At 58.6% G+C, this 57,130-nt stretch carries 55 protein-coding genes and 1 pseudogene; 42 read left to right on the top strand and 14 right to left on the bottom strand.

Annotation, left to right across the window (positions count from 1 at the left end; genetic code table 11):
• Positions 1–440: 440 nt before the first annotated feature.
• From ACLD9W_RS04430 to ACLD9W_RS04395, 8 genes are all read left to right on the top strand, one after another.
• The gene (locus ACLD9W_RS04430) at positions 441–1,790 is read left to right on the top strand and encodes a replication initiation factor domain-containing protein (RefSeq protein ID WP_410840880.1); all 1,350 of its coding nucleotides are present in this window, start codon (positions 441–443) and stop codon (positions 1,788–1,790) included.
• Positions 1,791–1,841: 51 nt separating this feature from the next.
• Positions 1,842–2,135 (top strand): hypothetical protein, encoded by a 294-nt coding sequence (locus ACLD9W_RS04425; protein WP_410840879.1) that lies wholly within the window; start codon positions 1,842–1,844, stop codon positions 2,133–2,135.
• A gap of 4 nt (positions 2,136–2,139) precedes the next feature.
• Positions 2,140–2,355 carry a hypothetical protein gene (locus ACLD9W_RS04420; RefSeq protein ID WP_410840878.1) on the top strand — a complete coding sequence of 72 codons (216 nt, stop codon included), beginning with the start codon at positions 2,140–2,142 and terminating at the stop codon, positions 2,353–2,355.
• A 58-nt stretch (positions 2,356–2,413) separates the two neighbouring features.
• Positions 2,414–2,614, top strand: a complete 201-nt coding sequence (locus ACLD9W_RS04415) for a major capsid protein (RefSeq protein WP_410840877.1) — start codon at positions 2,414–2,416, stop codon at positions 2,612–2,614.
• 60 nt (positions 2,615–2,674) lie between these two features.
• The gene (locus ACLD9W_RS04410; RefSeq protein ID WP_410840876.1) at positions 2,675–2,905 is read left to right on the top strand and encodes a hypothetical protein; all 231 of its coding nucleotides are present in this window, start codon (positions 2,675–2,677) and stop codon (positions 2,903–2,905) included.
• Positions 2,906–3,068: 163 nt separating this feature from the next.
• Complete coding sequence (locus ACLD9W_RS04405) at positions 3,069–4,331, top strand: virulence factor TspB C-terminal domain-related protein (RefSeq protein ID WP_410840875.1); 1,263 nt, start codon at positions 3,069–3,071, stop codon at positions 4,329–4,331.
• The gene (locus ACLD9W_RS04400) at positions 4,331–4,615 is read left to right on the top strand and encodes a DUF2523 family protein (RefSeq protein WP_410840874.1); all 285 of its coding nucleotides are present in this window, start codon (positions 4,331–4,333) and stop codon (positions 4,613–4,615) included. Before ACLD9W_RS04405 ends, ACLD9W_RS04400 begins: the two co-directional genes overlap by 1 nt.
• 8 nt (positions 4,616–4,623) lie before the next feature.
• Positions 4,624–5,793, top strand: a complete 1,170-nt coding sequence (locus tag ACLD9W_RS04395; protein ID WP_410840873.1) for a zonular occludens toxin domain-containing protein — start codon at positions 4,624–4,626, stop codon at positions 5,791–5,793.
• A gap of 179 nt (positions 5,794–5,972) precedes the next feature.
• On the opposite strand, the gene ACLD9W_RS04390 is transcribed toward ACLD9W_RS04395, so the two are convergent.
• The 6 genes from ACLD9W_RS04390 to ACLD9W_RS04365 form a co-directional block, all read right to left on the bottom strand.
• A complete protein-coding gene (locus tag ACLD9W_RS04390; protein ID WP_410840872.1) occupies positions 5,973–6,314 on the bottom strand; it encodes a hypothetical protein in 342 nt (113 codons plus the stop codon).
• A gap of 851 nt (positions 6,315–7,165) precedes the next feature.
• Entirely contained in the window at positions 7,166–7,372 is a 207-nt protein-coding gene (locus tag ACLD9W_RS04385) for a hypothetical protein (RefSeq protein ID WP_410840871.1), read from the bottom strand.
• A 4-nt stretch (positions 7,373–7,376) separates the two neighbouring features.
• Entirely contained in the window at positions 7,377–7,589 is a 213-nt protein-coding gene (locus ACLD9W_RS04380; protein ID WP_410840870.1) for a hypothetical protein, read from the bottom strand.
• Between the two features lie 215 nt (positions 7,590–7,804).
• On the bottom strand, positions 7,805–8,542 hold the full coding sequence (gene ubiE / locus ACLD9W_RS04375) for a bifunctional demethylmenaquinone methyltransferase/2-methoxy-6-polyprenyl-1,4-benzoquinol methylase UbiE (protein ID WP_094031090.1): 738 nt from the start codon (positions 8,540–8,542) through the stop codon (positions 7,805–7,807).
• A 39-nt stretch (positions 8,543–8,581) separates the two neighbouring features.
• Complete coding sequence (locus tag ACLD9W_RS04370) at positions 8,582–9,010, bottom strand: gamma-butyrobetaine hydroxylase-like domain-containing protein (RefSeq protein ID WP_410840869.1); 429 nt, start codon at positions 9,008–9,010, stop codon at positions 8,582–8,584.
• Positions 9,011–9,035: 25 nt separating this feature from the next.
• On the bottom strand, positions 9,036–9,959 hold the full coding sequence (locus ACLD9W_RS04365; protein WP_094031092.1) for an AEC family transporter: 924 nt from the start codon (positions 9,957–9,959) through the stop codon (positions 9,036–9,038).
• A 363-nt stretch (positions 9,960–10,322) separates the two neighbouring features.
• On the opposite strand from ACLD9W_RS04365, the gene nadE reads away from it, so the two are divergent.
• The 6 genes from nadE (at position 10,323) to rep (ending at position 18,609) form a co-directional block, all read left to right on the top strand.
• Positions 10,323–11,117, top strand: a complete 795-nt coding sequence (gene nadE / locus ACLD9W_RS04360) for an NAD(+) synthase (protein WP_094031094.1) — start codon at positions 10,323–10,325, stop codon at positions 11,115–11,117.
• 140 nt (positions 11,118–11,257) lie between these two features.
• The gene (locus tag ACLD9W_RS04355; protein WP_410840868.1) at positions 11,258–11,680 is read left to right on the top strand and encodes a hypothetical protein; all 423 of its coding nucleotides are present in this window, start codon (positions 11,258–11,260) and stop codon (positions 11,678–11,680) included.
• A 19-nt stretch (positions 11,681–11,699) separates the two neighbouring features.
• Positions 11,700–11,921, top strand: coding sequence for a hypothetical protein (locus ACLD9W_RS04350; RefSeq protein WP_410840867.1), 222 nt, complete (start codon positions 11,700–11,702; stop codon positions 11,919–11,921).
• Positions 11,922–12,131: 210 nt separating this feature from the next.
• On the top strand, positions 12,132–13,481 hold the full coding sequence (gene gshA, locus ACLD9W_RS04345) for a glutamate--cysteine ligase (RefSeq protein WP_094031095.1): 1,350 nt from the start codon (positions 12,132–12,134) through the stop codon (positions 13,479–13,481).
• A 211-nt stretch (positions 13,482–13,692) separates the two neighbouring features.
• Positions 13,693–16,461, top strand: a complete 2,769-nt coding sequence (gene rbbA / locus ACLD9W_RS04340) for a ribosome-associated ATPase/putative transporter RbbA (RefSeq protein ID WP_410840866.1) — start codon at positions 13,693–13,695, stop codon at positions 16,459–16,461.
• 135 nt (positions 16,462–16,596) lie between these two features.
• Positions 16,597–18,609 (top strand): DNA helicase Rep, encoded by a 2,013-nt coding sequence (gene rep, locus ACLD9W_RS04335; RefSeq protein ID WP_410840865.1) that lies wholly within the window; start codon positions 16,597–16,599, stop codon positions 18,607–18,609.
• A gap of 410 nt (positions 18,610–19,019) precedes the next feature.
• Here the strand turns inward: rep and ACLD9W_RS04330 are convergent, their stop codons facing one another.
• The gene (locus tag ACLD9W_RS04330) at positions 19,020–20,759 is read right to left on the bottom strand and encodes a potassium/proton antiporter (RefSeq protein WP_410840885.1); all 1,740 of its coding nucleotides are present in this window, start codon (positions 20,757–20,759) and stop codon (positions 19,020–19,022) included.
• A gap of 159 nt (positions 20,760–20,918) precedes the next feature.
• Between ACLD9W_RS04330 and ACLD9W_RS04325 the strand changes: the two genes are divergently transcribed.
• Positions 20,919–22,010 carry a hypothetical protein gene (locus ACLD9W_RS04325; protein WP_410840864.1) on the top strand — a complete coding sequence of 364 codons (1,092 nt, stop codon included), beginning with the start codon at positions 20,919–20,921 and terminating at the stop codon, positions 22,008–22,010.
• A 257-nt stretch (positions 22,011–22,267) separates the two neighbouring features.
• On the opposite strand, the gene ACLD9W_RS04320 is transcribed toward ACLD9W_RS04325, so the two are convergent.
• On the bottom strand, positions 22,268–22,942 hold the full coding sequence (locus tag ACLD9W_RS04320) for a cytochrome b/b6 domain-containing protein (protein ID WP_410840863.1): 675 nt from the start codon (positions 22,940–22,942) through the stop codon (positions 22,268–22,270).
• A 291-nt stretch (positions 22,943–23,233) separates the two neighbouring features.
• Between ACLD9W_RS04320 and recC the strand changes: the two genes are divergently transcribed.
• Together recC and ACLD9W_RS04310 are read left to right on the top strand one after the other, a co-directional pair.
• The gene (gene recC / locus ACLD9W_RS04315; protein WP_410840862.1) at positions 23,234–26,443 is read left to right on the top strand and encodes an exodeoxyribonuclease V subunit gamma; all 3,210 of its coding nucleotides are present in this window, start codon (positions 23,234–23,236) and stop codon (positions 26,441–26,443) included.
• Between the two features lie 158 nt (positions 26,444–26,601).
• A complete protein-coding gene (locus ACLD9W_RS04310) occupies positions 26,602–27,921 on the top strand; it encodes a murein hydrolase activator EnvC family protein (RefSeq protein WP_410840861.1) in 1,320 nt (439 codons plus the stop codon).
• A 129-nt stretch (positions 27,922–28,050) separates the two neighbouring features.
• Here ACLD9W_RS04310 and ACLD9W_RS04305 read toward each other — a convergent pair whose 3' ends face one another.
• Complete coding sequence (locus ACLD9W_RS04305; protein WP_410840884.1) at positions 28,051–28,314, bottom strand: glutaredoxin family protein; 264 nt, start codon at positions 28,312–28,314, stop codon at positions 28,051–28,053.
• Between the two features lie 103 nt (positions 28,315–28,417).
• On the opposite strand from ACLD9W_RS04305, the gene ACLD9W_RS04300 reads away from it, so the two are divergent.
• From ACLD9W_RS04300 to ylqF, 15 genes are all read left to right on the top strand, one after another.
• Entirely contained in the window at positions 28,418–29,548 is a 1,131-nt protein-coding gene (locus ACLD9W_RS04300) for a M14-type cytosolic carboxypeptidase (RefSeq protein ID WP_410840860.1), read from the top strand.
• A 99-nt stretch (positions 29,549–29,647) separates the two neighbouring features.
• Entirely contained in the window at positions 29,648–30,520 is an 873-nt protein-coding gene (locus tag ACLD9W_RS04295; RefSeq protein ID WP_410840859.1) for an EamA/RhaT family transporter, read from the top strand.
• A gap of 463 nt (positions 30,521–30,983) precedes the next feature.
• Positions 30,984–31,415 (top strand): ester cyclase, encoded by a 432-nt coding sequence (locus tag ACLD9W_RS04290; RefSeq protein ID WP_410840858.1) that lies wholly within the window; start codon positions 30,984–30,986, stop codon positions 31,413–31,415.
• 149 nt (positions 31,416–31,564) lie between these two features.
• Positions 31,565–32,647: a prephenate dehydratase gene (pheA, locus tag ACLD9W_RS04285; protein WP_410840857.1), complete on the top strand. Its 1,083-nt coding sequence runs from the start codon at positions 31,565–31,567 to the stop codon at positions 32,645–32,647.
• Positions 32,648–32,680: 33 nt separating this feature from the next.
• Positions 32,681–33,319 (top strand): TIGR00730 family Rossman fold protein, encoded by a 639-nt coding sequence (locus ACLD9W_RS04280; protein WP_410840883.1) that lies wholly within the window; start codon positions 32,681–32,683, stop codon positions 33,317–33,319.
• Complete coding sequence (locus ACLD9W_RS04275) at positions 33,316–34,110, top strand: GDP-L-fucose synthase (protein WP_410840856.1); 795 nt, start codon at positions 33,316–33,318, stop codon at positions 34,108–34,110. Before ACLD9W_RS04280 ends, ACLD9W_RS04275 begins: the two co-directional genes overlap by 4 nt.
• 172 nt (positions 34,111–34,282) lie before the next feature.
• Entirely contained in the window at positions 34,283–35,020 is a 738-nt protein-coding gene (gene pyrF / locus ACLD9W_RS04270) for an orotidine-5'-phosphate decarboxylase (protein WP_410840855.1), read from the top strand.
• Between the two features lie 100 nt (positions 35,021–35,120).
• Entirely contained in the window at positions 35,121–36,110 is a 990-nt protein-coding gene (locus ACLD9W_RS04265; RefSeq protein ID WP_410840854.1) for a hypothetical protein, read from the top strand.
• Entirely contained in the window at positions 36,110–36,862 is a 753-nt protein-coding gene (locus tag ACLD9W_RS04260) for a hypothetical protein (protein WP_410840853.1), read from the top strand. Before ACLD9W_RS04265 ends, ACLD9W_RS04260 begins: the two co-directional genes overlap by 1 nt.
• 140 nt (positions 36,863–37,002) lie before the next feature.
• Complete coding sequence (rfaE1, locus tag ACLD9W_RS04255) at positions 37,003–37,944, top strand: D-glycero-beta-D-manno-heptose-7-phosphate kinase (RefSeq protein ID WP_410840852.1); 942 nt, start codon at positions 37,003–37,005, stop codon at positions 37,942–37,944.
• Positions 37,945–38,087: 143 nt separating this feature from the next.
• Complete coding sequence (locus ACLD9W_RS04250) at positions 38,088–38,480, top strand: hypothetical protein (RefSeq protein WP_410840851.1); 393 nt, start codon at positions 38,088–38,090, stop codon at positions 38,478–38,480.
• A gap of 181 nt (positions 38,481–38,661) precedes the next feature.
• Positions 38,662–39,111: a PTS IIA-like nitrogen regulatory protein PtsN gene (ptsN, locus tag ACLD9W_RS04245; RefSeq protein ID WP_410840850.1), complete on the top strand. Its 450-nt coding sequence runs from the start codon at positions 38,662–38,664 to the stop codon at positions 39,109–39,111.
• Positions 39,111–40,073: an HPr(Ser) kinase/phosphatase gene (gene hprK / locus ACLD9W_RS04240; RefSeq protein WP_410840849.1), complete on the top strand. Its 963-nt coding sequence runs from the start codon at positions 39,111–39,113 to the stop codon at positions 40,071–40,073. Before ptsN ends, hprK begins: the two co-directional genes overlap by 1 nt.
• Positions 40,054–40,899 carry an RNase adapter RapZ gene (rapZ, locus tag ACLD9W_RS04235; protein WP_410840848.1) on the top strand — a complete coding sequence of 282 codons (846 nt, stop codon included), beginning with the start codon at positions 40,054–40,056 and terminating at the stop codon, positions 40,897–40,899. Before hprK ends, rapZ begins: the two co-directional genes overlap by 20 nt.
• A 117-nt stretch (positions 40,900–41,016) precedes the next feature.
• A complete protein-coding gene (gene ylqF, locus ACLD9W_RS04230; protein ID WP_410840847.1) occupies positions 41,017–41,949 on the top strand; it encodes a ribosome biogenesis GTPase YlqF in 933 nt (310 codons plus the stop codon).
• 407 nt (positions 41,950–42,356) lie between these two features.
• Here ylqF and ACLD9W_RS04225 read toward each other — a convergent pair whose 3' ends face one another.
• On the bottom strand, positions 42,357–42,626 hold the full coding sequence (locus tag ACLD9W_RS04225; RefSeq protein ID WP_338196716.1) for an HU family DNA-binding protein: 270 nt from the start codon (positions 42,624–42,626) through the stop codon (positions 42,357–42,359).
• Between the two features lie 190 nt (positions 42,627–42,816).
• Positions 42,817–45,249 (bottom strand): endopeptidase La, encoded by a 2,433-nt coding sequence (gene lon / locus ACLD9W_RS04220; protein WP_410840846.1) that lies wholly within the window; start codon positions 45,247–45,249, stop codon positions 42,817–42,819.
• 197 nt (positions 45,250–45,446) lie between these two features.
• Here lon and ACLD9W_RS04215 point away from each other — a divergent pair, with 197 nt between their 5' ends.
• From ACLD9W_RS04215 to lipA, 3 genes are read left to right on the top strand one after another with little or no spacing between them, the layout of a single operon-like run.
• Entirely contained in the window at positions 45,447–45,716 is a 270-nt protein-coding gene (locus tag ACLD9W_RS04215) for a YbeD family protein (protein ID WP_410840845.1), read from the top strand.
• The gene (lipB, locus tag ACLD9W_RS04210; RefSeq protein ID WP_410840844.1) at positions 45,716–46,330 is read left to right on the top strand and encodes a lipoyl(octanoyl) transferase LipB; all 615 of its coding nucleotides are present in this window, start codon (positions 45,716–45,718) and stop codon (positions 46,328–46,330) included. Before ACLD9W_RS04215 ends, lipB begins: the two co-directional genes overlap by 1 nt.
• A 23-nt stretch (positions 46,331–46,353) precedes the next feature.
• Positions 46,354–47,352, top strand: coding sequence for a lipoyl synthase (gene lipA, locus ACLD9W_RS04205; protein ID WP_009426676.1), 999 nt, complete (start codon positions 46,354–46,356; stop codon positions 47,350–47,352).
• An 85-nt stretch (positions 47,353–47,437) separates the two neighbouring features.
• Here lipA and ACLD9W_RS04200 read toward each other — a convergent pair whose 3' ends face one another.
• Positions 47,438–47,833, bottom strand: coding sequence for a Spy/CpxP family protein refolding chaperone (locus tag ACLD9W_RS04200; protein ID WP_410840843.1), 396 nt, complete (start codon positions 47,831–47,833; stop codon positions 47,438–47,440).
• Positions 47,834–48,104: 271 nt separating this feature from the next.
• Here ACLD9W_RS04200 and rpe point away from each other — a divergent pair, with 271 nt between their 5' ends.
• The 7 genes from rpe (at position 48,105) to ACLD9W_RS04165 (ending at position 56,320) form a co-directional block, all read left to right on the top strand.
• On the top strand, positions 48,105–48,785 hold the full coding sequence (gene rpe, locus ACLD9W_RS04195) for a ribulose-phosphate 3-epimerase (RefSeq protein ID WP_410840842.1): 681 nt from the start codon (positions 48,105–48,107) through the stop codon (positions 48,783–48,785).
• Positions 48,786–48,853: 68 nt separating this feature from the next.
• Positions 48,854–50,170 (top strand): bifunctional tetrahydrofolate synthase/dihydrofolate synthase, encoded by a 1,317-nt coding sequence (gene folC, locus ACLD9W_RS04190; RefSeq protein WP_410840841.1) that lies wholly within the window; start codon positions 48,854–48,856, stop codon positions 50,168–50,170.
• Positions 50,171–50,187: 17 nt separating this feature from the next.
• Positions 50,188–52,029 carry an SPOR domain-containing protein gene (locus ACLD9W_RS04185; protein WP_410840840.1) on the top strand — a complete coding sequence of 614 codons (1,842 nt, stop codon included), beginning with the start codon at positions 50,188–50,190 and terminating at the stop codon, positions 52,027–52,029.
• A 70-nt stretch (positions 52,030–52,099) separates the two neighbouring features.
• Positions 52,100–52,588 (top strand): CvpA family protein, encoded by a 489-nt coding sequence (locus ACLD9W_RS04180; protein WP_410840839.1) that lies wholly within the window; start codon positions 52,100–52,102, stop codon positions 52,586–52,588.
• An 18-nt stretch (positions 52,589–52,606) separates the two neighbouring features.
• Positions 52,607–54,145, top strand: coding sequence for an amidophosphoribosyltransferase (gene purF / locus ACLD9W_RS04175; protein ID WP_410840838.1), 1,539 nt, complete (start codon positions 52,607–52,609; stop codon positions 54,143–54,145).
• A gap of 119 nt (positions 54,146–54,264) precedes the next feature.
• Positions 54,265–54,861, top strand: coding sequence for a hypothetical protein (locus ACLD9W_RS04170; RefSeq protein WP_410840837.1), 597 nt, complete (start codon positions 54,265–54,267; stop codon positions 54,859–54,861).
• A gap of 475 nt (positions 54,862–55,336) precedes the next feature.
• On the top strand, positions 55,337–56,320 hold the full coding sequence (locus ACLD9W_RS04165; RefSeq protein WP_410840836.1) for a tRNA dihydrouridine synthase: 984 nt from the start codon (positions 55,337–55,339) through the stop codon (positions 56,318–56,320).
• Between the two features lie 111 nt (positions 56,321–56,431).
• Here ACLD9W_RS04165 and ACLD9W_RS04160 read toward each other — a convergent pair whose 3' ends face one another.
• On the bottom strand, positions 56,432–56,836 hold the full coding sequence (locus ACLD9W_RS04160; protein WP_410840835.1) for an SRPBCC family protein: 405 nt from the start codon (positions 56,834–56,836) through the stop codon (positions 56,432–56,434).
• Positions 56,837–56,881: 45 nt separating this feature from the next.
• A pseudogene (locus ACLD9W_RS04155) lies at positions 56,882–57,031 on the bottom strand (DNA alkylation repair protein); the annotation flags it as partial.
• Positions 57,032–57,130: the final 99 nt, after the last annotated feature.

The following is a 57,130-nucleotide window of genomic DNA, read 5'->3' as shown; positions in this document are numbered from 1 at the left end:
GGCTTCAATGAAGAGACGTGTCGGGTTTATCGTGAAAGGGGATATTCAAAAAAGCAGCCTTACTCATGCTGCTTTAACGTATACTATAAAAATTTAACATAATATAATTTATGCGAAATTACATTAAATTTCCGTGTTTTTTCAGCCGCTTAACCTTAGCCCGTCTTCTTTTGCAATTTTTGCGTTTCGCAACATTCTACCATTCAACCAATTTTCTTTGAAATATCCTGCCTTTTAAAATCATTGATTTTAAAAGATATTTTTTGACTTTATTTTCGCTTCCTAATTATATTTGCGGCCATTCGGCGGCCTGCTGGCCGCTGGTGCGGATGCGCGCTTGCGCGCACGCACAGCGGCGGCAGGCCGTGACCCCCCCCCTATCTAACAGGGGGGTAAGTTACCAAACGCGGGGCTAAGTGGGTTCCTCGGAAATAATCAAAATGGATATTGAACGCGATTTCGAAACATTCGAACACTACGAACAAGTGATAGTCAGTCCTAAGGGGGAATTACTGACTATCCCGCTTCGTCGTGGCGTTTCTGATACCTCATTTATAGATCAAATAACTTTCCGAATTAATGTTGATTCCCTGTGTCTGTTTGCAAAACAAGCTTTTCTGATTTCTGACGAAAGTTACATAAAAGTAGCTTCCGAACAACTTTGCAAAATCCTCGGCTTCGGCATCGCCTACAAACTCAACCATAGCGGAGGCCGTTTTTACGATCACTGCTATCAGATGGGCGATAAAGATGTTCAATATGGCCGTGTCCATATTGGCGGGCAAAACAATACCTTATTGGTTGAATTGACTGCTACCGGATGCATGGCTGCTAAAACAGGATGGGAAAAGCGCTTATACGATTTCCTTATTAAATGTCACGGGGCAAGGATTACCCGTATTGATTTGGCAAAAGATTTTTTTAATGGCGAATACTCTCCGGAGCAAGCAAAACAAGATCGATTGGACGGCCTTTTTACCCGTCATAGGGCAAAAATGCCCGCCGGTGAATCGGTCGGAACAGATTGGGAATCAGATACCAAAAAAGGCAAAACCTACTATATCGGCTCTCGGGAATCTTCCCGATATGTCCGCGTGTATGAGAAGGGTAAACAACTTGGCGATGAGGACAGCATTTGGACACGTTTTGAAGTCGAATTGAAAGCAAGGGACATCGTAATTCCTTTCGATTCCCTGCTTTATCCGGGCGAATACTTCGGCGGAGCATATCCCATTTGCGAAAAATTCAGCAAATTACCTGTTACAAAACAGGTTGATTCTGCAAAGAAAATTTTAGAAATGACCCTTGAAAAAGGTGTCGAATTTATCAAACGCCAGTGCGGTAAATGGCTGGTTGCCATTGAAGAATCATTGCAGGGCAAAAAAACCAAAGAACAAATTTATGAAATGCTTTCAGATGAGGAAGGAAGGCTTCCTAAACGTCTGAAACCTCATAGATTTGCGGCTGAACTCTATGATTCTTCTAACGATATTCATCAGTTTGATTATGAACAAGAAAAAGATTTCATCATAGATCACTATGGCTATATGCCTAAGGTATCTATTGATGAAAACTTATTCCCTGTAATCAAAGCAAAAAATCAGGCAAGGCAAGACGCATATCGTTTGATCAATGAAATTCAAACGGCAAGTGAAACTGAAAAAGAATTCTTGAAAGATATTATTGATCTTGCTGATGAAGACATAGACAAATGTGAACGAATCTATGGCAAAGACTGGATGAAACATTTTGGCGCTAACGCCTATAAATTCTTCCAATATTTTTTATAGCCATATGGCGGGCTGGCTTTGTGTGCCTGCCGATAACCAAAGGAAAAAACTATGCAATTCCCGATTCAAGTAACAGTAATGGGCGTAAAAAAATTCAACGGCAACATTGACGGCAAAAATTTTGACTATTGCCGAATTGTCGCAGCAACTCCAATGGATGAGAGCCAAGGCAACGCCTTGGGAATGTCTTCCACAGAATACGATTTTGGCGGTTCTGTCAATTTTGATCGATTTAAAGGTATTTCATTCCCATTTGAGGCGGTTTTAACCGTTGAAATGGTCGTTAGCGGCAAAGGACAAAAATTTAAAGCCCTCGATTTCAAACCAGTAACTAACAAAGGATAAAGCTATGAGTGGGCTGATACGCGTCTACGTCGTCCAGTCCCTCAATTCAGGCGATTTCCTTTGTCCGTATGAGGGGGATGTTGGCTTCACTCCATATCTTTATCGTGCAGGCTTCTTTTATGACAGAGAGGAAGCGGTAAGTACCGCGATAGAGGAAATAGGCCATAACTTCAACGTCTTTGGATTCTGGGTAGAACAGGATAAGCAGGTTCATCAGTGATTTTTGGGCTGGCCGTTTGCCTTTGAAAACGGCATTTCCTAACTATGGAGTAAAACTTATGAAAACCATGAAAACTAAAGCGGCGGTTGTTGTAACCGCAATTTCAGCCCTTCCGATGGCTGCTCATGCGGCTTTGTCGGATGACGTAAAAAACGCCATTAATGGCGGTTTTTCTAATGCAAACGAAGCTGCCGGTCTCATTATCGGCGGTCTGGCTGTTCTGTTCGGTATCCTGCTCGTGAAACGCCTCTTGCGTTAATCGGCTATGGGGTATCAGGTAGCTAATACCTGTTATCCGACAAGGGAAGCAGCGGAAAATGTGTATTTTTCTACTGTTTCCCCTGTTATAACGGATAACGGCGTTAAACAGATAACCTATAACGGAAACGCTTGGTATTACGGCAGCCAAAAATTACAGGCTGATTTGCCGCAATGCGATCCGGCACAAAATTATCAATTTGGCTATGAGCTGACAATAGCCCTACTTCCTACCGCTGCTGTTTTGTTCGGGGCGAAATTGTTGATTGAGTTGTTTAGGAGTTTGAGATGACAGACGTCTATTTTTGGGCTGGCGCAATACAAGGGTTAATGATTGTTTTCTTTGTAATGACGGCTTTATAAGGGGGATTCATGCAGAAATTTGAAAATGCTTTTTTCATGTTTGTTTTTGCGGCTATGTTTGTAATGAGTGTCTACGTTTTCGGGGTATCTCTGTGAAAAAATACCTTTTAGCCGTCTTCTTGGCGGCTTTTTGTTTGTCTGTTTTTGCAGTCGAAGATGTTGATTGGGATGGTTCGGTTCCGCATGTCAACGCCTGCGATTATGAGCCTTCCAAAGGAAAGTTATATACGACTAAAACCGGTAAAACCATTGATTGCCGCCGGTATTATGTGATGAATCTATACGGTTATCAGGGCAGTGAAGGCAATGTATCTATGGGCATGGATAAGCAGGCGATGTGTCAGGGTACTATCTATTTTTGCAACTATGTAGGGCGCGGCAAGTTTAAACGTCATCCTATTCATCTGTCTTATGTAAATGGTCAATGCAAAAGCGATTACAGATTAATTACTGTCCGTTTTGATGAGGTCAACGGCTCCTATGCCGCCCGTAAAAGACTCGCGTCCCAGCGCCTATCGCATCAATGTCCGGGTGAGGTAGAAAAAGAAGAAAAGCCCGATGACGGCAAGCAGCCAAAGCCCGATGACGGCAAGCAGCCAAAGCCCGATGACGGCAAGCAGCCCAAGCCCGATGACGGTAAACAGCCCAAACCCGATGACGGCAGCAAACCAAAGCCCGACGACGGCAAGCAGCCAAAGCCCGATGACGGCAGTGAACACAAACCCGATGACGGCAAGAAACATGACAAATCGATGGAGGATGTTTTACGCCGTGTTTATGATTCTTTGGATAGGTTAAATAAAAACCTTGAAAATTCCGGTTCGGGTATTCCGGGCGGTAGTGGTAACGGTAGCGGTTCAGGTGGTGGTGGCGGTAAAGGTTCGGGCGGCAGTGGCAGCGGTAGTGGTGGCGGTGCTGGTGGTTCGGGTGGTGGTAGTGGTGGTGGTTCGGGTGGTGGCTCGGGAAGTGGCCCGGGAAGTGGCCCGGGAAGTGGTAACGGCTCGGGTAATGGTAAGTCAGATGGCAAGATTGATGGTAAGGATGAAGGGCGCTGTAAAGGTGATGATAAGAATACTCTAGGTTGTATTACTAGAGATGATTTATTAGGTAATTCTTCTTCTGGGGATTCTGATGATTTTTTGCCCAAAAAAGAGGTTCGCTTAAAATTTAATTTAGATAATTTTTTAGGTTCTGAACGTTTGGAATGTCCTAAATCAAAGGTTTTATACTTGAGTTTTTATAAAATTACTTTGTCTTATCAATGGCTTTGTGATGTTTTGCGTAATATTCGTGGTGTTGTGATTATGGTTTTTTCTTTGTCTGGTGTTATGTTTGTTTTGAAAGAGTTTAAATAATGGCTTTACCGTTGATTCCCGCTATTGGGGCTTTGTTGGCTGGTATTTTTATTAGAAAATTAGTTGTTGGGCTTGGTTTTGCTGCTGTTACATATGTAGGTTTTGATATATTTTTTGATCAGCTTAAACAGTATTTTTATAGTGGTTATTATTCTTTACCTCTTGATTTGGCAATTTTGCTTGATATTGGTGGGTTTAAGCATGGGATAGCTATTTTATTTGGTTGTATTAATTTTAAAGTTTCAACAATTATTTTAACTCGCCTTGAAACTCATCTTTCTTAGGTCTGATCATGATTTATCTGGTAACAGGCACGCCCGGCACTGGCAAGACTGCTATGGTTGTTGACATGATTTTGAATAATGTGGACGGCCTTTTCAAAATGACGATAGAAGACGGAACGGTAGTAGATCGTCCCCTTTATTTCTGTCATATAGACGGCTTGGATGCCAAAAAATTCAAAGCGCATGAATTGAGTGAAGAAGAAATACAGTCTGCGCCCTTGGATCAGATCATGCCCCAGGGCGGTGTTTTAATTGTTGATGAGGCCGATTACACGTATCCCGTTCGCCCTCCCTCTCAAGCTGTTCCGCCCTATATAAAAACCCTTAAAGAACTCCGCCATCATGGATTCACTTTGATTTTGATGGTTCAGCATCCGACAATGATTGATCGTTATATTCGTCAGCTTGTCGCCAAACATATCCATCTTGAGCGTAAAGTCATTGGTACAAAGCGCTATGAGTTTTTCAGATGTGAAGAAAGTTTGAATGCTGCGGCCTTTACTTCTGTCGTTGGTAGCCCGTACCGTCCACCAAAAGAAGCCTTTAAATATTACAAATCGGCCAGCCAGCACATAAAATTTAAAAAGAAGCTTCATCCTGTTTTCATTATGATTCCGATTGGAATCGCCTTTATGTTTTATTTGGGTGTGCCTCTTTTTTCAAAATGGTTTGGTTGGTCGGATAATCAGAGTCAGGTTAAGCAAAAATCCGAACAGCAACACGCCAAAATTGAAGAGCAAGACGCATTGAATATCGTCCAGCCCCCTACCCTGCCCCAACAGTCAAAATTTCAGGAATCGGCCGCTTCTTCCGTTCCTGAATTTACGCCTGAATATTATGAACCTCGGATAACAGACAAGCCGGAAACAGCGCCGATTTATGATAGTGTTCGCAGCATAAAGACATTTGAATATCCTGTTGCTTGTGTATCGTCTGCGAAATCGTGTAATTGTTATTCAGATCAGGGGACGTTAATTAAAATTTCCCGCAAAGCCTGCCAAAAACACATAAAAGACGGCGTATTTAATCCGTATAAAGAGCCAAGACAAGAGGAGTTTTTTAGGCAGATCGATGGCGATCCTCGCCAAAACCGACAAACGGGGCAGGTTTTGGCTTTATCCGGTCATGATGTATATTCCCCTTCTTTAAAATTTTCCGATGGCCCTCCTGCTCAATGAGGGGCTACGGATTAGGGTGGGTAACGTCATAGGCCGAAAGGCAAAAAGTGGGCGGTTTGTTCGCGGTTTTTTCAAACTCCATCCCAGTTTGAAATAAACCGTGAACAAACCGCCCTACCCTTTCGGCCATGTCGTAGGGTGGGACGGTCTGGCCGCCTGAACTTTCAGGCGGCTAGACCTTAACTAGCTAGCCAAGCTAGCTTGTCGCGCATGTGTCGTAGTGCGAAATCTACGGCTTCCGAGTAAGTTCGGAAGATGGGTATCTTGTTTTTCTCAATGTAGAACAAAGCGATTTGTTCTAACTCTATTTCTGCTTCGGTTTTGCAGAAAGGCCGGTTATAGAGCCGTTCCCGCTCTCCGCTTTCTGTAATTCTCATGATGTATCCTGTTTCATCGTCATACCAAAATGAAGGGCCATAGCACTCATTTTTGTCTAGACAGGGCTCGATGAACTCGATTGTTAAATATTTTCTGTCAACTTCGTTGATTTCGTTTGTTTCTTTGTTAAAATAGTAATACATGGTGGACTCCTTAAAGGATGGTTAATAAAAGAACGTGCGTCCACTGCTCAGGACGGGAGGAGCTGGCGGAGGGGAAAGATCGCTAGTGAAGTTGCAAGTCCGCCTTGTGGGTGGGCATGGTTTCTAAGCTGTCAGTCCGGTTATCGCAGTTCGTATGGGGTGCAGTGTTGAAAAAACCGCGCGGCCAAAAGCGCAAGGGGAAGGTTTGTAGCGAAATGTAAACGGCCATGAAAAAGACTATTTCTTTTTCATGGCCGTTTACATTTCGTTATGAATACCCCTTGCGCTTTTGGCCGCGCGGTTTTTTAATCACGGAACCCCATATGAACGCCTGCGATAACCGGACTGACAGCGGCCATGCCCACCCACAAGGCGGACTTGTAACGAAACGGGTCGCTTCTGTACCCTCTGCCGGATTCCCCGGACTCAAAAGGGTGGGAGCATCGCAGGCAAAAGGGGAATAACGTGGGCGGTTTGTTCGCGGTTTTTTCAAACTCCATCCCAGTTTGAAATAAACCGTGAAAAACCGCCCTCCCCTTTTGCCTGTGATGCTTTGGGTGGGTAAAAAAGGGTTGGGAAAAACGGCCGGCTGAAAATCAGCCTATTTTCGGCCGGCCGTTTCGGGTGGGGGCATAATGCAACCGGAGGGCGCAGAGCTTAGGGATTAGAACACCGGTGCGAAAATGAAAACTACCGTTTATCTGCCCATAAGCCCTATGGCCACGCAGATAAACGGTAGTTTTTAGTTGAGTTGTGTTAGCGGGTGTATTTTGGCCGCTTACAGAATTCAAGCCCGACCCCGCCACTCAGGGCGGGGGAAGCCAAAAAAAACTATGCGGCTAAACCGCTTTTTATTTCTTCTGCTCTCCTTGTTTTGCTATTTTCTGTAAAGCTTCGAGCGTTTCACGTTGTATTTTTAATTCTTCTTCTTTTCTCTTTTCTTCTTTCATTTTTTCCATTGCTTCTATTGTGGCGCAAAAGACACAATAAACGAAGTATGCAATTAGAATCCATACTAGGCCTTTTGCCGAAAAAATCCATCTGATGATTGTTTCCATATTTCTACGTTTCTTTCTGTTCTGTCTGCTTTGCTATTTTTTCCAGTGCCTCGAGTGTTTTGCGTTTTATGCGCAATTCTTCTTCCCTTTTGTCTTTTTCCTCTTTTTCGTATTTGGCTGCAATTTTGCAGCCAAAATAAATTAAGCCGATCATTGATGCAGTTGCAAAGATTGCTATTGCTCCATATCCGAACAGCATGAATTTTGTTACTGACATTTTTCACCCCTCTATCTGTTGTTTTATTGCTCGTTTTTTTGAAATTTGTAATTAGCAATTTTCTGCTAAAATTACCTAAATTAATGAATTTTCACATAATATAATTTATGCGAAATTAAACTTACAGCATACAAACCTGTTTTAACCGATTCTTCCGTTTTCACTTCGTTAAAGCGTGCTTTCAGACGGCCTGACAACCGCAGCGCTTGTCACAATCAGAATTTCACGCCTTTGTGTAAGGCAACGATGCCTGCGCTCATGTTGTGGTAATCGACGCTGTCGAAGCCCGCGTCGAGCATCATCTGTTTGAGCGTTTCCTGATCGGGATGCATACGGATGGACTCGGCGAGGTATTGGTAGCTGTCGGCGTCTTTGGCGATGAGTTTGCCCATCAGCGGCAGCAGTTTGAACGAGTACACGTCGTACGCGCCCTCCAGCGGCTTGTAAACCTTGGAAAACTCGAGCACCAAAAGCGTGCCGCCGGGTTTGATCACGCGGTACATTTCTTTGAGCGCGGCGTCTTTGTGGGTCATGTTGCGCAGGCCGAAAGCGACGGACACGAGGTTGAAATAGTTGTCGGGAAACGGCAGCTTCTCCGCGTCGGCCAGCGACACGGGCAGAATCAGGCCTTCGTTGAGCAGGCGGTCGCGGCCGACGGTGAGCATGGAGGAGTTGATGTCGGTAAGCCACACTTCGCCCTCTTTGCCCACGCGCTTGGCCCAGCCGCGCGACAAATCGCCCGTGCCGCCGGCGATGTCGAGCACTTTGTCGCCTTTTTTCAGACGCGCGGTGTGGATGGTGAAGTGTTTCCACACGCGGTGCAGGCCGCCGGACATCACGTCGTTCATGATGTCGTAGTTTTTGGCAACGGAGTGAAACACTTCGGCCACTTTGCCGGCTTTTTCGTTTTCGTTGACGGTGGAGAAACCGAAGTGGGTTTTTTGCTCGCTCATGGGTGTTTTTCTTTCTGTGACAGGGGTTTCAGACGGCCTTCAATGCCCACCGCAGCTTCCGCCGCCGCAGCCGTGTCCGCCTTTCTTTTTTGGTGCGGGGGCGTCGGCGGCGGACGGTGTGCGCGAGGCACCGGCGGCTTCGAGGCGGGCGAGGTAGTCGCGCCACATTGTATCGTATCCGTGTGCCAGTTTATACAGATAGTCCCAGTCGTAGAGGCCGCTGTCGTGGCCGTCTGAAAAGACGATTTTCAGGGCGTAATGGCCGACGGGTTCGAGGTCGGTAATCAGGACGCCGAGTTTGCCGGTCTGCAAAACTTCCTGGCCGGGAGCGTGGCCGCGCACTTGCGCGCTGGGGGAATAGACGCGCAGGTATTCGGCGGGCAGTTCGCGCGTTTGGCCGCCGTAAACGAGGGCGAGGACGGCGCGGTCGGGGCGCAGGCGGATTTCTTCGGGAACGGGGTTTTGCATATTGTCGGTTCTTTGTGTTTAGGGTTTAACGGCCGAACAGCAGCACCAGCGAGATGCTGGCGAAAGACAGCACGGTGGTCAGCAGCATGATGGCGGCGCCGCGCTGTTCGTGGCCGTATTGGCTGTGGACGATGGCCACCATGCTCGCCATCGGCACGCAGGAAAGCAGCGCACCGGCAAACAGCGTGTCCCTGCCCGCACCCAAAAGCAGCAGGAACAACACGGTCAGCAGCGGGAACACGGCCAATTTCAGCAGGGTCAAGATCAGGATGTCGGCCAGTTTGCCGCCGAGTTTCAGGCCGACGAGGCTGCCGCCGATAACAAACAGGGCAACAGGCGCGGCGCCTGCGGCAAGGACGGACGAGGTTTTCAGCAGCGCCCCGGGCAGCGGCAGCCAGCCTAAGGCAAACGGCAGCGCGGCAAACTGGGCGAGGATAATCGGGTTTTTCAACAGGTTTTTCGCTACGGGCAGCAGCGTTTTCAGACGGCCTCCGCCCTGCCCGCCCGCCGAGTCGGCCAACAGGAAAAACAGTGGAATCAGAAACATATTTTCCACCAGCACGTTCATGGCGAAATACGGCGCGGCCGCCTCGCCGATCACCATCGCCAGCAGCGGATAGCCGATGAAGCCGGTGTTGGAAAACGATACGGAAAAACCACCCAGCGCCGAAAGCGTGCCGTCGCCGCCGCGCAGGCGCACCACAAGCGCGCCGAGGGCAAACAGCGCCAGCGTCGCGCCGCCGTAGCCCAAAAGATACGCCGCGTCAAACACTTCGCGGAACGGTTTGCCCGCGATGGCGAAAAACACCAGCGCGGGCAGGCCGATTTTCATCACGAATTTCGCCGCGCCGCGCAACTCCTCGAAACGGAACACGCCGCCGCGCACTGCCGCCCAGCCCAGGCCGATAATCAGGAAAATCGGCGCGGTGATATTGAAAACTTCCAGCATGGCGGTCTCGGTTCGTGCGGTGAAAACGGAAAGCGCGGATTCTAGCAGAAGCGGCAGGCCGTCTGAAACCGCCCTGCCCCGCTTTCGGATTGTAAAGCCCGCAGGCGCGGGTTATAGTGCCGCCCGTTTTCCCGCCCTCCCCTGCCCCTAGGGTCTGTTGACAATCAGCCTTGCGGCGGTGTTTTTGGTAAAAATCCGCGCCTGCCGCGTCAAAAATGCTCGCAAGATGTCCAATCTTGCTGTGCTTTTTTCCTTGCATCCGCGAATTTTTCCTCAAAAAACCGCTTCGCAAGCTGAATGTCAACAGCCCCTAGGGCGTGTTGATTGTCAACACGCCCTAGGCCGTCTGAAAAAGGATTTTCCATGCAAACACAAGCCGTAGCCGGACACATTGTCCGCTGGCTACAGGACTACGCCGCCTCCGCCCGCGCCAAAGGCTTTGCCGTCGGCATTTCCGGCGGCGTCGATTCCGCCGTCGTCTCCGCCCTCGCCGCCCGCAGCGGCCTCAACGTTCTGCTGCTGGAAATGCCCATCCGCCAGCAGGCCGACCAGGTCAGCCGCGCGCAGGAGCATATCGCGCGCCTGCAAAGCGCGTTTGCCAACGTCAAAAGCCTGCGCGCCGACCTCACGCCCACGTTTAACCTGTTTGCCGACACCGTCAACGTAGACGAAGCCGAATACCCCGCCAAGCAGCTCGCCCTTGCCAACAGCCGCGCCCGCCTGCGTATGCTCACCCTCTATTACTACGCGCAAATCAACGGCCTGCTCGTGGCGGGTACGGGCAACAAAATCGAAGATTTCGGCGTCGGCTTCTTCACCAAATACGGCGACGGCGGCGTCGACCTCAGCCCGATAGCCGGCCTCACCAAAACGCAGGTGTACGAACTGGCTGACCACCTTGACATCCTGCCCGCCATCCGCCAAGCCGTGCCGACCGACGGCCTGTGGGACACCGAGCGCACCGACGAAGCGCAGATGGGCGCGAGTTATCCCGAACTCGAACGCGCCATGGCCGCCGCCGAAGCGGGCAAAACGCGCGACGATTTTTCCGGCCGCGAGCAGGAAGTGTTCGACATCTACACCCGCCTCAACCGCGCCGCCCAGCACAAAATCCGCCCGATACCCGTGTGCGAAATCCCGCCGCAAATGCTGGCCTGAGTTTCAGAAACGTCATTCCCGCGTTATGTCCCGAAGGGGTATAGGCGGCAACGGCCTTTCTGACGGACACACGACAGGCCGTCTGAAAACCGCAAAATAGGCGTTTCACTTCAGACGGCCTTTTACATAAGGAAATCTTGATGCAGGAACCCTGGGGCTACAACAAACATATCGACATGGTCGAAGTGTTGCCCGGACATCTGGCCAAAGCCGTGCGCCATGCCCGCACCCGCCGCTGCGGCATACGGATAAGCGGCAGGCTCAGCGCGCTGTTTGCGCCCGTGCCTGCGGCCGGGTTGCCGGCAACGCTTGATTTTTCGCCGCTCGAACGCTATCCCGAGCTGCCGCAGCTGATGCTGGACGATTTTGCCGTGTCCGCCGTCTGCCGTACCGATGTTCTGTACAGCCTGCCGCAGCTGGCCGTGCTGATACTCGAACAGCCGCTCGACATCGATATTTCCCGCCTTGCCGCCCTGAAAGACCTGCGCTGCGTATATTCGCCTGCCGTGCGCAATATCGGCGCGGCGGAGAAGTTGGAACGGCTGCATCTCTGGTCATATTAAAGAAAAAGACCTGCACGGCTTGGGCGGATTGGCCGCGCTGAAAGATCTGATGCTGGTGCGCCCGTCGCTGCGCTCGCTGGACGGCATAGAGGGCATGGCATCGCTGGAAACACTCGATATCAGCCACCCCCGCAGCCTGACCGACGTCCGCGCCCTTCAAACGCTGCTGCGCTGCCGCCCGCTGAAAAACATTAGCCTGCCGCCGAAGTGTTACGATCTCTTGGAACAGGAACAGGCGTGAGGCCGTCTGAAAACCCGCCCGCCGCTTTTAAAGGCGTTGCAGACGTGCTTTTCGGAAACGTCGTTCCCGCGTTTATGCCCCGAAGGGGTATAGGCGGGAGCGGCCTGCAAATAACTTCAGGCAATAAGGATAAAAACGGGCGTTACTTGTACAGGCCGTCTGAAAACCCTATCATGCGCGGATTTTCAATCCAGCAGACAGGTAAACGAAATGCCCCTAGCCGTGATGTCCGAAACATATCTGAGCGAACTCCAGGCCTTCGAGCGCAAAATCCTGGCCAAACAGCCGCAGATCGAAGCCTGGTTCCGCGCCAAATGGAAAGAGCACACCCCGCCCTTTTACGGCTCGGTCGACATCCGCAACGCCGGTTACAAAATGGCCTCCATCGACATGAACCTTTTCCCCGGCGGCTTCAACAACCTCAACCCCCAATTCGTCCAACTCGCCGCCCATGCCGCCCAAGACGCAGTGGAGCGCGCCTGCCCGCAGGCCAAATCCGTGCTCATCGTGCCCGAAAACCACACCCGCAACACCTTCTACCTGCAAAACGTCCATGCCCTCAGCACCATCCTGCGCACCGCAGGCTTTGAAGTGCGCCTAGGCAGCCTCAACCCCGAAATCACCGCACCCACGGAATTCACCACCGCCCTCGGCGACACCATCACCCTCGAGCCGCTGCAACGCACGCGCGGCCGCGTCCATCTGGCCGACGGCTTCTCGCCCTGCCTCATCCTGCTCAACAACGATCTCTCCGCTGGCGTGCCCGACATCCTCAAAGACATCAGCCAAACCGTGCTGCCGCCGCTGCACGGCGGTTGGACGACGCGGCGCAAAACCGCCCATTTCGCCGCCTACAACCACATCGCCGCCGAGTTTGCCGAACTGGTGGGGCTCGACGAATGGCAGATCAATCCCTACTTCGAGCAGATTTCCGGCCTCAACTTCCAAGAGCGCGAGGGCGAAGACGCGCTGGCCGAGGCTGTGGACAGAATGTTGGCGAAAATACAGGCGAAATACGACGAAAAAGGCATCACCGACCAACCCTTTGTGATCGTCAAAGCCGACGCGGGTACTTACGGCATGGGCGTGATGAGCGTCAAATCCGCCGACGAAGTGCGCGGCCTCAACCGTAAAAACCGCAACAAAATGGCGAAAATCAAAGAAGGCCTGGAAGTGAGCGAGGTCATTGTGCAGGAAGGCATTTACACCTACGAAACCGTCAACGGCTCGGTGTCCGAACCCGTGGTGTACATGATCGACCGCTTTGTTGTCGGCGGCTTCTTCCGCGTCCACGAAGGCCGCGCCGCCGACGAAAACCTCAACGCCACCGGTATGTCCTTCGTCCAGCTCAACCACATCATCCCCGTTGCCGAAGACGGCGGCGCGCAGGAGCAGGACGACGAACCGAACAAGCGCGTGTTCGAGCAGTGGCAGGAATTGGGCGTGCCGCAAACCAACGCCGCCGACCCCGACTGCGGCTGCAACCGCCTCTATGTCTACGGCGTGATGGCGCGTCTGTCGCTCTTGGCCGCCGCCGTCGAACTCGAACAAACCGCCTGATGCCGCCGCTACGGCAGAGGCCGTCTGAAAACCCTCCCGCGTTTTCAGACGGCCTTTTTCCTTTGCCGCGCCGCCTTTTGCCGCCGCAGCGGCGCGGCGGTTGGCTCGGCGCGTTTTTTTCGCTATAAAGGCCGTGCAGCGCACGCCGCTTTTTCAGACGGCCTCAAACAGGCCGCCCTTTCCGAAAAATCCTCCCCTGTAAAGTTTTCCCATGAATGCCGTTTCCATTTCCCGTCTCTCCCACCGTTTCGGCAAAACCCAAGCCCTCGACGATGTGTCGCTCGACATTCCGCGCGGCATCACGGTCGGCCTGATCGGGCCGGACGGCGTGGGCAAATCGACGCTGCTCTCGCTGGTGGCGGGCGTGCGCGTGATTCAGGGCGGGCGGGTGGAAGTGCTCGGCGGCGATATGGCCGACAAAAACGTGCGGCGGGAAATGTCGCACCGCGTGGCCTTTATGCCGCAGGGTTTGGGGCGCAATCTTTATCCCACGCTCACCGTGGCCGAAAACATCGATTTCCATGCGCGGATGTTCGGCCTGAACGCCAAACAGCGGCAGGAGCGCATCCGTCGGCTCACCGAGGCCACGGGGCTGCTGCCGTTTGTGGATCGTGCGGCGGGCAAGCTCTCGGGCGGGATGAAGCAGAAGGCCAGCCTGTGCTGCGCGCTGGTGCACAGCCCCGATTTGCTGATTCTGGACGAGCCGACCACAGGTGTTGACCCGCTCTCGCGCCGCCAGTTTTGGGCTTTGGTGGACGACTTGCGGCAGGAACACGCGGGCATGACGGTGATTGTCGCCACCGCCTATATCGAAGAGGCGCAGCAGTTTGAACGGCTGTTGGCGATGGATGCGGGGCGGCTGCTGGAAAACAAGCCCACCGCCGAGGTGTTGCGCGAATACGGCGCGGACAATCTCGAAGAAGCCTATATCAAAATGCTGCCGCCGGAAAAACAGCAGGGCTCGGGCGGCTTGGAACTCACGCCCTTTGTACCCGTGCCCGACGCGCCGCCCGCGATGGAGGCGCACGGGCTGACCAAGCGTTTCGGCAGTTTCACCGCCGTCGACCATGTGAGTTTCACCATCCAAAAGGGCGAGATTTTCGGCTTTTTGGGCAGCAACGGCTGCGGCAAGTCCACCACCATGAAAATGCTTACCGGCCTGTTGGAAGCCACCGAGGGCACGGCAGAGATTTTGGGGCGGCCGGCCAGTGCGGGCGGCATCGAAACCAAAATGCGCGTCGGTTATATGTCGCAGGCGTTTTCGTTGTATGAAGAATTGAGCGTGCGGCAAAACCTGCAACTGCACGCCGAGCTTTACGATATGGGCGACAGGGGCGCGGCGGCGGTGGCCGAAGCGCTCGAACAGTTCGACCTGGCCGGGGTGGCCGATACCGCGCCCGCCTCGCTGCCCTTGGGCATCCGCCAGCGCCTGCAGCTGGCCGCCGCATGCCTGCACCACCCCGAAATCCTGATTCTCGACGAGCCGACCTCGGGCGTCGATCCCGCCGCCCGCGATATGTTCTGGCGGCATCTGCTGAAACTGTCGCGGCAGGACAAAATCACCATTTTCGTGTCCACCCACTTTATGAACGAGGCCGGGCGCTGCGACCGCATTTCCTTTATGCACAAAGGCCGCGTGCTGGCCGTCGGCACGCCGCAGGAGCTGGTGCAGCGCCGCCATGCCCCCGATTTGGAAGAGGCGTTTGTGCGGTATCTGATTGATGCGGAAGCGGAAGATGGCGGCGGGGAAAAGGTTTCAGACGGCCTCGAAGCGGACAGGCTGTCTGAAAACGTGGTTTCGGAACAGGCAGAAAGGCCGTCTGAAACGCCGAAATTCGACACCACCTCTTTCCGATACTGGTTTTCCATGGTGCGCACCTTTGCCGTGCGCGAGGCCAAGGAGCTGCTGCGCGACCGCATCCGCCTCTTCTTCGCCGTATTCGGCCCGCTCATCATGATGGCCGCCGTCTCCTGGGGCGTGTCCTTCGACGTGCAAAACCTCAAATACGCCGTCTACGACCAAGACCAATCCGCGCAAAGCCGCCAACTGGCCGAATACTTCGCCGGTTCGCCCTACTTCGCCGAACAGCCGCCGATACGCAGCGCCGACGAAATCGACACCGTCCTGCAAAGCTCGCGCGCCGTCCTCGTCATCGACATCCCAAGCGGTTTCGGCCGCGAACTCGAACGCGGCCGCGCGCCCGAAGTCGGCTTCTACATCGACGGCGCCATGCCCTTCAACGCCACCACCACGCGCGGCTACATCCTCGGCCTGCTCGCCGCCTACGGCAAAGACCGCATCGCCGCCACCGGCCTGCCCATTTCCCTCGAAGCCCCCGCCGCCGTCGAACCCCGCTTCATGTACAACCAAGACTTCGACAGCATCAACGCCATCGCCCCCGGCGTGATGATGATGGTGCTGATGATGATCCCCGCCATGATGGCCGCCGTCGGCGTCGTGCGCGAACGCGAAACCGGCTCGATTGCCAACTTCTACGCCTCGCCCGCCACCGCCGCGCAATATCTGATCGGCAAACAACTGCCCTACATCGCCGTCGGCATGGTCAACTTCGCCGCCATGATGCTCATGATGCTGCTGTGGTTCGGCGTGCCGCTCAAAGGCAGCTTCGCCGCCCTCGCCCTCGGCACGCTGCTGATGGCCGCCGCCTCCACCGCCATGGGGCTGCTGGTGTCCTGCTTCGTCAGATCACAGCTTGCCGCCCTCTTCGCCGCCTCCATCATCGCCATGATTCCCGCCATGAACTACTCGGGCTTCCTCTACCCCATGTCCACCCTCTCCGGCGGCGGCTACGCCATCGGCAAAACCTTCCCCGCCTCGTGGTATCTCACCGTCAGCCTCGGCACTTTCGCCAAAGGCCTCGGCCTGCGCGACCTGCTGCCGCAATACGCCGCCATCTCCGCCTTTGCCGCAGGCTGCATCGCCCTGTCCTGCCTGCTGTTGAAAAAACAGGAAAAATAGCCTCCTTGCCCCCTTTCAGACGGCCTTCCGCAGCAAAAAGGCCGTCTGAAAGGTTTTCAGACGGCCTCCGCCGCAGCCGCTATAATCCGCCCCCTTCCCCATCCCGTTTCCCGACCTTTCAGACGGCCCCACACCATGCAGCTCAACCCCCAGCAACAGGAAGCCGTGCGCTATCTCGGCGGCCCCCTTTTCGTCCTCGCCGGCGCAGGCAGCGGCAAAACCCGCGTCATCACCGAAAAAATCGCCCACATGATACGCAACGCGGGCTACTCCCCCCGCCACATCGCCGCCATCACCTTCACCAACAAAGCCGCGCGCGAAATGCAGGAGCGCGTCGCCGCCATGCTCGGCCGCAGCGAAACGCGCGGCCTCACCGTCTCCACCTTCCACTCCCTAGGAATGAAAATCCTGCGCGAAGAAGCCGCGCACGCCGGTTTGAAAAAAAACTTCTCCATCCTCGACGCCTCCGACAGCGCGAAAATCATCGGCGAACTGCTCGGCAGCAGCGGCCGCGAACAAATCTTCTCCGCCCAACACCAAATCTCCCTGTGGAAAAACGACCTGCAAACCCCCGAACAGGCCGTGCAGGCCGCCGACAACAACTGGGAAAAACAAATTGCCCGGCTTTACGCCTCATACGCGCAAACCCTGCACAGCTACCAGGCCGTCGACTTCGACGACCTCATCCGCCTGCCAGCCCTGCTGCTGCGCGACTCCGACGACATCCGCCTGCGCTGGCAAAACCGCCTGCGCTACCTGCTCATCGACGAATGCCAGGACACCAACACCTGCCAATACGCCCTCATGCGCCTGCTCTGCGGCGCCGAAGGCATGTTTACCGCCGTCGGCGACGACGACCAGTCCATCTATGCCTGGCGCGGCGCCGACATGGAAAACCTGCGCCGCCTGCAAAGCGACTACCCGCAAATCAAAATCGTCAAACTCGAACAAAACTACCGCTCCACCGCCCGCATCCTCAAAGTCGCCAACCAAGTCATCCAAAACAACCCCAAACTCTTCCCCAAAACCCTGTGGTCGCACTACGGCATGGGCGACATCGTCACCGTCGCCGCCTGCCAAAACGAACAACACGAAGCCGAATGGGTTGCCGGCGAAATCGCCCGCCGCAAAACCGTCTCCGAAGGCCGTCTGAAATACACCGACTTCGCCATTCTTTATCGCGGCAACCACCAGGCACGCGTCTTCGAAGAAGCCCTGCGCGCCGCCCGCATTCCCTACCGCCTCTCCGGTGGCCAAAGCTTCTTCGACAAAGCCGAAATCAAAGACATCCTCTCCTACATCCGCCTCATCGCCAACCGCGAAGACGACCCCGCCTTCCTGCGCGCCGCCACCACCCCCAAACGCGGCATCGGCGACACCACCTTAGGCCGTCTGAACGACTACGCCAAATCCCATGCCGCCTGCCTCAGCGACGCCGCACAAAGCCCCGCTGCCCTCGAACCCATGCCCGAGCGCAACCGCCAAAGCCTCGCCGCCTTCACCGACCTTATCGACACCTACCGCCGCCGCGCCGCAAACGAAGACGCCGGCGCCCTCATGCAAAACCTGCTTGCCGACATCGGCTACGAAGCCCACCTATTGGGCAGCGAAGAAGGCAAAGCCGGCGAAATCAAATGGCGCAACGTGCAGGACTTGTGCCGCTGGCTGGCGAAAAAAGGCGAAGAAGACGGCAAAAACCTCCTCGAACTGGCGCAAACCCTCGCCCTCATGACCCTGCTCGAAGGCCGCGAAGACGAAGAAACCGATGCCGTCAAAATGTCCACCCTCCACGCCTCAAAAGGACTCGAATACCCCGTCGTCTACCTCGTCGGCTGCGAAGAAGGTCTGTTCCCCCACGCCGACAGCGTCGAAGAAGGCAACATCGAAGAAGAACGCCGCCTGATGTACGTCGGTATCACCCGCGCCAAACAAACCCTCACCCTCACCCACTGCACCAAACGCAAACGCCAGGGCACATGGCAGTTTCCCGAACCCAGCCGCTTCATCGCCGAAATGCCGCAGGAAGATTTGCGCATCATCGGCCGCAAAGGCGGCACCCCCCTCGTCAGCAAAGAAGAAGGCCGCAGCCGCCTCGCCGGCCTCAGCGCCATGCTCGCTGAAAAAAGCGCGGGCAAAAAAGGCATCTAGGGGCTGTTGACATTCAGCTTGCGAAGCGGTTTTTTGAGGAAAAATTCGCGGATGCAAGGAAAAAAGCACAGCAAGATTGGACATCTTGCGAGCATTTTTGACGCGGCAGGCGCGGATTTTTATCAAAAACACCGCCGCAAGGCTGATTGTCAACAGACCCTAGGCCGTCTGAAATACAAAAAGGCCGTCTGAAAACCCTGTTGTTTGGGGTTCAGGCGGCCTTTTTTGTTTCGGCTTCGTTGGGGGCTTTGTTTTCAGACGACCTCAGGTACGGCGGCAGGGTGTGTTGCGCAGCAACGCACGCGGTTTGGGCGTATTGTGGCAAACCGTGAAGGTGGACAAAAAGCCGCCTGAAATGCAGAAAGGCCGTCTGAAAGTTTGCTTTCAGACGGCCTCACCGTTTTGCGCGTTTACGCGGCACGCCCTGCTGCGCCTTCCTGCGGCATTTTCAGGCCGAGCAGGCGGATGCGGGCTTTGTTGTCGAGTTCCTTCACCGTGATTTCAAAGCCGTTCAAATCGATGCGGTCGCCCGCCACCGGCATGTCGCCGAAGCGTTCGCGGAACAGCTCGTCCAGGCGCAGGCCGCGTTCGCCCTCGCTGACGGGCAGGCCGTAAACCTCGGCCAAGTCGCCCACCACCGCGTCGGGGTTGAGGTTGAAGGCGCCGAAGAAGCTGCGCTCCTCGCTGCCGGCGGCGGCAAACTGCTTGGCGAAATCGTCGCCCAGTTTTTCGTCGAGGATAAACCACACCACATCGCCCGCCTGCATCTGCGTGCTGGGCAGCACGGCGACGGTTTGGTCGCCGCGCAGCAGGGCGAAGATTTGGCCGTCTGAAAAGCGGTCACGCGTCATGGCCGAAGGGTGGCTGTTTTCCGCGTCCGATCCCGCTTCCACTTTAAACGACTGCAAAGACACCGCCAGTTTGTCGGCCAGCCAGATTTCCCGCTGCGACAAAGGCTCGGGCTTGGGCGGCAGCACGACTTTGAGCAGGCGGGCGAAAAAGGGGATGGTCGTGCCCTGTATCAGCAGCGACAGAATCACCACGGCAAAAGCCACGTCAAACAGTTTCAGCGCATCGGGCACGCCGACCATCAGCGGCGTAATCGCCAGCGTAATCGGCACGGCGCCACGCAGCCCCACCCAGCTGATATAGGCCACTTCGCGCGGGTTGTAGCGGAAGAATTTCAGCGACGTCCACACGGCAAGCGGCCGTGCCACCAGAATCAGGAAGGCGGCGATCACCAGCGCATTCGCCCAGTTTTCCAACAGCCGCACCGGGCTAACCAGCAGACCCAGCACCAGAAACATCGTCGCCTGCGCCAGCCAGGCCAGGCCGTCCATCACGTTCAAAACGTGCTCGGTGGAGCTGTTGCGCGAGTTGCCGATGAACACGCCCGCCAGATACACAGCGAGAAAGCCGCTGCCACCCAAAAGGTTGGTGGTGGCGAACACCAAAAGGCCGCCCGAGGCGATAAGTATCGCGTACAGCCCTTCGGCCAGGCTGATGCGCTCCAAAATCCGCGCCAGCGCCTTGCCCGCCAGATAGCCGAAGAGCAGCCCCAAGCCGAGCTGTCTGGCCAGCAGCGTCGTCATTTCGGCAAACCCCGTTTCGGCCGGGTTCATAATCAGCCCGATCAGCGCGCTCACCAGCAGAATCGCCATCGGATCGTTGCAGCCGCTTTCCAGTTCCAGCGTCGCCAGAATACGCGAATTGAGGCGCACGCCGCTGCTGCGCATCAGGGAAAACACCGCCGCCGCGTCGGTCGAGCCGACGATGGCCGCCATCAGCAGCCCCATTTTCCAGTCGACGCCGAGAAAAAAGGTAGCAAACGCGCCCAAAAGCCCCACCGTCGCCAACACGCCCCAGCTGGCCAGCACCGCCGCCGGTTTCAGCGCCAGACGGAAACTGTCGGACTTGGTGCGCAGGCCGCCGTCGAGCAGAATCACCGCCAAGGCCAGCTGGCCTATCATGTTCGCGCCGGCGAAGCTGTCGAAACGGATGCCGCCCAAACCCTCGTCGCCCGCCAGCATGCCGACGCCGAGAAACACCAAAAGCAGCGGCATGCCGAAACGGGTGGACACGCGCGAAGCGATCACACTGATGAACAAAAGCAGGGAGATAATCAGAAACAGGGTATTGACGGCGTCCACGGAGGCGGGCTTTCTCGAACTATCGGCAAACGGATGGAAACAGGATAAAAATTCGGCGGATGTTAACACAGAAGGCGGCTTTTTCGCGGCAGAAGGCCGTCTGAAACGCTTTCAGACGGCCTATAATACCGCCCGTTTTTCCTTTCAGACGGCCTCCTTATGAGCAGAATCGTTTTCTCCCCCGTTACGCCCGCCGACGACGCCGAACTGCGCGCCCTGCTCGCACGCAACGTCATGGAAGGCGGCATCAGCGTCAGCTTCCGCCGCGAACCCTCCTATTTCGCCGCCGCAGCCGTTCAGGGCGAGAGGGCGCAGATTTACAAAGGCTGCGATGTCGAAGGCCGAATCGTCATGCTCGGCAGCCGTTTCAGACGGCCTGCCTACCTCAACGGCACACTGTGCGACACCGGCTATCTGGCCGATTTGCGCATCGACAAATGCCACCGCAACGGCCTGCACCTCTACCGCGGCTACCGCGTGCTGGCGGAAAAAATGGCGGCCGAACCGCTGGCCGCCGAAATCACCATGATTCTGCACGACAACGCCGCCGCGCTCTCCACCATCGCCGCCAACCGCGCGGGCATGCCGCGCTACACGCCGCTGGGCATGGTGCATACCCCCGTGATCGGCCTGACCCTGCCGCGCCGCGCCCTCGATATGCCCGGCATCGAAATCCGCGCGGGCAGGCCGCAGGATGCTGAGGCGCTGTTTGCCTTTCTCAACCGCGAACACGCGCGGCGGCAGTTTGCCCCGCACTACCGTGCCGAAGATTTGGCACAAGGCCGTCTGAAAGGGCTGGGCATCGGCGATTTCCTGCTGGCCTTCAAACAAAACCGTCTCGTCGGCGCGCTGGCGGGCTGGGATCAGCACGCCTTCCGCCAAATCCACGTCGAGCGCTACAACGGCGCATGGCGCATCGGCAAACCGCTGTACAACGCCGCCGCCCGCCTGCTGCGCCTGCCGCCGCTGCCGCCTGAAGGCGGACAGATGCGCCACGGCTACATCGCCGCCCTTGCCGTGGAAAACGACGACCCCGCCGTTTTCCGTCTGCTGCTGCGTGCGCTCTACCGCGCTGGCAGGCGGCGCGGCTGGCACTATATGGTCGGCGGCCTGCACGAAAACGATCCCCTGCTGCCCGAGCTGGCGGCCTATCCGCACATCGCCGCAGGCGGCCGCCTGTTTGCCGTTTCCCTCGGCGAACCGCCCAAGCTCGATGGCCGCGTGCCGTATATCGAAGCGGGGGCTTTGTAGGGGCTGTTGATATTCAGCTTGCGAAGCGGTTTTTTGCGGAAAAATTCGCGGATGCAAGGAAAAAAGCGCAGCAAGATTGGACATCTTGCGAGCATTTTTGACGCGGCAGGCGCGGATTTTTACCAAAAATACCGCCGCAAGGCTGATTGTCAACAGACCCTAAGGTTGTTGTCCGTTTGCCTGCCGTAACAAAAAGGCCGTCTGAAAAAGCAAATCCTGCTTTCAGACGGCCTTTTGCCGTGTCGTTTAACGCACGGCTAACGGCGCAGCAGCCACACCAGCGCCACGTTTGCCGCCGCCATCAGGGCGGCGGCGCAAAAGGCCGAGCGTCCGGCAAAACGCGGCCGCACCGCGTCGGCAGACGCCTGCGTTTGGCGGCCGGTAATCATCGGCGTGACGAGATTGCGTTTTTTCGCCACGCGGTAAAACAGCACCGCCGCAATGTGCAACACCGCCAGCGCGGCGAGCAGGCGGGAGAAGCGGATATGGACGGCGCGCACGGTTTCGCCTGCGTCCGCGCCGATCCAGCCGTTGAGATAGCCGTTGTTGATAAAGGTGTTGCCGTCGGCGGCGAAGAGGCCGGTGGCCGTCTGAAACAGCACGGCAGCCAACATCAGCACCACCATCAGGCCGCCGAGTGGGTTGTGGCCGGGATGGCGGTTTTCGTCCCACTGCCCGCGCAGATAGGCGGGCACAGCGCGCGGGCGCACAAAGCGGGCAAAACGCGCGGTGTCGCTGCCCCACAGCCCCCAGCACAGGCGGAAGATAATCAGCGCCGCCACCAGCAAGCCGCAGCGCAGATGCCACGCCAGCCACAGGCCGCCGCTTTTGGCGCTGAAAAACATAAAGGCCAGCGCGGCGGCCAGCGTCCAATGGAACAGGCGGGTGGGCAGATCCCAGATTCTGATGCCCTGCCGTGTGTCCTTAATCATGTTTGTTCCTCCCGAAACGGAAAAACAGCCCGTCGGACGGGCTGTTGCGGATGGGGTTTGCTGCGGCTCGCGCGCTCAGAACCATTCTTTCTTGCCGATAACGTAGGTCTGCTCGAATTCTTCGGGCGTATTTCATTTACGGCGGCGGATTATAGCAAAGCGCCATAAGGTTTGATAAATGATCATTCGCGGCGCAAAACCGCGTTTTCGTTTTTTCAGACGGCCTCCCGCTGCCATCGGCCGCCGCTCTCTATATATAATACGCGGCTTTCCCGTCTGCGAAAGATTGCCATGCTTAACCTCTACCAGTCCAACCGCCTCGAAGATTTGGCCGCCATGATGCACAAAGTGCAGCAGAGCCGCCCGCTGCCGCAGGCGTTGGCGGCGGAGGAAGTGATGGTGCAGAGCCAGGGCATGCGCCGCTTTGTCGCCCGCTATCTGGCGCAGCAGGACGGCATCGCGGCCAACATCCGCTTCTCTCTGCCTGCCGGTTTCGCCTGGCGGCTGATGCGCGACCTGCTGCCCGGCATTCCCGAACTGAGCCCCTTCGACACCGAAGTGATGCGCTGGCGGCTCTTGGGTCTGTTTGTTTCAGACGGCCTCAATGCCCCGGAGCTGGCGTCGGCCAAACAGGTGCTGTCGGGCTATCTTGCGGGCGGCGAAACGGCGGCCTACCGGCTTGCCGGACAGATCGCCGACATTTTCGACCAATACCTCGTTTACCGTCCCGACTGGATAGACGCCTGGCAGCGCGGCAAACCGATCGGGCTGGGCGGCGACGAAGCCTGGCAGGCCGAATTGTGGCGCTTTCTCGACGACGGCCGCCAAAGCGCGCCGCACCGCGTCGAAATGCGCCGCCGCCTGAGCGCCGCCCTTGCCGCGCCGCCCGCAGGCGTGCTGCCCGAGCGCCTGTGCGTGTTCGGCATCGCCACCCTCGCGCCGATGTACCTGCAACTCTTGCAGGAACTCGCGCAACACTGCGAAGTGCACATCTTCGCCCTCAACCCCTCGGCCGAATACTGGGGCAACATCATCGAACCGGCGCAGATGCTGGAAAACCCCGAATATGATCCCGCCGCCGCAGGCCACCCCCTGCTCGCCTCGTTGGGCAAACAGGGGCGCGACTTCTTCAACGCCCTGGCCGACAGCGAATTGGCCGCCGACCTCTCCGTCTACCGCGACGAAGCCCTTTCAGACGGCCTCCTGCACCGCCTGCAATACGGCCTGCAAACCCTCGCCCTGCCCGACGGAAGCGCCCGCGCCGACGACAGCATCCGCATCGTTGCCGCCCACAGCCCCCTGCGCGAACTGCAAATTCTCAAAGAACACCTGCTCGCCCTGCTGGCCGAACATCCCGACTGGCAGCCGCACGACATCGCCGTCCTCACTCCCGACATCGAACCCTACGCCCCCTACCTCGAAGCCGTGTTCGGCCGCGAAAGCCCGCAGCCGCTGCCCTATTCCGTGTCCGACGTCAAACTCGGCCGCCGCCGCCCGCTGCTGGCGGCGCTCGAACAGCTGGTCGACATCTTCGACAGCCGCTTCGAAGCCGACAAAATCTTCGCCCTCTTGGAAAACGAAACCGTCCTCGCCCGCTTCGGCCTCACCCTCGAAGACCTGCCGCTGCTGCGCGACACCGCCGAACGCCTCAACATCCGCTGGGGCGCCGACGAAACCATGCGCGGCGGCGGCAGCGCCCTGTTCACCTGGCAGCAGGGGCTGGACAGAATCGCCCTCGGCTGGATGCTGCCCGACAACGGCAGCCTGTGGCAGGGCGTCAGCCCGTGGCACGCCGACCCCGGCCACACCGCCGTTTACGCCCGCTTCGCCGCCTTCATAGGCCGTCTGAAACACTGGCACGCCATCTGGCAGCAACCCGCAGACATCGCAGGATGGGCGGAGCGCATCCGCAGCCTTGCCGAAGACATATGCGAACCGGCCGAAGCCGACCGTGCCGCCGCCCAGCAGCTCGCGCAGGCACTCGCCCGCTGGCAGCAGGAAGCCGCCCTCGCCGGCTTTATCGGCGAACTCTCCGGCAGCGTTGCAAGCCTGCACCTGTCGAATTTTCTCGGCAGCCGCAGCGACGCCGGCTTCCTGCGCGGCGGCATCACCTTCTGCGGCATGGTGCCCATGCGCTCCCTGCCCTTCAAAGTCCTGTGCCTCATCGGCCTCAACGACGGCAAATTCCCGCGCGACACCCGCGCCGCCGCCTTCGACCTCATCGCCCGCCACCCGCGCAAAGGCGACCGCGCCCGCCGCGACGACGACCGCTATCTCTTTCTCGAAGCCCTCATCAGCGCGCGCGAACACCTCTATCTCTCCTACGTCGGCCGCGACATCCGCACCAACGAAGCCCTCGCCCCCTCCGCCCTCGTCGGCGAACTGGCCGACTGCCTCGCCGACATGACCGGACAAAGCGTGGAAGAACTAAACGCCGCCCTCGTCGAAAACCACCCCCTGCAAGCCTTCTCCACCCGCTACTTCGACGGCGGCAGACTCAGCTCTACCCGCGCCGACTACGCCGCCGCCCTGTCCGCCCCTCCTGCCAAACCCGCCCCCTTCTGCGGCACTGAATCGGAAAACGCAGACGGCGGCGCAGACATCCCCTCCGAAGTCGGCCACGCGGCCTTTCTCGACTTCTGGCGCAACCCCGTCAAACACTGGCTCTCGCACACACTCGACTGGCAGGCGCCCTATCTCGGCGGCGCATGGGAAACCGCCGAACCCTTCGAGCCGCCGCGCCCGCGCGACATCGCCGCCGCCTACCTCGACGCCCGCCTCAACCGCTGCGACTTCGCCGACACCGCCCAAGTCCTCGAAGCCCGCTCCCTGCTACCCGCAGGCGAAATCGGCACACTCTGGCGCGAACGCTGCGAAACCGCCGCCAAATCCCTCGACTCCGACCTCATCGCCAGCCCGCCCCTACCCGCCGCCCCCTATACCTTCATTTCAGACGGCCTCACCCTCTACGGCAGCCTCGACAGCCTGCACCGCGACGGTCGCATCCGCTTCCTCGACCACGCCCCCAACGCCCCCGAAAAAACCGTCCTCCTGCTCGAACACCTCATCTACAACGCCGTGCGCCCCGACAGCGCCGCCGACCTGCGCAGCCACTGGGTGCAGCCCGACCAAATCACCACCCTCCCCCCCATCCCGCAGCAACAGGCGCGCACCCTGCTTGCCGCCTGGCTCGCCTGGTGGCGCACCGGCCAAAGCCGCCCCCTGCCCTTCTTCGCCAAAACCACCCTCGCCGCCGCCGAAGCCCTGCTCCCCGACGGCAAAAAAACAGAAGAAGAACTGCGCCTGTCCGCCTACAAAGCCGCCGCCACCGCCTACTTCGGCGGCAAAAAAAGCACCGGCCAGTGCGACTACGCCGAAGTCGCCCAAGTCTTCGGCCGCGACGATACTCCTCCCGTCGACAGCGAACTCTTCTGGCTGCTCGCGGAAAACCTCGCCGCCCCCCTGCTCGCTGCCCTGTCCGACACCAAAGAGGCCGTCTGAAAGACGAAGCTCCCACAGTAGAAACACGGCGGCGGCAAAGCCGACAAATGCATGAGGCCGTCTGAAAACACATCGGCGTCAAGGTCGACGTCCCGCCCCGCCCCGCAGGAAAATTCCGCTATAATCCGCCGCTTTCCAACCGCCGGACAACCCGCTTCATGAACCTGCGCCCCCTGCTCCTCTGTACCCTCCTCTTCTCCGCCGCCCTCAGCGCCGCTCCCGAAGACGGCGGTCTCGACAGCATCCGCCAAGCCATCAGCGACACGCAGAACGACCTGCAAAAAAAACAGCAGGCACGGCAGCAGACGCAGCAGACCCTCGACAAAACCCGCGCCGCCCTGGCCAAAGCGCAGCAGGAACTCGCCGCCCTCACCCGCCGCCAGCGCGATACCTGGCAGAAACTGCAAACCCTGCAAAACGAACTCGACGGCCTCAAAAGCGAAATCGCCTCCGGCAAAGCCCAGCTCGCCCGCCTGCTCGGCGGCCAATACAAAAACCGCCGCAGCAACGCCGTCATCCTCTTCCTCAAAAACGCCGAACCCGGCCGCAAAGCCCGCTACCTCGAATACGCCCGCCAAATCGGCCTCGCCAACCAAAAAGTCGTAGCCGACCTCGCCCGCCAGCAGCAGGAGCTGCAACAGCGCGAAGCCGAAATCGACGCCGAACTGGCCAAACTCGACAAACTCAAAGCCGAAAAACAGGCCGCCCTCGGCAAACTCGGCAAAACCCGTTCCGCCGCCGAACGCGAAAACAGCCGCCTCGCCGCCGAAATCGACAAACAAAGCCAAAACCTCGCCCGCCTCAAAACCGACGAAGCCCGCCTCAACCACCTCATCGCCGAAATCGCCCGCCGCAACGCCGCCAAACGCAACCAGGAAGCCGCCGCCCGCGCCAAAGCCGCCCGCGAGCGCCTGGCAGCGGAAAAACAGGCCGCCAAAGTGCGCAAGCAGGCCAAACCCGCACCCGCCGACGGCAAACCCGACAACAAACCCGCCCCGCCCGCCGCATCCGAAGAAAAAAACAAACCCGCCGCTCCCGTTTCCACCCTCACCGCTGAAGACCGCGCCCTGCAAGGCGAATATGTCGGCAGTAGCGGCTTCTCCCGCCTGCAAGGCAGCCTGCTCCGCCCCGTCGGCGGCAGCATCGCCGGACACTTCGGACGCCCCCGCCCCGAAGGCGGCGTCTGGCGCGGCCTCTTCTTCGCCACCGCCCCCGCCCCCGTGCGCAGCGTCGCCGACGGCACAGTCGCCTTCGCCGGCAATCTCGGCAGCTACGGCAACACCGTCGTCATCGACCACGGCGACGGCTACACCAGCATCTACACCGGCCTCTCCTCCCTTGCTGCATCCGCAGGCAGCAGCGTCAAAAGCGGCAGCGGCATCGGCACCAGCGGCAGCACCGCCTCGGGCGAAGAAGGCCTGTATTTCGAAATCCGCTACCGCCAAAGCCCCATGAACCCCATCTCTTGGCTGCGCTGAGGCCGCTCCTGCCTGCGCGGGAATGATGTTTCCGAAAGCACGGATTCAGCAGAGGCAAAACGGCAAAAGGCCGTCTGAAAACGGGGTTTCAGACGGCCTTTTCGGCGGGAGACGTTTTGCCGGGCGGATTCAGACGGCCTTCGCCGCCAGATGCGCGCGCAGTTTGGCTTCGTCCAAATGCCAGTGGCAGATTTCCGTTTCGCCGTCGAGCAGCACGGGCACGAGTTCGTTGTATTTCTCTTCCAATAGCGGATCGTCGTCGACATCGAAGATTTCCAACTCAAAGCCATATTCTTCCTGCAAAGGTTTGAGCGCGTCGCGCATGGCGTGGCACAGGCTGCAGTATTCGCGGAACATCAGGGTCAGTTTCATGGCGGTTTCCTGTTTTTTCAGACGGCCGCGATTATACAGGCCGTCTGAAAGGCCGAATATGGCGGCACGGCGCGGGAAAACCTATAATGCCGCCTTTTGCCAACCGCCCGCCACGGGATACGCCATGCTGAAAATCTCCACCCGCTTCCACGCCGGTTCGGTCATCGTCAACGACCTGTCCGACCCGCAAAACATCCGTCTCGCCCTGCGTCCCGACAACGCCGCCGCCTTCGCCCAATGGTTTTATTTCCGATTGCAGGGCGCAGCCTACCAAAACTGCGTCATGCACTTTGAAAACGCCGCCTCCGCCGCCTATCCCGAAGGCTGGCAGGACTATCAGGCGCGCGCCTCTTACGACCGGCAAAACTGGTTCTGCGTGCCCACAAGCTACGAAAACGGCGTGCTCACCATCAACCACACCCCCCTGTCCAACAGCGTCTACTACGCCTATTTCGAGCCTTATTCGGGCGAGCAGCACCTCAACCTGCTGGGCGATGCGCAGGGCAGCGGCCTGTGCCAGATTGACGATCTGGGCAGCACCGTCGAAGGGCGCGACATCAACCTGCTCACCATCGGCAACCAGGTCGAAAGCGATTTGAAAATCTGGATCACCGCCCGCCAGCACCCCGGCGAAACCATGGCCGAATGGTTTGTCGAGGGGCTGCTCGGCCGCCTGCTCGACCCGCAGGACCCCACCGCCCGCGCCCTGCTCGATCAGGCGACGTTTTACATCGTGCCCAATATGAACCCCGACGGCGCGGCGCTGGGCAACCTGCGCACCAACGCCGCCGGCGCCAACCTCAACCGCGAATGGGAAAACCCCACCGCCGAACGCAGCCCCGAAGTGTTTTACGTGCGCGAAAAAATGCTGGAAACCGGCGTCGACCTCTTTCTCGACATCCACGGCGACGAAAGCCTGCCCTATATCTTCGTTGCCGGAACGGAAGGCGTGCCGACGTATAACGCGCGCATCGCCGCTTTGGAAAACCGCTTCAAAGCCGCCTTCGCTGCCGCCAGCCCCGATTTCCAAGACGAAGAGGGCTATCCGAAAGCCGCGCCCGGGCAGGCTGATTTGAGTTGGGCGAACAACTGGGTGGGCAACCGTTTCCAATGCCTGTCGTACACGCTGGAAATGCCGTTCAAAGACAACAACAACCTGCCCGATGACGATTTCGGCTGGAACGGCCAACGCTCCCTGCGCCTGGGTGAGGCCGTGCTCTCGGCCGTGCTGGCCGTGCTGCCCGATTTGCGTTAAACATAAAAAAGCGTGCGGCAAAAGGCCGTCTGAAACCCATCCGTATGTTTTAACTTCGTTGAAGCTGCGCTTTCAGACGGCCTTGTTCAGGAAAAAAACATGCACTATCTCATCATCAGCATCTGTTGCAGCGTCGCCGTGTCCATACTGCTGAAAATGGCGCGCAAACAGAAAATCGACATCGGCCAGGCCGTCGGCGTCAACTACATCACCGCCGTCAGCCTCACCGTTTGGTTTTTGCAGCCCGACACCGCCGACTGGCGGCAATACCTGCCGACCTGGTGGCTGTTTGCCGCCCTGGGCGTGCTGCTGCCCTCGGTGTTCGTTGTCATGGGGCGGGCGGTGGATGCGGCGGGCATCGTCAAATCCGACGCGGCGCAGCGGCTGTCGCTGTTTCTGCCCGTAATCGCCTCCTTCACCCTGTTCGGCGAAAAATTGGGCGAAGGGCGGCTCATCGGTTTGGTGCTGGCTTTTGCCGCGCTTGCCTGCCTGCTGTGGAAACAGGAAAGCGGCAAAAAAGGCGCGTCGTGGCAGGGCGCGGGGCTGCTGCTGGCCGTTTGGGCGGGCTACGGCGTGATCGACATCCTGTTCAAGCAGCTGGCCAAAAGCGGCACGGCCTTTGCGGGCAACCTGCTGGTGGCCTTCGCGCTGGCGGGCGTGCTGATGTTCGGCTGGCTGTTTGCGCGGCGCACCAAATGGACGGGCGCGGGCATAGGCGGCGGCCTGCTGCTGGGCTGCCTGAATTTCGGCAACATCCTGTCCTACATCCACGCCCATCAGGCTTTGGCCGACAGCCCGACGCTGGTGTTTGCGGGCATGAACATCGGAGTCATCGTCTGCGGCACGCTGGCGGGCGCGCTGGTTTTCAAAGAAAAAATCTCCAATATCAACGGCGCGGGCATCGTGCTGGCGGTGTGCGCCGTCGCCTGCCTGTTTTACTGGCCGCAGCTTTCGGCGCTGTTGGGCAGATAGGCCGTCTGAAATGCGTTAAGGCCGTCTGAAAAACACTTTTCAGACGGCCTCTGCCTTTGCAAAACCGTTTCCGTCCGACCCGTTTCAAAAAGACAGAAGGCCGTCTGAAAGTGCGGCTTCAACGAAGTCAAAATACTTTTCAGACGGCCTTCAAGTTTTCCCGCCGCACAACAGTCAGGCAAAAAAACGGTGTGGCGGTTTTGCCTGCCACACCCAAACACACACACATCAAGAGGAAAGGAAAGAAAAATTTATCCGGCGGTTGAAACGGCGTTGTGCGTCGGATGCGGCGCATTATAGGGATTTCCGGCAAACGGGTTTTGACGCAGGTCAAGATTGGGCGCGGCAAAGCACCCGTTTGCGGGATATGTTTTTGTGCGGCGGGTTTTCCTGCTACATCCGATTACAAAAGAGCGCTTTCGCGGTATGATGCGCGCCGACCGACAAAGGATAAGGAGAAGCTATGAGCCAGATAGGCAACCACGCCTTTATGCGCAAATTCGTCGAGCTGCTGAACACCGCCTCGCCTAAGCTCGCCTGCGATCTGATCGCGCCCGATGCCGCGTTCGACTCCGTCATCACCGGCAAATCGCACGTCGGCGCGCAAGGCTATCTGGAAATCCTCGCCGCGCTGAAAACCGGATTTCCCGACGCATATTGGGATTTGCAGGAAGTCGTGGGCGAGGGCAACGTGTTCGCCGCCCGCTTCAACATATCCGGCACGCATTCGGGCGTTTTCCAGGGCATCGCCCCCACGGGTAGGGAAGTGCGCATCTGCGCCACCAATATCTACCGCCTCAAACACGGACGCCTGGCGCGCGAGTTCGACCAGTTCGACAACCTGTCGCTGATGTGGCAGATGGGCGTTTATCCGCCGATGCCCGATGCGCGTTAGGCCGCCGCTAAAGGCCGTCTGAAACGTGCCGCGCGCTTTTTTGCCGTGTCGGCTTTCCGTTTTCAGACGGCCTTTTGTTTGCAGAGGCCGCCTGAAAATTTTTACGGTAGAATACGCCGCTTTGCGCAACCGCCCGAAAGGAGTTTCCCATGAGCGCCGAACAGGAAAAACAGCTTCTGCCGCACCGCAACGCCATCGACGAAATCGACGCCGCCGTGCTCGAACTGTTAAACCGACGTGCCGTCCACGCCCGCGCCATCGGCGAACTCAAAGGCACAGGCGTGGTATACCGCCCCGAGCGCGAAGCGCAGGTGCTGCGGCGGATTAAAGAATTGAACCAAGGGCCGCTGTCCGACGAAGGTGTGGCGCGGCTCTTTCGCGAAGTGATGAGCGAGTGCCTCGCCGTCGAGCGCCCGCTCACCGTCGCCTATCTCGGCCCGGAAGGCACGTTTACCCAGCAGGCCGCCGTCAAACACTTCGGCCACGCCGCCAACACCGTCGGCTGCGCCTCCGTCGACGAATGCATGCGCCAGGCCGAAGCCGACCAAGCCGACTATGCCGTCGTGCCGCTGGAAAACTCCACCGAAGGCTCGGTCGGCCGCACCCTCGACTTATTGGTTTCCTCGCCGCTGAAAGCCTGCGGCGAAGTCGTTTTGCGCATCCACCACCAGCTGCTGCGCAAACGCGAAGACTGGGAGGGTGCGGACACTGTCTACGCCCACGCGCAGGCGCTGGCGCAGTGCCACGACTGGCTGAACAAACACCTGCCCCCGCACATCCGCCGCGTCGCCGTGTCGAGCAATGCCGAAGCCGCCCGCATGGCGGCGGAAGACGGCGGCTCGCTGGCCATCGCCGGCGCGGCTGCCGCCGAACGCTACGGCCTCGTCGCCCTCGCCCGCAACATCGAAGACGAACCCGACAACACCACCCGCTTCCTCGTTTTGGGCAAACAGTCCACCGTCCCCAGCGGGCAGGACAAAACCTCGCTGCTCTTTTCCACACCCAACCGCGCCGGTTCGGCCGCCGAGCTGCTCGCGCCGTTCAGCGAAGCGGGCATTTCCATGAGCAAATTCGAAAGCCGCCCGAGCAAAACCGGCCTGTGGGAATACGTTTTCTTCATCGACATCGAAGGCCACCGCGACGACGAACGCGTCCGCGCCGTGCTCGAACGTTTCGCCGAACGCAATGTTTTCGTCAAAATCATTGGCTCGTATCCCGTGGCCGTGCTCTAAATCTTCAAACGTCTTCCCGACACCATGAACCCAATGAACAACATCGCCGTCTACTGCGGCTCGAACTACGGACAAATCCCCGACTACTTCCGCGCCGCCCGCGAGCTGGGCGCGCTGATTGCCCGCCGCGCCTCGCGCCTCGTTTACGGCGGCGGCCGCATCGGCCTGATGGGCGCGGTGGCTGATGCCGTGCTGGCAAACGGCGGTGCGGCCGTCGGCGTTATTCCCACCTTTCTGATAGAAAAAGAAGTGGCACACCGCGGCCTCACCGAACTCATCGAAACGCCCGACATGCCGACGCGCAAAAGCAAAATGATCGAATTGGCCGATGCCTTTGTCGCACTCTCCGGCGGCATCGGCACATTTGAAGAACTGTTTGAAGTCCTCTCTCTCGCCCAACTGCGGCAGCACCGAAAACCCGTCGGCCTCGTCAACACCGCCGGTTTCTACGACCCGCTACTGACCCTGCTCGAACGCGCCGCAGAACAAGGCTTTATGCCGCAGGCCAACCTCGGCCTGCTGTGCGTCGCCGATACCCCCGCCGCCCTGCTCGGACAAATGGCCGCATGGCAGCCGCAGGCGGCGCAAAACGTCCAAAAATGGATAGAACCCGACTGGCTGGCGCACGAGATGCCGTCTGAAAACCCCGCCGCAGGAGCGGCGCAGCCGTGAACGCCCCCGCCTCCTGCGCCATCCTCGGCCTCGGCTACCTCGGACGCCCGCTGGCCGAAACCCTCTGGCAGCACGGCAGCCGCGTGTCCGCATGGAAAAAAACCGTCACTTCCGACGACATCAACCTGCCGATAGACCTGGCAAGCGGCGACATTGCCGACTGCCTGACAAACGGCTTTCAGACGGCCTTTGCCCGCTGGCAGGGCGCGCAAACCTGGGTCTGCCTGCTGCCGCCGTCGGCCTGCGCCCACGCGGGCGAAAACGCCTATGCCGACACCGTCCGCGCCTGGGCGCAGACCGCCGCGCAATACGGCGCGCAACACCTGATACTCGCTTCGAGCATCGGCGTTTACGACGGCCATCGCGGCGATGTCGACGAAAACACCGCCCCCGTCAGCCGCCGCGGCCGCCTGCTGGCCGAGGCCGAAGCAGCCGTTTTGTCCGCCGCCGTGCCGCACCGCGACATCCTGCGCCTCGGCGGCCTTTATTGCGCCGAACGCCACCCGCTCGCCGCCGTCCTCGCCACGCAAAAAACCGTCGCCGCCGACGAACCCGCCAATATGCTGCACCGCAGCCGCGCCGTCGCCGCCCTGTTTCAGACGGCCTGCACCCCCAACGGCCGCCGCATACGCAACGTCGTCGAATACCCGCAGCCCGACAAACGGCAGTTCTACACCGCCGAGGCCGCCAAACTCGGCCTCCCCCCGCCGCCCTTCGCTGCGGGCGGCGCGGGCAAAACCGTGCGCACGCTGTACAAGGATTTCGCCGCCATCCTGAATGTGAACGGATAAAGAGGCCGTCTGAAATGCCGTCCCAACCCGTTTCAGAAACGTCATCCCCGCGAAGGCGGGGACGGCCTCCGCGCAGGCTGTACCGCCCGCAGGCAGCGCACGCGGCTGATGCCCGAGTAAGCAGCCATCAGGCCGTCTGAAAACCCCCGACATCCGCCAACCAAGGAAACCCATGAACCCCCTGATTACCGACCCCGCCCCCGCGCCAAACCGCACGCCCGTTATCGTCGCTCTCGATTTTGCCACCGAAGCCGAAACCGTCGCCTTCGTCCGCCGTCTCGATCCCACACTGTGCCAACTGAAAATAGGCAAAGAACTCTTCACTGCCACCGGCCGCAAACTGGCGGAAAATCTGGTCAACCAAGGCTACAAGCTCTTTCTCGACCTCAAATACCACGACATCCCGAATACCGTCGCCCAAGCCTGCAAAGCCGCCGCCGACATGGGCGTGTGGATGGTCGACATGCACGCCTCGGGCGGGCGGCGGATGATGGAAGCCGCCGCCGAAGCCCTCGCCAACCGCAGCGCCAAGCCCCTGCTGATCGGCGTCACCGTCCTCACCAGCATGGAACAAGCCGACCTGGCCGAAACCGGCATCACCGTCCCCGTCGAACAGCAGGTGCTGCGCCTGGCCGCACTGGCCGAAGACTCCGGCCTCGACGGCGTCGTCTGCTCCGCCCGCGAAGCCACCGCCCTGCGCGGTGCGCGCGGCGCGGATTTCGTCCTCGTCACCCCCGGCATCCGCCCCAATCCCGACGACAACAGCGACGACCAACGCCGAATCATGACGCCCGCCCAAGCCCTTGCCGCCGGTTCGACCTATCTGGTGATGGGACGCCCGATCACCCAGGCCGCCGACCCCGCCGCCGTGCTGCGCGACATCAACAGCCGGGTGCAGGAGGCCGTCTGAAAACAAAGTTTCAACGGAGTCAGAACATATACAGTCCGCCTTTCAGAAACGTTATCCCCGCGAAGGCTGGGGCGGCCTGAATCAACGGAGAACCGTTTTTGTGAACCGCCCTGCCCGCATGATTTTGCTGCTGCTAACCGCCGCTTTCGCCTTTGCCTCGTTTCAGACGGCCAACGGCTTTTTCGGCGACCGCTGCGCCGCGCGCAAAATGCTGCGCGACACCGTAGACGCCCTGCGCCTGCGTCTGCCCGCGCCCGGCGATCCCGATTTGGCCGCCGCCATGCCGCGCGGCCTGCCGAAGCTGCGCGACGGTTTCCTTTATTACCCCGAACGCAATGCCTACAAATACACCTTCACCGACAACGCGCCGCAGCATTTGGAGCGGCGCAGCATCTGGCTGGCGCCGCGCAACGGCCGCTGGCTGTGCTGGGCGGGCGTCAAAGACAGCGTGGCGGCGGCCGACTGCGGCGACCGCGAAATCGTCAAAGGATTGAAAGAAGAAGAGCATTTTCAGGCGCAGACGCGGGCGCATTTGTATTCCGACTGGTGCAACAGAGCCCTGCCGCCGCCCGATTGGGAAAACGCGCCCGTTTATGTGGTGTACAGCCCGCAACAGAGCATATGGGAAAATAGCAAACCGAAATGGCCGCAGGCACGCGTGCGCGCCGAACATTTCACGGACGCGCATCTGGTGCTGTTTGCGGCGGACAAGCAGACGGACTGGCTGCTCGATCTGCCCGAGCGGCCGAAAAGTCTGACCCTGATCGGCGCGGCGGAAGACAGCCAGCTCACCGTCAACCCCGCACCCGCAGACGGGCAGAGCGCCTATCTGTTCAGCTACGAAGCAAGCAAAAAAGCCTGCGAAAAGCTCGCGGTCGGCCGCTACGACACGCTGGCTGAATATTACGAAAACGAAACCTGGCAGGAGCAGGCGGTGGCGCGCCTGTTCCGCAATCCCACCGTGCGCCCGCTGATTACCGTGCTAGACGAAGCGCACCCCGAAGCGGTGTTGGATGCGGCGGCGCATAAAGGCCGTCTGAAAAACAACGGCGATTCGGCTGCGGCCGACGGGCAGACAGGAGGGCAGTGATGGAAACCATCCGTACGGTTTTCGGCATCATGATGATGGCGTTTTTTGCGGCGGTTTTCCTCATGATCCCCTTGTCGGCCGCCTGTTTTGCCTTTGCCGCATCGGCGTTGGGGCTGAAATTCCTGTATGCCCTGTTCAGACGGCCTCCGTCCGCCCGCCATCCGCTGATGTGGCTTTATGCCGCCGCGCTCGGCTACCTGCTGTTCGGCGTGCTGTATGCCGATTTCGCTGCCGTGCCCGCGCTGGTCAAACACAGGTGGTACGACGCCTACGCCCTGCGTACCCTGAACAACACGCTGCTTTTTGCCGTGCTGGCCGCCGCCAACCTGCCGCTGCTGCCCCTGCTGCGGCGCAAGGCGGAGCAGGACAGCGTCTGGCTGGGCACGGCCTGGTGCGTGTGGCGGGTGTTGTGGGGCGTGTTTTTCGCCACGCTGCTGCTGTCACTGCTGTCGGCCGAGCCCGTTTTCGGCGGATACTATGCCGCGTTTGCCGACGCCGTATGGCCGTGGCGGCAAAGCGTTCTGACCCTGCTCGAAGCCGACGGCACGCACACCGCCCGCCTATTGGCCGAGCCGCAACTGCGCAACGGCTTAACCGCATGGACGGACGGCCTGCTGATGCTGGCCGCCAGCCTGCCGTTTTTCCTGCTTTACGCGGAAACCCTGCCGCCTTCGCACGACGCGGCAAAAACCGGCCGCCATCGCATTGATATTCTGGCACGGCGGCGCAGACCGTCTGAAACACAGAAATAATGCGTCAAATCAAGTTTTCAGACGGCCTCTGCCGTAGGGTGTGTTGCGCAGCAACGCACGCGGTCTGTGTCGGAAAACGAATGACAGGCCGTCTGAAAAGCAGCCCCCAACGAAATCAAAACACAACAAGGAGTGGATTTATGGACACCGCAACCCTGAAAACCCGCCTGCAACAGGCGCACGTGCTGATAGCGGGCGACGTGATGCTCGACCGCTACTGGTTCGGCGACGCCGCCCGCATCTCGCCCGAAGCGCCCGTTCCCGTGGCGAAAATCGAGCGCACCGAATATCGCGCGGGCGGCGCGGCCAACGTCGCCCGCAACGTCGCCGCGCTGGGCGGACAGGCCGTGCTGCTGTCGGTTGTCGGCGACGACGAAGCGGGCGACAAACTGCACAAGCTGATGGAAGAATGCGGCGTGCAAACCGCCCTGATGCGCGACAAAACTATCTCCACCACCGTCAAAACCCGCGTCGTCGCCCGCAACCAGCAGCTCTTGCGCATCGACTTCGAAGACGCACCCGCGCACGAAGTGCTCGACAGCGTGCGGCAGGCCTTCCGCGACAAACTCTCCGGTTGCGACCTCGTCATTCTCTCCGACTACGGCAAAGGCGGCCTCGCCCACGTTGCCTCCTTTATCGAATGGGCGCGGCAGGCGGGCAAACCGGTGCTCGTCGACCCCAAAGGCAGCGACTACGCCAAATACGCCGGCGCCACGCTGCTCACGCCCAACCGCGCCGAATTGCGCGAAGTAACGGGAAGCTGGCACAGCGAAGAGGAGCTGACGGAAAAAGCGCAAACCCTGCGCCGCAACCTCGGCCTGGACGCGCTGCTGCTCACCCGCAGCGAAGAGGGCATGACCCTGTTCGGTAGCGGCGAGCCGCACCACCAACCGACGCGCGCGCGCGAAGTGTTCGACGTTTCCGGCGCGGGCGACACCGTTATCGCCACGGTGGGCTTGACAGCGGCCGCGGGCTTGGAACTGACCGAAGCCGTGCGCCTGGCCAACGCGGCGGCGGGCGTGGTGGTCGGCAAGCTGGGCACGGCGGTATGCACGTTTGACGAACTGGCACAATCATTGTAAAGTAGCGTAATAACTTGGTATGTTCATGTTGCAAAAGCCTATGTTTTGTTTAAGAATTTTCAAGAATAGGCAAGGCGCGGCAGAAAATTGCCTTATAACACAACTGCTTTGAAATTTTTTAAGGGGACGACATGGCCGTGAGCATGACCCGCCTGGAACTGAACTGGGACGACAGCGAAAGCCGCAACAAACTCGACATTACCTCCGTGCAGGCGGTTGCCGCCGTGTGGCTGGCCGACACCAAAGCCAGCCGCCATGCCGCCATGGACATAGAAACCGTGGTTGACGAGCCTTTCTCTTTTGCCTTCAACGGATTGGATGCGGCCACCGTTATCGGGCTGTTCGACGAAATCGCCCGCCAATTTCCGACCGTCCGCTTTTACGTGCGCGGCATTGGCGAAGATTTCAGCAATATGTGGCTGCGCGAGTATTTCGGCGGCGCCACCGTGTTTGCCGCCGGCCCGTTCGATCACAAAGTGTCGGAACATTTGAGCAACAAGGGCAAAAGCTGGTTCAGCCGCTGGCTGGGCAAGTAAAGCCGCAAAAAGGCCGTCTGAAAGCGTTTTTTGCAGGCGTTTTTCTGCCCGCAGCCGTTTTCAGACGGCCTGATTCCTTGCGCCGCGCCGTCTGGCCGGCCATGCAAACCCTCTGCCGCTGATTGAGATTGCCGCCTTGTGGCGGTACAATCCGCGGCGTTTTATTTTGTAAAGAAACATTATGAACCTGATTGGCGACATCCTTCCTCTAACGCATATCCTGCTCGATTCCGACGCAGGCAGCAAAAAACGTCTGTTCGAACAGGCCGGGCTGCTGCTGGAAACCGAAGCGGGCGTGCCGCGTTCGGAAGTGTTCGACTGCCTGTTTGCCCGCGAAAAACTCGGCTCGACCGGGCTGGGGCAGGGCGTGGCCGTACCGCACGGCCGTTTGGCCTCGCTGAAAAAAGCCGCCGGCGTGTTTATCCGCACCAAAGAACCCGTTCCCTTCGACGCACCTGACGGCAAACCGGTGTCGCTAGCCGTTGTCCTGCTCGTGCCCGAAGACGCCGCCGCCACGCATTTGGAAGTGCTCTCGCAACTGGCCGCACGCTTTTCCGACAAAAGCGTGCGCGAACGCCTGATGCAGGCGCAGGACGCCGCCGAAGTGCAGCGCATCCTGACGGAGCAATGATGCCCAGCATTTCCGTGCGCCGCCTGTATCAGGACAACCGCGACAAGCTGCGGCTGGCTTGGGCGGCAGGCGCGGCCGGTGCGGACAACCGCATCGGCGTCGAGGCCGACAAGCCCGTACTTGCGCTGGTCGGCCATTTGAATTTCATCCACCCCAACCAGGTGCAGGTGCTCGGCGTGGCCGAGGTCGACTACCTTGCGCGCATGGAATCGGGCGATCTGGCCTACAACTTCGAGCAGCTTTTCGAGCTGCCCATGTCGCTGGTGATCGTCGCCAACGATTTGGACGTGCCGCAAATCCTGCGCGACTACTGCCACACCAACAACGTCCCCCTGCTCACGTCCAGCCTGGAAAGCCCGTATCTGATGGACGTGCTGCGCATCTACCTGCAACGCACGCTGGCCGTGTCCACCATCAAGCACGGCGTCTTTCTCGACGTATTCGAAATCGGCGTGCTGCTCACCGGCCAGTCCGGCCTCGGCAAAAGCGAGCTGGCTTTGGAGTTGATTTCGCGCGGACACAGCCTGATTGCCGACGACGCCGTCGAGCTGCACCGCACCGGCCCCGAGCTGCTCGAAGGCCGCTGCCCGCCCATGTTGCGAGATTTCCTCGAAGTGCGCGGGCTGGGCATACTCAACATCCGCCACATCTTTGGCGAAACCTCCATCCGGCCGAAAAAATCCCTCAACCTCATCATCAACCTCGTGCCTGCCGACGACGACGACATGAAACAGCTCGACCGCCTGAGCATACGCAGCGAGACCGAAACCATCCTCAACGTCAACGTCCGCTCCGTCACCCTGCCCGTGGCCGCCGGACGCAACCTTGCCGTCCTCGTCGAAGCCGCCGTGCGCAACTACATCCTGCAACTGCGCGGCAAAGACAGCACGCGCGAATTTCTCGAACGCCACCAAAACATCATGAAAGAGCAGGGCATGCAGCATGAAGATCATCCTGATTAGCGGCCTTTCCGGCTCCGGCAAATCCGTCGCCCTCAAACAACTCGAAGACGCGGGCTACTACTGCGTCGACAACATGCCGATGGAAATACTGCCCCAGCTCGTGCTGTACCACATCCGCGGCGGCGGCGTCGAAAACCTCGCCGTCAGCGTCGACATCCGCTCCCGCATCAAAATGAGCGAAGTCGAAAAACAGCTTGCCTATCTCGCCAGACAAGGCCATCAGGCCGAAATCCTCTTTCTCGAAGCAGACGAAGCCACCCTCGTGCGCCGCTTCTCCGAAACCCGCCGCAGCCACCCGCTCGCCGCCCTCAACCAGCCCCTCACCGAAAGCCTGCGCCAAGAGCGGCAAACCCTCGCCCCCCTGCGCGAAAAAGCCTACTGTGTCGACACCTCCAAAATGAACGCCCAGCAGCTGCGCCACACCGTGCGCCGCTGGCTCGGCGCCGAACACCGGGGCATGATGCTCGTGTTCGAATCTTTCGGCTTCAAATACGGCACGCCCACCAACGCCGACTTTATCTTCGATATGCGCAGCCTGCCCAACCCCTACTACGACCCCGCCCTGCGCCCCTTCAACGGCATGCAGACCGAAATCCGCGCCTACCTCGACGCCGAACCCCTCGCAGGCGAAATGGCCGCCGACATCGCCGCCTTTCTCGAACGCTGGCTGCCGCGCATGCAGACAGAAAGCCGCAGCTACGTCACCGTCGCCCTCGGCTGCACCGGCGGCCAACACCGCTCCGTCTACATCGCCGAACGCCTGGCAGAGCATTTCCGCAGCCGCTACCCCGTCCTCGTCCGCCACCGCCAGCTCGACGCCCGCTAAAACGTCCGCGCAGACAGCCCGAAAAGGCCGTCTGAAACCCCGTATCCCTTCCGACAAACAGGCCGTCTGAAACCCGCAACCCTTTCAGACGGCCTCCACACAAAAAGGCACAGCAACATGGCAATCCAATGGTATCCCGGCCACATGCACAAGGCCAAAAAAGCCATCGCCGAACGCCTCAAAAGCGTCGACATGGTGATCGAAGTCCTCGACGCCCGCATGCCCGCATCCGGCGAAAACCCCCTGCTCGGCCAACTCTCCGCCGGCAAACCCAAACTCAAAATCCTCAACAAGCAAGACCTCGCCGACCCCGAACGCACCCGAATCTGGCTCGACGATTTCAACAGCCGTCCCGACACCCGCGCCATCGCCCTCGACGCCTCCGACCGCCAAGCCGCGCAGAAGCTCATCGCCGCCAGCCGCGCCCTCGTTCCCAACAGAGGCGGCATCGACAAACCCCTGCGCGTCCTCATCTGCGGCATCCCCAACGTCGGCAAATCCACCCTCATCAACGGCATGCTCGGCAAAAAATCCGCCAAAACCGGCAACGAACCCGGCATCACCAAAGCCGAACAGCGCCTCTTCCTTGCCGACGACTTCTGGCTCTACGACACCCCCGGCATGCTGTGGCCGAAAATCATCGTCGAAGAAGCAGGCTACAACCTCGCCGCAGGCGGCGCCGTCGGCCGCAACGCCCTCGACGAAGAAATCGTCGCCCTCGAACTCCTCGACTACCTGCGCCGCCACTACCTGCCCCTGTTGCAGGAGCGCTATCAGGCCGACAAAAACGAAAGCAGCCACTGGCGCGACGACCAATGGCTCGAATGGATAGGCCGCAAACGCGGCGCCCTCCTCCCCGGCGGCCGCATCAACTGCCAAAAAGCCGCCGAAAACACCCTCACCGACTTTCGCGACGGCCACATCGGCCGCATCACCCTCGAGACTCCGCAGCAATGGGCGCAATGGCTCAAAACCGCGCAGCAAAAGGAAGCAATCCTCAAAGCCGAACGCGAAGCGAAAAAAGCCGAACGCAAAGGCAAGGCCGTCTGAAAACCGACAGCCGGGATGCACAAACGGTTTCACCAAGCCGCCACTCCGGCAAACCGTGCGATTCCCGGCGCTCAGACGGCCTCAAGCCCAAAGGCCGTCTGAAACGCTTAGGGTCTGTTTTTTAAATATGGACGACATCCAAAAAGGCTGTTAGGTAAAGGCCGTCTGAAAGCGTGGTTTTGGCAAATTGGAAACCGCTGTCGGCAAAATGACAGATACAGGACACCGGGCAATCCGTTTGCATCTGTATGAAAAACCGCCCTGCCCTTTGCGGCGGATACGGTTTTGTTTTGGCCAATGTCCGTAAGCGGAAAACAGCATGAATAAGGCCGTCTGAAAAACCGGTTTGGGTAAACGGGTTTTTCAGACGGCCTTACGTATGGAGAGTCGGATATTCTGCCTATGGCTTACAGCGCGTCTTTCAGGGATTTGCCGGCACGGAATTTCGGCGTTTTGGCTGCGGCGATGGTGAGCGGCTCGCCAGTTTTGGGGTTGCGGCCTTGACGCTCGGCGCGTTCGCCGACGTAGAAAGAACCGAAACCGACCAATGTGACGGTGTCACCTTTTTTCAGGGCTTCGGTAATAGCATTTACCATACTGTCCAGAGCTTTGGCAGCAGCGGCTTTGGAGATGTCGGCCTCTTGAGCCATTGCTTCGATCAATTCAGACTTGTTCACGATAAGTCCCTTTCTGTCGTTTTAAAAAATGAAGAATTCCGAAACCCGAACGGCATCGGAATGCGGATGGATATGACGCGCCTTTATAGCAAGGCTGAATTTGCCGTGTCAAGGCAAAACGCACAAACGGCGGACATTTCCGGCCTAATCGCCCGCCGTTGCGGCGTTTTGCAACAAAACGCCGCCTGCGTCAGTGTTTGCGCGCTTTTACGCTTGACTTTGCCTCGGAAGCATTGGTTGCAGCATCTGCCGCCGCTTCCGCTTTAAAAGGCTCGGGACGGTATTCCAAACCCAGTTCCAGCACTTCGTCTATCCATTTGACGGGATGGATTGCCAAACCTTCCTTCACATTGGCGGGAATTTCCTCCAAATCCTTCACGTTGCCCTGCGGAATCAGCACATGCTTGATGCCGCCGCGCAGCGCAGCCAGCAGTTTTTCCTTCAAACCGCCGATGGGCAGCACTTCGCCGCGCAGGGTAATTTCGCCGGTCATGGCCACGTCGGCACGCACGGGGATATTGGTGAAGGCGGAAACCATCGCCAGCGTCATGCCGATGCCGGCGCTTGGGCCGTCTTTCGGCGTCGCCCCTTCGGGAACGTGGACGTGGATATCGCTTTTTTCGTAAAAGTCGGGTGCAAGGCCGAGGGCTTCGGCGCGGGAGCGGACGACGCTCCATGCGGCGGTGATGGATTCCTGCATCACGTCGCCCAGTTTGCCGGTGCGCACGATATTGCCTTTGCCTTTGAGGGCGACGGCTTCGATGGTGAGCAGTTCGCCGCCGACTTCCGTCCAGGCAAGGCCGGTTACCTGGCCGATGCGGTTTTCGCTTTCGGCGACACCGAAATCGAAGCGGCGCACGCCTAGGTAGCTGCTCAGGTTTTGCGAGTCCACCACGATGGCTTCGGGCTTGTCTGCGCCCTTGCCCGCATCTTCCGCCAGCTGCGCCGCCATCACGCCTTTGCGGCAGATTTTGGCGATTTCGCGGTCGAGCGAGCGCACGCCTGCTTCGCGGGTGTAGTAGCGCACAATGTCGCGCACGGCTTCTTCGCGGATGTCGATTTCGCCTTCGCGCACGCCGTTGCGCTCCATCTGTTTGGGCACGAGATACTGCATGGCGATGCTGACTTTTTCGTCTTCGGTGTAGCCCGACAGGCGGATGATTTCCATGCGGTCGAGCAGCGCCGACGGAATATTCATGCTGTTGGACGTGGCGATGAAGAGTACGTCGCTCAAATCGTAGTCCACTTCGACGAAGTGGTCGGCGAAAGTGCTGTTTTGTTCGGGGTCGAGCACTTCCAGCAGCGCGCTGGACGGATCGCCGCGGAAATCGTTGCCGAGTTTGTCGATTTCGTCGAGCAGGAACAGCGGGTTTTTCACACCGGCCTTAATCATGCCTTGGATGATTTTTCCGGGCATCGAGCCGATGTAGGTGCGGCGGTGGCCGCGGATTTCGCTCTCGTCACGCACGCCGCCCAAGGCCATGCGCACGTATTTGCGGCCGGTGGCTTTGGCGATGGACTGGCCTAGCGATGTTTTGCCCACACCCGGAGGGCCGACGAGGCACAGAATCGGCCCTTTGAGCTTGTCGCTGCGTTTTTGCACGGCCAGGTATTCCAAGATGCGCTCTTTCACTTTTTCCAAACCGTAATGATCGGCATCCAGCACCAAATCGGCTTTGGCAATATCTTTGATAACGCGCGTTTTTTTCTTCCACGGCAGTTCGAGCAGCGTATCTATATAGTTGCGCACCACGGTGGACTCGGCCGACATCGGCGGCATCATCCGCAGCTTTTTCAACTCCGAAAGCGCTTTTTCTTCCGCTTCCTTGCTCATGCCTGCTTCGCGTATCTGCGTTTCAAGCTTGTCGAGTTCGGCACGCTCGTCTTCCTCACCCAATTCCTTATGGATGGCTTTGACCTGCTCGTTCAGATAATACTCGCGCTGCGATTTTTCCATTTGCCGCTTGACGCGGCCGCGAATGCGTTTTTCCACTTGCAGGATGTCCAGCTCGGCATCAAGCTGGCCGAGCAGGAATTCCATTCTTTCGGCCACATCGACGCGGTTGAGCACTTCTTGGCGCAATTCCAGTTTCAGTTGCAGATGTGCGGCCACGGTGTCGGTCAGACGGCCGTTGTCTTCAATGCCGGAAATCGTGCCCAACACTTCGGCAGGGATTTTCTTGTTCAGCTTGGCAAACTGCTCGAACTCGTTCAGCAGCGTGCGGCGCAGAGCTTCCATATCGCGGCCTTCGGAAACGCCTTCCTCGGCAGCTTCCACTTGGGCAAAGAAATAGTCGCCGCTGCCGTCCACCGACAGAGCGCGGGCGCGGCTGATGCCTTCCACCAGCACCTTTACCGTGCCGTCCGGCAGCTTCAACACTTGCAAGATGTTGGCAATCGTGCCCATCTTGTGCAGATCGTCGGCCTGCGGCTCTTCGTCGTTGGGGTTTTTCTGTGCCAACAGGAAAACTGGTTCGTCGTTTTCCATCGCTTTTTCCAAAGCGGCAATCGATTTCGCACGGCCGACAAACAGCGGCAGCACCATATGCGGATACACCACCACATCGCGCAGCGGCAGCAGGGCCAGGGCGCGGTAGTCTTCTGAGAATTGTGTTTTAGCCATAGTTTTTTCTTCCTTTACCAAATTCAAGGCCGCCAAATTGGGCTGGCGGTGTTTTTTTCAAGACTTGAAAAGAGGCCGTCTGAAACTTATCTCGCGGCAGACTTTGCACCCCGATTGCGTTAGAATACGCCCCACTGTTTTTCAGACGGCCTCTTCCGCACCATACAGGCCGTCTGAAAACAAACCAGGATAAAACCATGACGCCGCAAACAGAAAAACTCATCGATTTCCCCTGCGCCTTCCCCATCAAAGTGATGGGCGCGCAACACCCCGACTTCCTGCCCGAAATCCTCAAAACCGTGCAACAACATGCCCCCGATACCACGGAGGCACACATCGCCAGCCGCCCCAGCAGCGGCGGCAACTATCTTGCCGCCACCGTCACTGTGCAGGCGCAAAACCAAGAACACCTCGACAACATCTACCGCAGCCTGACCGCGCACCCGCTGGTGAAAGTGGTGTTGTGATGAAAACCGTAGATCTCGGCCGCCGCGACTACCTGCCCGTTTTCGAAGCCATGAAGCGCTTCAACGACAGCCGCAGCGCCGATACGGAAGACGAATTATGGGTTGTCGAACACAACCCCGTTTTCACGCAGGGGCTGGCGGGCAAGGCCGAACACCTGCTGGATGCCGCAGACATCCCCGTCGTCCAAATCGACCGCGGCGGCCAGATTACCTACCACGGCCCCGGCCAGCTCGTCGTCTACACCATGATCGATTTCAAACGGCGCAAAACCAGCGTCCGCCACATCGTCTCCGCCTTGGAAAACAGCATCATCGCCACCCTCGCCGCTTACGGCATCGCATCGGCTGCCGACCCGCAGCGCCCCGGTGTTTACGTGGACAGCAAAAAAATCGCCTCCCTCGGCCTGCGCATCAAAAACGGCTCGGTTTACCACGGCCTCGCCCTCAATGTAAACATGGACTTGACACCGTTTACCCACATCAACCCCTGCGGCTATGCCGGATTGCAAATGACGCAAATCGCTGATCTCGTCAGCCCCTGCCCCACCCTTGCCGACGTGGCCGGCAAACTGACCGCGCTGCTGAACAAAAATCTGGCGGCAGAGGCCGTCTGAAAACCAAAAACGAAAGACACACCATGAGTACCGAAACCACCAACCCCCTAGACAACCGACAAGGCGTCAAACACACCGGCGCGGCAAAAACCGCCCGCATCCCCATCAAAGTCGTCCAGCCCGAGCAGAAGCTGAAAAAACCCGAATGGATACGCGCCAAGCTGCCCAATCCGAAAAAATTCTTTGAGATTAAAGACATTCTGCGCGAGCAGAAAATGCACACCGTCTGCGAAGAAGCCGCCTGCCCCAACATCAGCGAATGTTTCAGCAAAGGCACGGCCACCTTCATGATTATGGGCGACATGTGTACCCGCCGCTGCCCCTTCTGCGCCGTCGGCCACGGCCGCCCCAACCCGCTCGATCCCGAAGAACCGCAAAACCTCGCCAACTCCGTGCGCGCCATGAATTTGCGCTACGTCGTCATTACATCGGTTGACCGCGACGATTTGCGCGACGGCGGCGCCCAGCACTTTGCCGACTGCATCACCGCCATCCGCCAAACCAGCCCGCACACCAAAATCGAGATTCTTGTACCCGATTTCCGCGGCCGCCTTGACATTGCCCTGAAAATCTTGGCCGAAACCCCTCCAGACGTAATGAACCACAATCTCGAAACCCATCCGCGCCTGTACAAAATGGCGCGCCCGGGCGCGGACTACAAACACTCGCTCGAACTGCTGCGCCGCTACAAGGAAATGCAGCCCGGTGTTCCCACCAAATCGGGCATCATGGTCGGCTTGGGCGAAACCGACGACGAAGTGCGCGAAATCATGGACGATATGCGCGCGCACAATGTCGAAATGATTACCATCGGCCAATATTTGCAGCCTTCAGACGGCCACCTGCCCGTTTTGCGCTACGTTACGCCCGATATGTTCAAACAGTTCGAGCGCGAAGCCTACGGCAAAGGTTTCCAAAACGCCGCCTGCGGCGCGATGGTGCGCTCCAGCTACCACGCCGACGAACAGGCCGCCGAAGCCCTGCGCGAACAAAGCAAATCCACCCCCTGCGGCCATCATTGAAGGCAGGCGTGACATACAAAAAAGCCCGATCAAAATCGGGCTTTTCCTGTTTTGCCTAAACGGCCGCATTCATTATCCGAACCGCTTATTGCAGGCACTTTTGAATCCACAGCCTTTGCTGGGCGGGATTAAGCAGCTGGTAAAACTTATGCTGGACGGCCATCTCATCAACGGCAAACTGCAAGCCGTTTTCATAACGTTCGGCAACATAGCGGTGCGCCTGGCGCTCGTCGAACTGCGGTGCGGACAAAATCCGCAGCAGATTGTCGCGCCGACTGCGTTCGGAGCGGCGGTTGTTCTGAACCAGGCGTTCCACCGCCTGTTTGTATTCGCCGCGCAGGATGCGCAGCTCGTCGTATTGCTCGCGGGACAGATTGAGTTGGCGGATGTCGCAGTTAGTGTGGAAATCTTGGATGGTCAGCGCGAAAGCTGCGGGCGAGAGGCCGCACAAAAAGCCGGAAACGGCAGCGGCGCGGAGCATTCGGCGTGATAGATAGGTAAGCACTTTGTTCGTTCTCGGCTTGGTCTGACAGGCAGGGAAAATCAGGGCGCAAATATAAAGGAACAGCCCGTCAATCGCGGTATAATAGCCGTAAACTTGCGTAAAACAAACCGTGATTGACTGAATATTATGACATTGTGCCCGCAAAATGCCGTGCGGCAGAATTTTATGTTGCAAAAATGCAATCGCGCCGCTTTTTATGCCATTTGAAAAAATCCAAAACGGGCAGCGCCCGACAACAGAGGAACCCATGCACAAATTCCGTATCGCCCCCAGCATTTTGTCGGCCGATTTTGCCCGTTTGGGCGAAGAAGTTTCCCGTGTTATCGAAGCGGGAGCGGATCTGATCCATTTCGACGTGATGGACAACCATTACGTGCCCAACCTCACCTTCGGCCCGATGGTGTGCGCCGCCATCAAACCTTATGCCTCCGTGCCGGTAGATGTGCATCTGATGGTTGAACCGGTAGACGATTTGATTAACGCTTTTGCCAAAGCGGGCGCCGACATCATTACCTTCCACCCCGAAGCCAGCCGCCATGTCGACCGCAGCCTCAGCCTGATACGCGAACACGGCTGCCAAGCCGGACTGGTACTCAACCCCGCTACCTCCGTTTCCGTATTGGAAAACGTGCTCAACCGCCTCGATATGGTGCTGCTGATGTCGGTCAACCCCGGCTTCGGCGGCCAGAGCTTTATCCCGCACACGCTGGAAAAAATCCGTCAAACCCGCGCCCTGCTCGACCGCTACCACGAACGTAGCGGGCGGCACATCGCCATCGAAGTGGACGGTGGCGTCAAAACCGCCAACATTGCCGAAATCGCCGCCGCAGGCGCGGACACCTTTGTCGCCGGTTCGGCTATTTTCGGTCGGCCCGACTACCGTGCCGTTATCGACGCCATGCGTGTCGAGCTGGCTAAGGCCGTCTGAAAACCTTCCGCCGCCTGAGCAAAGTTTAAAATTTTCAGACGGCCTCTTCACATACACGAAAGCAGATTATGAAAACCCTCACCGAATGGCTTACCCACTTGGAAACCGCCCACAGCAACGGCCCGATAGACATGGGCTTGGAGCGCGTCGGCGAAGTGAAACGGCGCATGTCCTTAAACCCCGCCTGTCCCATCATCGTCGTGGCGGGCACCAACGGCAAAGGCTCGGTCTGTGCCTTTCTCACGCACATTTACAAAGAAGCCGGTTTCAAAACCGGCACCCTCACCAGTCCCCACCTGCTGCGCTACAACGAGCGCATCGCCCTCAACGGCGAGCCCGTTTCAGACGGCCTCATCACCGCATCCTTCGAGCGCATCGAAGCCGCACGCGGCGACATCTCCCTCACCTATTTCGAATTCAACACCCTCGCCGCCGTCGACATCTTCATCCGCGAACAGGTCGACATCATTATTCTCGAAGTCGGCCTCGGCGGCCGCTTGGACGCCGTCAATGTTTTTGACGGCGACGTCGCCGTCGTCACCAGCGTCGACCTCGACCACCAAGCCTTTCTCGGCGACACCGTCGAACAGGTCGGCTACGAAAAAGCCGGCATCTTTCGCAGCAGCCGCCCCGCCGTCATCGGCCAAAACCTACCGCCGCAGTCGCTCGTCGAACACGCGCGCCAAACAAACACCGACCTGCTGATCGCCAAACGCGACTTCGACTTTGTCAAACTGGAAAACCAGCAATGGTCGTTCCGCTTCCATCCCGAAAGCAGCAGCCTGTTTTCAGACGGCCTCAAACGCAACCGCAATGCCCTGCCCATGCCCGCCCTGCGCGGCGGCTACCAACTGCACAACGCCGCCGCCGCCCTCGCCGCCGTCGAATGCCTCAACGGCAGACTGCCCATCGACGTCGGCGCCATCAAACGCGGCCTTTTGGGCGCGGAAAACCCCGGCCGCTTCCAAGTGCTGCCCGGCCGCCCGATCACCGTGTGGGACGTCAGCCACAACCCCCACGCCGCCCGCGCTATGCGCCAAAGCCTGATCGGCCTGCCCTTCGCGCAAAAACGCACCGCCGTGTTTTCCATGCTGTCCGACAAAGACATAGACGGCGTTATCGACATCCTCAAAGACCAGTTCGACATCTGGTACGCCGCCCCCCTGCACCTGCCGCGCGGCATGAGCGCCGAAGAGATCGCCGCCAAACTTGAGGCGCACGGTATAGGCGAAATCCGCACCTTCGCCAGCGTCGCCGACGCCTACCATGCCGCTTTTGCCGACAGTACGGAAAATGATAGAATCGCCGTTTTCGGCTCTTTCCACACCGTAGCCGAAGTCATGACCCTCAGCGAAAAACCGACGGGACACCACGCCGCGCAATAACACACACGGGAAGCAAAATGGCAGACAAACGACTGGACAGCATGAACGAATACGAGCAGCTCAAACGCAAAAACCGCCGCCGCCTGGTCGGCGCGTCGGCCATGGTTGTCGTCGCAGGCATCGTATTCGGCGCGGCAGTCGGCAGCGAAGAGCCCTCCGCCGAACCCGCGCCTCCCGCCTTTGCCCAACCGGAAACGCTGACGCCGCAACCCATCTTCCCCGAAGGCGCGTCCGCCGAACAGGACGATGCCGCCAACGACACCTTCGAAATGCCGTCCGACCCTGTTCCCGAAGCCAAGCCGGCAGAAGCCAAACCCGTATACGAACTGAAAGAAGGACAGGAAAGCGTCGAGCAGACCGATGCCGACGGCTCAGTGCGCACCATCGTCAAAAAAGCCGAGCCCGCCCGCTACGACCGCGGCAGCGAACCCGTCGTCACCATCAACAACACCAACAAACAGGCAGCGGAAAAAGCCAAACGCAAAGAAGCCGAGAAAGCCGCCGAAGCCAAACGGCTTGCACAGGAAAAACAGCGCGAAGAAGCGGAACGCCGCGCCGAAGCCGAGCGCATTGCCGCCGAAGAAAAAGCCGTTCGAGAACAAAAACTGGCTGAAGAACGCAGCAAAGAAGAGCGCAAACGCCGCGCCGAAGAAAAACGCGCCGCCGATCGCGAAGCCCGCCTGAAACAGGAAGAGCTTGCCCAAGCGCGCAAAGAAGCGGAATTGAAAAAACGTGCCGAAGCACGCAAAGCCGCCGAAGAAAAACGCCTTGCCGAAACGCAAAAACGCGAAGAAGCCAAACAGGCCGCCGAGGAAAAACGTTTGGCGGAACTGAAAAAACGCCGGGAAGAACAAAAACAGGCCGAAGAAAGACGCCTAGCCGATCAGAAAAAGCAACTGGAAGCCAAAAAACAGGCTGAGGAGAAACGTCTTGCCGAGCAGAAAAAGCGTCAGGAAGCCGAAAAACAGCAGGCCGAAGCCAAGCGTCAGGCCGAGTTGAAAAAACAAGCCGAAGCGAAAAAGGCGGCTGAGGAAAAACGCCTGGCCGAACAGAAAAAACGGCAGGAAGCCGAAAAACAGCAGGCCGAAGCCAAACGTCAGGCCGAGTTGAAAAAACAGGCCGAAGCGAAAAAGGCGGCTGAGGAAAAACGTCTGGTCGAACAGAAAAAACGGCAGGAAGCCGAAAAACAGCAGGCCGAAGCCAAACGTCAGGCCGAGTTGAAAAAACAGGCCGAAGCGAAAAAGGCGGCTGAGGAAAAACGCCTGGCCGAACAGAAAAAACGGCAGGAGGCCGAAAAACAGCAGGCCGAGGCCAAACGTCAGGCCGAGTTGAAAAAACAGGCCGAAGCGAAAAAGGCCGCCGAAGAAAAACGTTTGGCCGAACAGAAAAAGCAGCAGGACGCCAAAAAACAGGCTGAGGAAAAACGCCTGGCCGAGCAGAAAAAACGTCAGGAAGTCGAGAAGCAGCAGGCCGAAGCGAAAAAAGCAGCCGAAGAAAAACGCATTGCCGAGCAGAAGAAAAAACAGGCCGAGGCGAAAAAGGCCGACAACCGGGCGCAGCAGGCTCTCGACAATAAAGGCAAGTCCGCCAAGTCCGATCCGCAGGCGGTTTTGGAAAACCAAAAAGGCCGCCGCGCCATGATTCAAACAGGCGCCTACCGCTCGCAGGAGCAGGCGAAAAAAATCCAGCAGCGCCTGGCCGACGCCGGATACAGCGCCTCCATCAGCGAAGCGGACACCGCAAACGGCAAAGTCTACCGCGTCCGTACAGGCTCATTCCCCAATCAGGAAGCCGCGCAAAAAGCACTGGCCCGCATCAGAATGCAGGGTTTGGACGGCGCGGTGGTGCTGGGCAAATGACCGAGAGGCCGTCAGAAAGAGCCAAGCGCCTTTTCAGACGGCCTCTTCCCCGTTTTTCCGATTTATCCCTATGTCCCTATTCGATATTTTCGCCCTGTCCGTCATCGCCTTGTCGGCGGTGTCCGCCACCGTGCGCGGCATCATCAGCGAACTTTTGTCGCTTATCACCTGGCTGCTGGCGCTGGCCGTTGCCAAAATCGCCGCCGCCCCGCTGGGCGCGTCGGTTTTGTCGGTGATACAGCCGCCCGTGCTGGCCACCGCTGCCGGTTTCGTCGCCGCCTTTGCCGCCGTGATGCTGGTGATGTCGCTGCTGCGCCCACTGCTGACCGGCGGCGCAAAGACGGTGGGACTGGGCGGCATCAACCGCCTGCTCGGTACGTTCTACGGCACACTGCGCGGCGGCGTGATGGTGACGCTGGCGGTGCTGGTATGCGCCTTTACCGACCTGCCGCAGAGCGAGGATTGGCGCAGCGCGCAAAGCGCCCCCTTTTTCGAGAGCGCGGCCGAATTGGCCGTTCCCTATCTGCCCGATTATCTGGCGGGCAAAATCAAATACTAACTTTTTGGAGACGAAGCGATGTGCGGTGTTTTCGGCCTGGTGGCTCACGAACCGGTAAACCAATTATTGTATGACGGCCTGCAAATGCTCCAACACAGGGGGCAGGATGCGGCGGGAATCGCCACGCTGGAAGGCCAGACCTTCCACATGCACAAAGGCAAAGGCATGGTGCGCGAAGTGTTCCGCACCCGCAATATGCGCGAGCTGACCGGCAACACCGGCATCGGCCACGTCCGCTATCCCACGGTAGGCAATGCGGGCAGCACGGCCGAAGCGCAGCCGTTTTACGTCAGCTCCCCCTTCGGCATCGTGCTGGCGCACAACGGCAACCTCACCAACACCGACGAGCTTTACCAAAGCGTGTGCGACAAACACCTGCGCCACGTCAATACCGGCTCCGACTCCGAAGTGCTGCTCAACGTACTGGCACACGAGTTGCGCCGCGAAGTGACCGCGTCGGGCAGCCACGAATTGTCCGTCGATCACATCTTCAACGCCGTTTCCAGCCTGCACAAACTCGTGCGCGGCGCCTACGGCGTCGTCGCCCTGATTGCCGGCTACGGCCTGCTCGCCTTCCGCGACCCCTTCGGCATCCGCCCGCTCACCCTGGGCAGAAATATCAATGAAAAAGGGCAGACCGACTGGGCGGTGGCCTCCGAATCCGTCGTGTTCAACAGCCTCGCCTACGAACTCGTGCGCGACATCGCCCCCGGCGAAGCCGTCTTCATTAGCAACGACGGCAGGCTCTACAGCCGCCAATGCGCCGACGCGGCTGAGCTCACCCCTTGCCTGTTCGAATACGTCTACTTCGCCCGCCCCGACTCCGTTATCGACGGCGTGTCCGTCTACCAGGCGCGCGTCAACATGGGCGTCAGCCTCGCCGAAAAAGTGAAAAGCGAAATCAGCCTCGACAACATCGACGTCGTCATGCCCATCCCCGACACCAGCCGCCCCAGTGCGATGGAACTGGCCGCCCACCTCGGCAAACCCTACCGCGAAGGCTTCATCAAAAACCGCTACATTGGCCGCACCTTCATCATGCCCGGCCAGGCCACGCGCAAAAAATCCGTGCGCCAGAAACTCAACCCGATGGACAGCGAATTCAAAGGCAAAAACATCCTCCTCGTTGACGACTCCATCGTGCGCGGCACCACCAGCCGCGAAATCGTCGAAATGGCCAAAGCCGCCGGCGCGAAAAAAGTCTATTTCGCCTCCGCCGCCCCCGAAGTACGCTACCCCAACGTCTACGGCATCGACATGCCCACCCGCGAAGAACTCATCGCCAACGGCCGCACTGCCGCCCAAATCGCCGCCGAAATCGGCGCCGACGGCTGCGTCTTCCAAAACCTCGCCGACCTCGAAAACGTCATCCTCGGCATGAATCCCGCCATCGACGGCTTCGACGACTCCTGTTTCAGCGGCCGCTACCGCACCGGCGACATCGACGAAGCCTACCTGCAACGCCTCTCCGACAGTAAATCCTCCGGCGCCGCCGCCTTCGTCCGCTCCGGCCTCATCGACCACAGCGTGCGCGTCGAAGACGGCAGCGAAGAATAGGCCGTCTGAAACCCCAGCCCCGGCATAGCGCGTTTTTCAGACGGCCTAAGGGTTCGTCAAGGTGCAATGTCGGATTCCCTTCTCCCGCAACCTATCGACAGAAAGAGAAAAAACAAAAAATGAAACCCGCCCTACCCCTCAGCGCTTTACTCTCCGCCATCGCCCTGACCGCCTGCCAGCCGCAACAGGCCGACGCGCCCGCTGCGGCCTCGTCTCCCGCCCCCGCACAAGCCGCGCCGCACGGCGCCTCCGCCCCGTCCGCAGAAGCGGCACGCAAACAGGAAGATCCCGCCTTCAAAGCCGACGCCCTGCTGCTACTCAAAACCATAGAAGAAATCGGCACGCAAAGCTCGCTGTATCTCGATTCCGACGACATGCGCCGCAAAGTCGAAGAAATCCGCAAAACCGCCGACAAAGCCCGCCGCAACCGCCTCACCGTCGAAATCTACCGCAGCAACATCCAAGTCTACCAAGACGCCGTTGCCAAGCTGCAAGATCTGAAAGTGCAGGACAAAGAAACCGCCGCCCTGCGCGATTTGTGGATTAAAAAATTCAAAACCGACATCGAACTCTTCGAAATCCAAATCAAAGAACAGGACAACGGCCTCAGCGACGAACAGCTGCAAGAAAAATACAAAGACCTCTACCGCCAAAACCGCGAGCTGGCACAAGACGCTGCCGAGCAGAACATGGCCTTCTACAAACGCACGCGCTAAGCTGAACCGCTTCCTAAACTGCGCCACAAAAGGCCGTCTGAAAACGCCCAGCGCGTTCAGACGGCCTCTTTGCATCTGCCCCACCGGTTTTCACTTCGTTGGCGCTTTGTTTTCAGAAACATCATGTCCGCATAGATGGGAACGGGCTCACAGCACCACTCCGTTCCGACACCTCCGTGAAGCAGGTAAAACGGATTAAGGCCGTCTGAATATTCCGCGCATCGCGGCGCATATCGACTCTTCCCGCTTTCAGAAGGCCTCATAGCCCTCTTTGTTCCGACACCTCCGTGAAGCAGGTAAAACAGATTAAGGCCGTCTGAACATTCCGTGCATCGCGGCGCATACCGTCTCTTCCCGTTTTCAGACGGCCTCATAGCCTTCTCTATTCCGACACCTCCATGCCGCAGACAAAACAGATTAAGGCCGTGCGCCAATCGGGCTATAATCCGCCCCTTTTTCCGACTCCCCCGCCGCCATGACCGACAACCCGTGCTACCTGATACTCGCCCCCATGCAGGGGCTGGCCGACGCGCCGATGCGCGACCTGCTCACCCGCATCGGCGGCTTCGACGAATGCGTCAGCGAGTTCGTCCGCATCACGCACACCGTCCACTCCCGCGCCGCCTGGCTCAAACACGCGCCCGAAATGGCACACGGCAACCGCACACCCTCGGGCGTGCCCTGCACCGTCCAGCTTTTGGGCAGCGACGCGGAAAACATGGCGGCCAACGCGCTGGAAGCCGTGCGCTTCGGCGCGGAAAAAATCGACCTCAACTTCGGCTGCCCCGCGCCCACGGTCAACAAACACCAAGGCGGCGCGGTGCTGCTCAAAGAACCCGAGCGCGTGCACCACATCGTCAAAACCCTGCGCCGCGCCCTGCCCGCGCACATCCCGCTCACGGGCAAAATGCGCCTCGGTTTCGACGACAAATCGCTGGCGCTGGAAAACGCGCAGGCCATCGCAGAAGGCGGCGCCTGCGCCCTCACCGTGCACGCCCGCACCAAAGTTGAAGGCTACGAGCCGCCCGCGCACTGGGCTTGGGTGAAAAAAATCGCCGCAGCGGTGGACATTCCGGTAACGGCCAACGGCGACGTGTTCACCTTGCAGGACTATCTTGCCATTCGGCGTGAAAGCGACTGCGCGGGCGTGATGATCGGGCGCGGCGCGGTCATCCGCCCGGGTTTGGCGCGGCAGATCAAGGCGTATGAAAACGGTGAAGACGCGCCGGAAATGGCGTTTGCCGAAACGCTGCAATGGATGCGGCTGTTTGTGGATTTGTGTCTGGACGCGGCGCACGGCAGCGAAAAATACGCCGTCGCCCGCCTGAAACAGTGGTTGGGGATGATGAAACAGGCCGAGCCGCAGGCGCGGGATTTGTTCGACGCCGTGCGCACGCTGAAAGAGGCGGACGCGGTAAAACGGGTGCTGGCGGCGTTTGCGGACAAAGAGGCCGTCTGAAAAACGCATTTCACCGCAGCCGGAACGCTTTTTCAGACGGCCTCAAAGCAAGTGCGGATAAAGAACGAAAACACCGCCCGGCCCTACAAGAGATGCTTTTTTTTTGCATGCTTAGACGTTCTGCAATTTGCGGCATAAATCGCGGCGGTATCGCTGTTGTTGTCTATACAGATAGAACCTGACCAGCCAGCGCGGCAGCCGTTTTTTCAGCGTAATGTCTTCGGCAAAATCCAACTCGGTGCGGTTGTCGTCCAATGCGGTAAAACGCCCCGTCCAATGTCCAGAAAAATAGTCGTTTTCCATGTCAAACGCCCATAAATGCGGCGGCTGCGTTTGGGTAACGCGAAACAGTGTGGCCGCGCCCGATTGGGTGTGCTCGACAAACTGTGTGTCGTCCAGCCGTTCGATTTTGGCCAAACCGCTGCGCCATGCGTAGTCGGTCAATGAAGTAACGGTGCGCCACACGGTTTGGATGTCAGCAGGGACGGTGTAGCAGATTCGGGATTGGATAGACATGAGAATTCCTTTGCATGCAGCTTAAACAGAGTTTCAGGCAGTCTTTCAGACGGGCAGGTATTTCCCCGCTTCGCGCAAGCTCAGTTTGGCCATTTTGTGCCGGTGGCGGTTGATAAAGCCTTGTACCCATTCGGGGTTGGTTTTGCTGTAATCGCGCAATGCCCAGCCGATGGCTTTGTTGATGAAAAATTGGCGTAAGTAACAAATTTACTGCTAAATCAGAGAAGCAACGCACTAAGTAACAAATTTACTGCTGCAAATTCATTTTCTAGCAAAATGATCCTTAATAAACCT

The sequence above is a fragment of the Neisseria sp. WLZKY-1 genome, assembly GCF_046546535.1.
Classification (GTDB): Bacteria; Pseudomonadota; Gammaproteobacteria; order Burkholderiales; family Neisseriaceae; genus Neisseria.
Note: the sequence above shows the minus strand (reverse complement) of the source record. Positions and strands in the feature narration are given on the sequence as shown.

Bases quoted from the DNA above. Each gene is read 5' to 3' on its own strand.
- ACLD9W_RS04260 (WP_410840853.1), top strand. From the start codon at position 36,110: ATGGAAACCATCCGTACGGTTTTCGGCATCATGATGATGGCGTTTTTT.
- ACLD9W_RS04250 (WP_410840851.1), top strand. From the start codon at position 38,088: ATGACCCGCCTGGAACTGAACTGGGACGACAGCGAAAGCCGCAACAAA.
- ACLD9W_RS04385 (WP_410840871.1), bottom strand. From the start codon at position 7,372: ATGGAAACAATCATCAGATGGATTTTTTCGGCAAAAGGCCTAGTATGG.
- ACLD9W_RS04355 (WP_410840868.1), top strand. From the start codon at position 11,258: ATGCAGGAACCCTGGGGCTACAACAAACATATCGACATGGTCGAAGTG.
- pyrF (WP_410840855.1), top strand. From the start codon at position 34,283: ATGAACCCCCTGATTACCGACCCCGCCCCCGCGCCAAACCGCACGCCC.
- rfaE1 (WP_410840852.1), top strand. From the start codon at position 37,003: ATGGACACCGCAACCCTGAAAACCCGCCTGCAACAGGCGCACGTGCTG.
- gshA (WP_094031095.1), top strand. From the start codon at position 12,132: ATGCCCCTAGCCGTGATGTCCGAAACATATCTGAGCGAACTCCAGGCC.
- ACLD9W_RS04425 (WP_410840879.1), top strand. From the start codon at position 1,842: ATGCAATTCCCGATTCAAGTAACAGTAATGGGCGTAAAAAAATTCAAC.
- rep (WP_410840865.1), top strand. From the start codon at position 16,597: ATGCAGCTCAACCCCCAGCAACAGGAAGCCGTGCGCTATCTCGGCGGC.
- ACLD9W_RS04380 (WP_410840870.1), bottom strand. From the start codon at position 7,589: ATGTCAGTAACAAAATTCATGCTGTTCGGATATGGAGCAATAGCAATC.
- pheA (WP_410840857.1), top strand. From the start codon at position 31,565: ATGAGCGCCGAACAGGAAAAACAGCTTCTGCCGCACCGCAACGCCATC.
- lipA (WP_009426676.1), top strand. From the start codon at position 46,354: ATGAGTACCGAAACCACCAACCCCCTAGACAACCGACAAGGCGTCAAA.
- nadE (WP_094031094.1), top strand. From the start codon at position 10,323: ATGCAAACACAAGCCGTAGCCGGACACATTGTCCGCTGGCTACAGGAC.
- ACLD9W_RS04325 (WP_410840864.1), top strand. From the start codon at position 20,919: ATGAGCAGAATCGTTTTCTCCCCCGTTACGCCCGCCGACGACGCCGAA.
- rbbA (WP_410840866.1), top strand. From the start codon at position 13,693: ATGAATGCCGTTTCCATTTCCCGTCTCTCCCACCGTTTCGGCAAAACC.
- rpe (WP_410840842.1), top strand. From the start codon at position 48,105: ATGCACAAATTCCGTATCGCCCCCAGCATTTTGTCGGCCGATTTTGCC.
- ubiE (WP_094031090.1), bottom strand. From the start codon at position 8,542: ATGAGCGAGCAAAAAACCCACTTCGGTTTCTCCACCGTCAACGAAAAC.
- ACLD9W_RS04290 (WP_410840858.1), top strand. From the start codon at position 30,984: ATGAGCCAGATAGGCAACCACGCCTTTATGCGCAAATTCGTCGAGCTG.
- ACLD9W_RS04180 (WP_410840839.1), top strand. From the start codon at position 52,100: ATGTCCCTATTCGATATTTTCGCCCTGTCCGTCATCGCCTTGTCGGCG.
- ACLD9W_RS04215 (WP_410840845.1), top strand. From the start codon at position 45,447: ATGACGCCGCAAACAGAAAAACTCATCGATTTCCCCTGCGCCTTCCCC.
- ACLD9W_RS04280 (WP_410840883.1), top strand. From the start codon at position 32,681: ATGAACAACATCGCCGTCTACTGCGGCTCGAACTACGGACAAATCCCC.
- ACLD9W_RS04200 (WP_410840843.1), bottom strand. From the start codon at position 47,833: ATGCTCCGCGCCGCTGCCGTTTCCGGCTTTTTGTGCGGCCTCTCGCCC.
- ACLD9W_RS04310 (WP_410840861.1), top strand. From the start codon at position 26,602: ATGAACCTGCGCCCCCTGCTCCTCTGTACCCTCCTCTTCTCCGCCGCC.
- ACLD9W_RS04415 (WP_410840877.1), top strand. From the start codon at position 2,414: ATGAAAACCATGAAAACTAAAGCGGCGGTTGTTGTAACCGCAATTTCA.
- ACLD9W_RS04365 (WP_094031092.1), bottom strand. From the start codon at position 9,959: ATGCTGGAAGTTTTCAATATCACCGCGCCGATTTTCCTGATTATCGGC.
- ACLD9W_RS04430 (WP_410840880.1), top strand. From the start codon at position 441: ATGGATATTGAACGCGATTTCGAAACATTCGAACACTACGAACAAGTG.
- ACLD9W_RS04185 (WP_410840840.1), top strand. From the start codon at position 50,188: ATGGCAGACAAACGACTGGACAGCATGAACGAATACGAGCAGCTCAAA.
- ACLD9W_RS04300 (WP_410840860.1), top strand. From the start codon at position 28,418: ATGCTGAAAATCTCCACCCGCTTCCACGCCGGTTCGGTCATCGTCAAC.
- ACLD9W_RS04165 (WP_410840836.1), top strand. From the start codon at position 55,337: ATGACCGACAACCCGTGCTACCTGATACTCGCCCCCATGCAGGGGCTG.
- ptsN (WP_410840850.1), top strand. From the start codon at position 38,662: ATGAACCTGATTGGCGACATCCTTCCTCTAACGCATATCCTGCTCGAT.
- purF (WP_410840838.1), top strand. From the start codon at position 52,607: ATGTGCGGTGTTTTCGGCCTGGTGGCTCACGAACCGGTAAACCAATTA.
- lon (WP_410840846.1), bottom strand. From the start codon at position 45,249: ATGGCTAAAACACAATTCTCAGAAGACTACCGCGCCCTGGCCCTGCTG.
- hprK (WP_410840849.1), top strand. From the start codon at position 39,111: ATGCCCAGCATTTCCGTGCGCCGCCTGTATCAGGACAACCGCGACAAG.
- lipB (WP_410840844.1), top strand. From the start codon at position 45,716: ATGAAAACCGTAGATCTCGGCCGCCGCGACTACCTGCCCGTTTTCGAA.
- ACLD9W_RS04395 (WP_410840873.1), top strand. From the start codon at position 4,624: ATGATTTATCTGGTAACAGGCACGCCCGGCACTGGCAAGACTGCTATG.
- ACLD9W_RS04390 (WP_410840872.1), bottom strand. From the start codon at position 6,314: ATGTATTACTATTTTAACAAAGAAACAAACGAAATCAACGAAGTTGAC.
- ACLD9W_RS04400 (WP_410840874.1), top strand. From the start codon at position 4,331: ATGGCTTTACCGTTGATTCCCGCTATTGGGGCTTTGTTGGCTGGTATT.
- ACLD9W_RS04370 (WP_410840869.1), bottom strand. From the start codon at position 9,010: ATGCAAAACCCCGTTCCCGAAGAAATCCGCCTGCGCCCCGACCGCGCC.
- ACLD9W_RS04420 (WP_410840878.1), top strand. From the start codon at position 2,140: ATGAGTGGGCTGATACGCGTCTACGTCGTCCAGTCCCTCAATTCAGGC.
- rapZ (WP_410840848.1), top strand. From the start codon at position 40,054: ATGAAGATCATCCTGATTAGCGGCCTTTCCGGCTCCGGCAAATCCGTC.
- recC (WP_410840862.1), top strand. From the start codon at position 23,234: ATGCTTAACCTCTACCAGTCCAACCGCCTCGAAGATTTGGCCGCCATG.
- ACLD9W_RS04160 (WP_410840835.1), bottom strand. From the start codon at position 56,836: ATGTCTATCCAATCCCGAATCTGCTACACCGTCCCTGCTGACATCCAA.
- folC (WP_410840841.1), top strand. From the start codon at position 48,854: ATGAAAACCCTCACCGAATGGCTTACCCACTTGGAAACCGCCCACAGC.
- ACLD9W_RS04170 (WP_410840837.1), top strand. From the start codon at position 54,265: ATGAAACCCGCCCTACCCCTCAGCGCTTTACTCTCCGCCATCGCCCTG.
- ACLD9W_RS04320 (WP_410840863.1), bottom strand. From the start codon at position 22,942: ATGATTAAGGACACACGGCAGGGCATCAGAATCTGGGATCTGCCCACC.
- ACLD9W_RS04295 (WP_410840859.1), top strand. From the start codon at position 29,648: ATGCACTATCTCATCATCAGCATCTGTTGCAGCGTCGCCGTGTCCATA.
- ylqF (WP_410840847.1), top strand. From the start codon at position 41,017: ATGGCAATCCAATGGTATCCCGGCCACATGCACAAGGCCAAAAAAGCC.